Source organism: Saccharothrix luteola (assembly GCF_020859565.1).
Taxonomy (GTDB): Bacteria; Actinomycetota; Actinomycetes; order Mycobacteriales; family Pseudonocardiaceae; genus Actinosynnema; species Actinosynnema luteola.
This window is the reverse complement of sequence record NZ_JAJHUO010000018.1, coordinates 114100-169580: the sequence shown is the minus strand read 5'-3', so window position 1 is coordinate 169580 and position 55481 is coordinate 114100. Positions and strand designations below refer to the sequence as shown.

Below are 55481 nucleotides of genomic sequence, written 5' to 3'. Positions count from 1 at the left end.
ACTGCCTGCCGCGGGTGCGCCGCTACGGCGTCTCGGTGCTGCTGGCCGACGAGGAGCTCCAGCTGAGCACGGACGTCGCCGGCCGCAACGAGACCGTGCCGGTCGAGGACACCGCGACCACCCGTTGGGTGAACGAACTCGTGTACGAGCAGGTGCTGGCGACCGCGTCCTGACCTACGGTCGGACCATGCGAGTAGTGATCGCGGGCGGACACGGCAAGATCGCGTTGCGGGTGGAGCGGCTGCTGGCCGCGAGGGGTGACAGCGCCACCGCGCTGGTGCGCAACCCGGACCACCACGCGGACGTGCTGGACGCGGGCGGCGTCCCCGTCCACTGCGACCTGGAGGCGACCGACGTCGCTTCGGTCGCGGAACTGTTGACCGGCGCCGGCGCGGCCCTCTTCGCCGCGGGCGCCGGACCGGGCAGCGGGGTGGCGCGCAAGGACACGGTGGACCGCGCCGCGGCGGTGCTGTTCGCGGAGGCGGCGGAACAGGCGGGCGTGCGCCGGTTCATCCAGATCAGCGCCACGGGCATCGGCCGCACCACCGGTGACGAGGTGTTCGACGCCTACCTGGCGGCAAAGGCCGCCGCCGAGGACGACCTGCGCGAACGGGACCTGGACTGGACGATCCTGCGGCCGGGCCGGCTGACCGACGACGAGCCGACCGGCCGCGTGGAACTCGCCGAAGAACCGCTACGGGGTTCCGTACCGCGAGCCGACGTGGCAGCAGTCGTCGTCGCCCTCCTGGACCGCCCCGGCACCGTCCGCCGCACCTACGAACTGATCTCCGGCGACACCCCCATCGCCAACGCCTTCTAGTCCCACCACACCTTCCCGTCCACTGGCACCGCCCTTCCTCCCAGGGAAGGGCTTCGGTGGGATGACACGAAACCCGGACCGACAACGGACCCGGCACAGAACCACCCAGCGGACGTCATCCTGCTGATCTGTCCGTCCGGCGAGGACTCTTTCAATCCCCCAGCACCCGATCGAGGTAGGCGTTGGTGAACTTCCCCCCGGGATCGACCTCACCACGAACCCGGCGGAAGTCGTCGAAGCGCGGGTACCGCCCACGCAAGGCCCCAGCCGAGAGCCCGTGCATCTTGCCCCAGTGCGGACGCCCGCCCACCGCACCCGCGATCCGCTCGAACGCGTCGAAGTACCGCCGGTACGGCATCCCGAGGTACTGGTGCACCGCGATGTAAGCCGTGTCACGTCCGTGCGCCGTCGACAGCCAGATGTCGTCACCCTGCGCCACCCGCACCTCGACCGGCACGATCACGCCGTGCTCGAGCCCACCCACCGCCGCCCGCAGCTCCCGCAGCACGTCGTGCAGGGCCGCCCGCGGCACCGCGTACTCGGTCTCCACGAACCGCACCCGCCGGGGCGTGACGAAAACGCGGTGTGAGACGTCCCGGTAGTCGCGCTCCGACAGCAGCGACCCGCACACCCGGTTGAGCGTCCTGGTGGTCGACGGCACGGCCTTCGCCAGCTTGCAGACCAGCCCGAACGCGCCGTTCTCCATCACCTCGTACTCGTAGAACCGGCGCAGCGCCGACAGCGGCGCGGCGGGCTCGTCGACCCGGTTGTTCCGCTTCACGATCACCCGGTCGGAGTGCGGGAACCAGTGGAACTCCACGTGGTCCTCGACCGCGGTCAGGTCGTCGAACTCCTCCAGCACCGCGTCCAACCGCCCGGGGAACTCGCGGGCGTGCAGCACGAACGACGGCACGCACCGCAGCGTGACCGTGCTGATCACGCCCAGCGCGCCGAGCCCGATCCTGGCCGCCTGGAACAGCTCGGGCCGCTCGTCGGCCGAGCACCGCACCAGCGACCCGTCGGCGAGCACGAGCTCCAGCGCCACGACCTGCGTCGCCAGGCCGCCGAGCTTCGCCCCCGTGCCGTGCGTGCCGGTCGAGATCGCACCCGCGACGGTCTGCGCGTCGATGTCCCCGAGGTTCGCCATGGCCAGCCCGAGCACGTCCAGCAGCGCGTTGAGCTGGTGCAACGTCGTCCCCGACCGGACCGTCACCAGGGTTCCCGACACGTCGACGATCCCGGTCCACGCGTCGAGGTCGATCGCCACACCGGGTGCGACCGCGATGCCGGTGAACGAGTGCCCGCTACCGCGCGGGCGGACACTGGACGCGCCCACCACGACCGAAGCGAGCTCGTCGACGCTCGCCGGGTGCTCCACCCGGTGCGGGTTCGCGGACGCCGTGCGCGACCAGTTCGTCCACGGGGTCGCCATGCCCACCTCCGGATGTGACGCGTTGCACGAACCGTAGGTGAAAGCTATTCACCTTTCAAGTACGGTGAGGCCCATGCAGCACCGCACGCGCCTGGACGCCGCGACGGAGGAGCACGACCCCCCGCTCGCGATCGTCGACCTGGACGCCTTCGACAGCAACGCGGCCGACCTCGTGCGCCGCGCGGGCGGGCGGCCGATCCGGGTGGCGAGCAAGTCCGTCCGGGTCCGCGCGCTGCTGGAACGGGTGCTCGCCCGGCCCGGTTTCGCGGGCGTCATGTGCTACTCGCTGGCCGAGGCGCTGTGGCTGTCCTCCGTCGACCTCTCCGAAGACCTCCTGGTCGCCTACCCGACCGTCGACCAGGCCGCGCTGACCGAACTCGCCAAGGACGACAAGGCGCGGGCGAGGATCACGATCGTGGTCGACTCGACCGCGCACCTCGACCTGGTCCACGCCGTGCTCGGCGCCGACCACCCGGAGATCCGGGTGTGCCTGGAGCTGGACGTGTCCTGGCGGCCGGTGCCCGGGCTGCACATCGGCCCACGCCGGTCACCCGTGCACACGGCACGTGAAGCGCGCGCCCTGGCCGAGGCGATCGTGCGCCGGCCGGGGTTCCGGCTGGTCGGCGTGATGGGCTACGAGGGGCAGATCGCGGGCCTGGGCGACCAGCCGCCGGGCAAGCCGGTGCGCGGCGCGGTCCTGCGCTGGATGCAACGGCACTCGGCCGCCGAGCTGGTCGAACGCCGCACCGTCGCGATCGCCGCCGTGCGCCAGGTCGCCGACCTGGAGTTCGTCAACGGCGGCGGCACCGGCAGCCTGGAGATCACCGCCGCCGACCCGTCGGTCACCGAGCTCGCCGCCGGATCCGGGCTCATCGGCCCGACCCTGTTCGACGGCTACCGCGGCTTCCAGCCCAAGCCCGCCGTGCTGTTCGCCCTGCCTGTCGTGCGCAGACCGAAGCGGCACGTGGCCACGCTGTTCTCCGGCGGCTACATCGCCTCCGGCACCGCGACCCCCGACCGCCAGCCCACCCCGTACCTGCCGGTCGGGCTGAAGCTGCTGCCGCTGGAGGGCGCCGGCGAGGTGCAGACCCCGGTGGTGGGCCGGGCGGCCGACTCGCTGCGCCTCGGCGACCGCGTGTGGCTGCGGCACGCCAAGGCGGGCGAGCTGGCCGAGCGGTTCACCCACTACCACGTCGTCCGCGGCGGCGCGGTGGAGCGGACCGTGCCCACCTACCGGGGCGAGGGGCACTCGTTCGGCTGAACGAATCGGAGCCGACCGACGAATCCGGCCGACCGACCAATCCGACCGACGGATCCGGCCGACCCAGACCCCGACCTGGTCCGAAAGCCTCGACCTAGTCCGGAAGCCGTGTCGACAGATACCCGCGGACCAACGCCTTGGCCTCCTCCAGGATCCGCTGGTCACCGGCCGGATCGCGGCGGAACGCCAGGTTCAGCACACCGTCCGCCGCCTCGACCGCGATCGAGATCGGCAGCTGCAGCTCGGTGAGCGGGATGTCGAACTTCGCCGAGATCATCTCCGCGATGCGGTCGGAGATGACCGTGTTGTTGTCGCGCCGGTCGTCGAGCAGCCGCATGTCGACGACGTCGCCGAAGTGCAGCTTCGAGAACGCGGGCACCTCGCGGTGCATCGAGACGTACACGTCGAAGATCGAGTCGACGGCGTCCCACCAGTGGTCGAGGGTCGTCGAGGTGAACCGGCCGTCCACCGTCTGGATGAACTTCTCCAGGTTGCGCAGGGTCAGCGCCTGCACGACGGCCCGTTTGTCGGGGAAGAACTGGTAGAGCGAGCCGACCGCGACACCCGCGCGCTCGGCGATCAATGTCGTGGTGACTCCGTCGTAGCCGACCTCCTCGATGAGCTGTGCGCAGGCCTCGAGCATCCGCTCGACGCGCTTGGCGCTGCGCTGCTGCACCGGCTGACGGCGCAGCGGGGTCGTACTGGTCACGGCGACTCCTGCTGAATGGGTGGCGGGACTCCATAGTGCCCGGTAATGGACCTTTCCACTTCACTTCACGGCGCAACACGCCTACGATCCGAATCACTTTCATGTTTCGGGAGGCTTGCGTGACCCTGTCCGACGACTTCCTGTGGGGCGTGTCGACCTCCGCGTTCCAGATCGAAGGCTCGTTCACCGCCGCCGGCAGGCGACCGTCCGTGTGGGACGCGTTCCCGGCGTTCGAGGGCCACGACGCGTCCGTGGCGTGCGACCACTACCGCCGCTACCGCGAGGACGTCGGCCTGATGCGGTCCCTCGGCGTCGGCGCCTACCGGTTCTCCGTGTCGTGGCCGCGGGTGCTCGCGGGCGACCTGGTGTTCTACGACCGGCTGGTGGACGAGCTGCTGGAGTCCGGCATCGCGCCCGTCGTCACGCTGTACCACTGGGACACGCCGCTGGCCGTCGAGGAGGAGGGCGGCTGGCTCTCCCGCGACACCGCGCACCGGTTCGCCGAGTACGCCGAGCGGGTCGCCGCACGCCTGGCCGACCGGGTCGCGATGTGGATCCCGATCAACGAGCCCGCGATGGTCACGCTGCTCGGGTATGCCACCGGGCAGCACGCGCCGGGCAAGGCGCTGCTCTTCGACGCCCTGCCGACCGCCCACCACCTCAACCTCGCGCACGGGCTCGCCGTGCAGGCCCTGCGTTCCGCCGGAGCGCGCGCCGTCGGCACGGCCAACAACCACACGCCCGCCTGGCCCGCCACCCCGGCCGACGGCCCCGCCGCCGAGGCCTACTCCGATCTGCACAACTGGCTCTACGCCGACGCGCAGCTGGCCGGCCGCTACCCGGACTCGCTGGCCGACCGCTTGCCGATCGTGGACGGCGACCTGGCGATCACCTCCGCGCCGCTCGACTTCTACGGCGTCAACTACTACAACCCGACCCGGCTGCGGCTGCCATCCGAGGGCAACCCGCTGCCGTTCGAGCTGGTGGACGTCGACGAGTACCCGAAGACCGGGTTCGGCTGGCCGGTCGTCCCGTCCGGGCTGTCCGAGATGATCTCCCTGTTGCGAGATCGATTTGTCGACTTGCCGCCCGTCTACGTGACGGAGAGCGGGTGCAGCTACCCGGACTCGCTCCACGACGCCGAGCGGATCGCGTACCTGGACGCGCACATCGAAGAAGCCCTGAAGGCGGACGTGCGCGGGTACTTCGTGTGGTCCCTGATGGACAACTTCGAGTGGGACTCGGGGTACTCGCAGCGGTTCGGCCTCGTCCAGGTCGACTGCGAAACGCAGCAACGCACCCCGCGTGCCTCGTACGAGTGGTACCGCGATCGGATCAGGCGGTGACGGCGGAGGCGTTGGCGGAACCGGCCGTCCCCGTCCGCCGGTCGTGGATGACGTGGCTGTTCCTCGCCAACCTCGGCCTCTGGCTGGCCATCTACGCGCCCATCCAGGTGTTGCTGCCGCAGCAGGCCGAACTGCTCGACTCCACCGCCAAGGAAGCGGTGTTCGGCCTGGTCACGGGCGTGGGCGCGCTCGTGGCGCTGATCGCGAACCCGCTGATCGGGCTGTCGTCGGACCGCACCACGTCCCGGTTCGGCCGGCGGCACCCGTGGACGCTCGCGGGCGCGCTCGTCGGCGCCGTCGGCCTGGTCGTGCTGTCGTCCGCGTCATCCGTCGGTGTGATGGTGATCGGGTGGTGCCTGGTGCAGGCCGGGCTGAACGGGATGCTCGCCAGCCTCACCTCCGCCGTGCCCGACCGGGTGCCCGTGCGGCAGCGGGCCAAGGTGGGCGGGCTCGTCGGCGTCTCCCAGATGCTCGGCACGGTGCTCGGCGCGGTCGTGGTGACGGTGCTGGTCAGCGGCCTGGCGAACGGGTACCTGGCGTGCGCGGCGCTGGTCGTGGCCGGTGCGCTGGCGTTCGTGCTGATCACCCCGGACGTCCGCCTGCCGCCCGCCGCCCGCCCGGCGCTGCGGTGGCGCGAGCTGTGGGTGTCGCCGAGGCGGCACCCGGACTTCGCCTGGGCGTGGTGCGCGCACTTCATGATCAACCTGGGCAACGCGTTCGGCACGCTCTACCTGCTGTACTTCCTCGGCGACGTGGTCCGGCACCCGGAACCCGAGAACGGCCTGCTGGTGCTGATGCTGCTCTACGGCGTGGCGCTGGCGATCGGCGCGTTCGCCGTCGGCACCCACTCCGACCGCGCCGGCCGCCGCAAGCCGTACGTGCTCCTGGCGGCCGGCGTGATGGCCGTCGCCGCGTTGCTGCTGGTCGCGTGGCCGACGTGGCCGGCCGCGCTGATCGCCGCACCGCTGCTCGGGCTCGGCTTCGGCGCGTACTGGGCGGTGGCGCTGGCCCTGCTGACGCAGGTGCTGCCCGCCGCGTCGGACCGGGCCAAGGACCTCGGCGTGCTCAACATCGCCAACTCACTGCCCCAGGTGATCGCGCCGCTGCTGACGACGTTCGTGCTGGCGTCGCTCGGCGGGTACCGGGGGTTGTTCGCCGTGTCGGCGGTCGCCACGCTGTGCGCGGCGGCGCTCGTGACCAGGGTTCGTTCAGTGGCTTAGGGGGAGTTCGGTGCGGTTGGCGGGTAAGGCGGTCGTGGTGACCGGTGCGTCGCAGGGCATCGGCGCGGCGACAGCCCGGACGCTCGCGGGGCGCGGTTCGGTTGTCGTGCTCGTGGCACGCAGCGGTGAAGCGCTCGACGAGCAGGTCGAACGGATCACGGCGACCGGTGGGCGTGCGCTCGCCGTGTCGGCGGACCTCGCGGACGTCGACGGGATCCGCACGCTCGCCGAACGGGTGATGGCGGAGGTCGGCGTGCCGGACGTGCTGGTCAACAACGCGGGCGTCGGCCGCTGGCTGTTCCTCGACGAGACGCCGACCCCCGAGCTGGCCGGGATGATCGCCCTGCCGTTCACCGCCGCGCTGCACCTGACCAGGGAGTTCCTGCCCGGGATGCGGGCGCGCGGCTCGGGGCGGGTGGTCAACGTCAACTCGCCGGTGTCCCGCCTGCCGATCCCCGGCGCCACCGGGTACGCGGCGGCCCGCTACGCGTTGCGCGGGATGACGGCGGCGCTGCGGATGGACCTGCGCGGCACCGGGGTCGGGGTGAGCGAGGTCGTGCCGGGCAAGGTGAGCAGCAGGTACTTCGTCAACAACCCCGGCGCCGAGGAGCGGATCCCGCGGCTGGCCAGGCTGATCCCGACCGTCACGCCGGAGGTGGTCGCGGCGCGGATCGCCGACGTGGTGGAGCGGGAGCGTGACGAGGCGGTGTTCCCGTGGCAGCTCAAGGCGTTCGACGTGGCGGGCCGGCTGTTCCCGGGGGTGACCGGGTACCTGACCTGGCTGACCGGCACCCACCGCTGACCTCGTGAAACGGTCCCGATGTCCGCGCGGGAGGGGCGGACATCGGGACCGGGTTGGTGCCCGCGGACCAGTGCCGGTCGGGGAGGGAAGGTGTGCACGACACCGGCCCGCGGATGACTGTGTAGTTGTGTGGAGCTGTAGCTGGCCGGCGGTCCGTTCGTCGCGGTCGGGGGTTCGCACGTCCCGGACCGCCGGCCAGTAGGCGGGTGCTCGACCTGGTCGCGTCGGGGGAACGACAGGTCGGGGCCGCCCGTTAGTGGGCTCGGGCCACCATTCCCCGGCGCGAACGCGTGACAGGAGGCGTCACCGGCGCCGATCGGAGGTGCCGAGCCGGGCGCGGGGCCAAACCGCCCGCGACCAGGTGTTCGTACGCGGCGCGCCACACCGAGCAGGGGCTCTTCTGCTGCCGCCACCGTCCGGAGCACTCGGGGCAGTTGCCCTTCTCGTCCGGTTCGTGCGCGGCGAGCAGGGCCCGCCACCCCTCGGTCAGCCGAGGGAGCTCGGAACGTGCCACCGACAGGAGGGACGGGGCGTCGGCCTCGTTGGCCAGCTCTGTGAGCAGGTCCAACCGCTCCCACACCGCGTTGCGAAGAACTTGTCCGAGGATCTCGTCCACCGAAACGTCACCGTCACCTTTCCGCCTGCTCGGCGGCCTCACGTAGCGCGGCCCTGAGTTGTACGAGTTGGTCGGCCGAGAGGACCGCCGTCTCGCCGGGAGGACCGACCAGGACCACGCGGCCCCGGTCGACCATCACGGTGAGGCAGCGCTCCCGGTCGACCACGTCGCTGCAGCGAATCCGCCACCAGCGACGGTGCCCGGTCGTGCCGCGCCATCCGGAGCCGAGGTCGGTCGACTCCTGGACGGACAGGGATGAGGGAGAGGCGTCGGTCGTGGCCACGGCAGGCGCCGCCGACCCACCAGGGGTGGTCACCGCCCGCTCGATCAGGTCCACGACCATGTTCCTCTCCGTGCTCACTCGCTTACCGGAACCTAGATTGCGATGATTCAACCCGGATCGGGACGTCATAGCGCTGGCCGGTGGCCGTTCCACGGTAAGCGGTCAGCGGAGTTCGGCAGGGCCGATCAGCCTCGCCGATCGGTACTTCTCGCAGTCGGGGGAGTGCCCCTACTCTGCCGTTGACGCCCAAAGGACTGTGAGGGGGCGCAATTGAACACCATCGGTTCGCCAAGCTCTCCTGTTACCCCAGACGTGTGGGACCAGCAGGAGATGCGTGACGCCCTGGCCAGACGAGAGATCAGCGCGGTCTACCGCCTGCTCCGACGGCACGGTGTCTCGCAGCGCCAGATCGCGGCGCTGACGGGCCAGTCGCAGTCCGAAGTCTCGGAGATCCTCAAGGGACGCCAGGTCATGGCCTACGACGTCCTCGCGCGGATCGCCGCGGGCTTGGGCGTACCCAGGGGGTACATGGGCCTCGCTTACGACGAGGCCACGGCAGTGAGGGTGGCCGCAACCGCGGAGTCACCCCATTCTGAGGAGGACGAGTCGGTGAAGCGAAGGAAGTTCCTCGCGCACGCCGCCGCCATCACCGTCGGCGCGGCCGTGTTCGGTACGGACTCCGGGTCTTGGGCTTCATCGCCCGCGCAGACTCCGGCCCCTGGCCGCATCGGCATGACCGACGTCCGACAGGTCGAAGCGGCCACCAGGGCGTTGCGCACGCTCGACTACCAGTACGGCGGCGGCTCGTGCCGCGACGCGGTGGTCGCCCAGCTCTCGTGGGGCCAGCAGATGCTCGGCGCGAACGCGACCGACCTGGTCAAGGAACGCCTGTACGTCGCGCTCGCCGACCTGCACAACCTGGCCGGGTGGACCTCGTTCGACACCGGCCTGTACGACTCGGCCCGCAACCACTTCGGCCAGGCGCTCGGCCTGGCGAAGCAGGGGCGCAAGGAAGAGCTCGTGGCCAACATCCTGTACCGGATGGGCCGCGTCTACCTGCACCAGAACGCGCCGGACGACGCGTTGAAGGTGTTCCAGCTCGGCCAGCTGGCCGCGCTGGACTCCGGCTCGGAGCTCGCCGTCGGCATCCTGTGCGCCAACGAGGCGTGGGCCTACGCGAAGATGGGCTCCGACGACCAGGCGCTGAAGCTGCTCGGCCGGGCGCGCGACGAGTTCGCCCGCGCCAACATCGGCGAGGCGCCCGCGTGGGCGAAGTTCTTCGACGCCAACGACCTGTCCGCGATGATCGGCACCGTGCACACGGAGCTGGCGCAGACCGTGGACGCGAAGTACACGCGCACCGCGGTGCCCGCGTTGACCAAGGCCATCGGCGGCTACGGCGAGGACATGACCCGCAGCCGGTCGTTCAACCTCACCTCCCTGTCGATCAACCACCTGCTCGACGGCGACATCGACCACGGCGCGCGGCTCGGCCGGCAGGCGATCGAGTTGTCCGAGGGCCTGAAGTCGGTCCGCACGAAGGACCGGATGAAGCCGCTGCAGCACGAAGCCGAGAAGCGCCGGAACAACCCCGACGCCCGCGAGCTGGCCGAACGCCTTGCCAAGTTCACCGGCAACGACAGCGCGGCCTGAGCTGCGGGGGGCCGGCGCCCTGGACGGCAGGTTCACCTCCGCCGCGCTGACCGCCGTGCTGAGGCGGCTGTGCGCCGAACTGGGGTTCGCGCACCGCGGCGCGCGGCTGGTGAAGTTCACCAGCAACGCCGTGTTCGACCTGCCCGCCGACCGGGTGGTGGTGCGGATCGTCGGGTCGACGACGCTGCGCCACCGGGCGGTCAAGGTGGTCGAGGTCGCGCGGTGGCTCGCCTCGCACGACGTGCCCGCCGTGCGGCTGGTCGAGGGCGTGCCGCAGCCGTTGGCGGTCGGCGATCACCTGGCCACCGTGTGGCACACGGTGCCGTCCGGCGGCAGGCCCGTCGACGGCCGTGACCTGGGCCGGGTGCTGCGCCAGGTGCACGCGCTGCCCGCGCCGGGGTTCGACCTGCCGCGCTGGGCGCCGCTGGACGACGTGCGCCGGCGCATCGCGGACGCCGAGGAGCTGTCCGCGCCGGACCGCCGGTTCCTGGAGGACCGGTGCGCCGAGGCCGACGACCGCCTGGCCGAGCTGCGGACCGTGCTGCCGCAGGGCGTCCTGCACGGCGACGCGCACCTGGGCAACCTGATCCCCAGCCCCGACGGCCCGGTGATCTGTGATTTCGACTCCACCAGCGTCGGGCCGCGCGAGTGGGACCTGAGCACCCTGCCGGTCGGCGTCGCCCGCTTCGGCCACCCAGCGCGGTGGTACCGGCAGCTGGCCGACGAGTACGGCTTCGACGTCACCCGGTGGCCCGGGTTCCCAGTGTTGCGCGAGGTCAGGGAGCTGAAGCTGACCACGAGCGTGCTGCCGATCATGCGCAGCCACCCCGGCGTGCGCGAGGAGCTGCACAGCCGGCTCAAAGCCTTGCGCGCCGGCGACACCACGACCCCGTGGACCCCCTACCGCTGAACCGGGGGTCGTGGGGGAACGAACCGGTAACGCTCGGCGCGCGTTTCACGACTGAGGCAGCGAAGGATGGCGTGACGGGGTCGGCGAGGTGTGCGAGTGGTCGGGAATCTGCCGGTGTTGCGGCGAAGGCGAGCCCTGCGGGCCGCCCGCATGTTGGACGAGGTCGTGGACACGCAGTTGCCGTTCCTGGCGGCATTCGACGAGCAGCGGCGGCGCCGTTCGGCGACCTACCTGGCCGAACTGGTGAAGCTCGCGCGGGACTACCGGTACTTCGCCAACGGCTGGATCGACGCCAAGGAACTCGAACGGCGTGGTCAGGACGCGATGGCGGCGCTGACCCGGCTCCGCGAGGAGACTTCCGCCCGACCGGTCACCGACTAGGGCGTTCGGCGCAGCTCGTCGCACCGAACGGACCACTCGCCGACGGCTACCCGCGCCAGGCGCCACCCTCCCACGCTCCCACCACGTAGTCGTGGAAGCTCTTGGGCCCACGTCCGGCGACCCGGGCGACGGTGTCGGTCGGCTCGCCGTCGGACAGCGCGTCCCACGCCCGGATCTGCTCCTCGGCCAGGTCGGCGGGCACGACGGCCCGGTAGTCGTCGGGCGCGCCGCGGAATTCGACCTGCCGGCCGGTGACCCGGGCGAGCACGTCGAGCGCCTGCGGGAACGACAACGCCTCGGGCCCGGTGACCTCGTAGACCTCGCCCTCGTGCCCGTCCTCGGTCAGCGCGGCGACCGCCACCGCGGCGATGTCGCCCGCGTCCACGAACGCCTGCCGCTTCCCGCCGAGGGGGAGCACCAGCTCGCCCGCGAGCACCGAGGGCCGGAAGAACCCCTCGTCGAAGTTCTGGTCGAACCAGTCCGGCCGCAGCACGGTCCACCCGACGCCGGACTCGCGCACCAGCCGTTCGGCGGCGAGCAGCCGTTCGTCCCGCATCTCCACCACGCCGCGGGTGGACAGCAGCACGAACCGCCGCACGCCCCGCGCCACGGCCTCGTCCACGAACGCGGGCTCGACGGGCAGCTCGTGCGGCGCCATCAGGTAGACCCGCTCGACGCCGTCCAGCGCGCCCGCCCACGTGCCGGGGTCGGACCAGTCGAAGCGCACCTCGCCCCGGCGTGACGCCCGGCGCACGGCGTGGCCCGCTCCGGAGAGCCGCTCGGCCACCCGCCTGCCCGTCGAGCCGGTGGCACCCAGTACCAGGATCGGTCGATCAGCCATGGATGGACCCAATCACAGGGGTCCGACATCCTCACGCCGGCGACGGGCGACGGCCAGGTCAGGCGACCGGCGCGCGGGACAGCACGACCGCCAGGCCGAACGCGACGCCCATGACGGCCAGCTCCACCGCGGCCCAGCCGACGATCGCCGTCGTCTTGTGCTGCGCGATGTGCGGCAGGAACCGCCACCGGATGTTCGCGCCGAGCACGGCCAGCACCGCGGCGCACACGACCTTGCCGACCAGGACCAGGCCGTAGGACGTGGTGAAGAGCGAGCCCGGCAGCCCGACGACCGGGTTCAGCGCCAGCTCCAGCAAGCCGTTGAACAACCCCGTCACCGACACCAGGACCAACGCGATCGTGGCCAGCTTCGAGAACTTCGGCAGCGCCTCGGCCAGCAGCCCCCGCCGGTGCGCGACCAGCGCGACCAGCGCCGCCAGGCCGCCGGTCCACGCCGCCGCGCCGAGCACGTGCAGCTCCATCGAGATCATGGAGTAGTCGTGGTACTTCCAGTTCGACGCGTGGCCGGTCACCGGCAGCGGCAGCAGGCCGAACATGGCGATCAGGATGCGCAGCTCCGCCGGCACCGACTCGCCCCGGCGCACGGCCATGACGCCGATCCACAGGTACACCAGCGCGCACACCGCGCTGAACAGCAGTCCCTGCCCGGCGCCGACGCGCTGCACGTAGTCCACGACCATCGGCATGGTCAGCTCCGCGTCCGGGCGCGTCTCGTACGCCCGGATCACGATCGACACCAGCGCGGTGAACGCCCACACCGCCGCCGCGACCACGGCGGCGGGCCGGGCGATCCGCATCACCGGCTCGGTGAGGGCGGGCCTGCTGAACCCGAGCAGCTTCGGCAGCAGCGAGAGGCCGACGACGATCGTCGCGGCCAGGTCGAGCAGCGTTCGCACCAACGGGTGGCCGAACCGGACCACCACCCCCGGTTCGGCCACGCCCACCGCTTCCGGTGTGGTGGACAGGCCGAAGCCCAGGAACACGCCGACGGCACCGCCTGCCAGCAGGCCGCCGACGACCCAGTACCTGTTCGCGGTGGTGGTGGTCCGGTTCGCGGTCATCGCCCGGTGCTCTCCTTGGCGCTGTCCGCGCCGCCGCGCAGCGCGAGGAACGCGCCACCGGCCAGCAGCACGGCCGCGCCGGCGATCCACACCCAGATGGGCACGCCGCCCGACCCAGACGACGGTGAAGCCGGGTCCTGGGCGGCCGACGAGGAGGGGGGCGCGGGCGTGCCGCTGCCCTCCTTCGTCAGGGTGAACTTGAGCGAACCCGTCACCGGGTGCCCGTCCGCGGAGAGGATCCGGTAGCCGACGGTGTACTCGGCGGCCGGGCCCAGCGGGCGGACCGGGAAGACGACGCTGTTGTTCTTGACCGTCGGCTCGCCGTCCGCTTCCCAGCGCGTGCCCTCGGGCCCGGTGACGGTGATCGTGTTGAACTTCTCCCCGGCCTGCACGGCCTGGTCGAAGGTCAGCGTGATCGCCGCCGGCCCGGCCTCCAACCGCGACCCGTCCTTGGGGTCGCTGCTGACCAGCACGTTGTGCGCGAACGCGGGCGCGGCGGTGCCGAGCACGACCGCACCCGCGACGAGGCCGGTCAGCAGCAGCGAGACGACGCGCCTCATGCCGTCGGCTTGCCCGCGCGGCGGGACCGCAGCACGGCTCCCGCACCCAGCCCGAGCCCCAGCGCGCCGACCGCCAGGCCGGCGCCGCCGAGCCAGCGGGCCGTGTCGTCGGTCGTGCCGGCCGCCGCCGCGTCGTGCCCGTCGTCCGCGACCGCCGTCGCGGTGGCCGTCCCGTGCGCGTCGCCGCCGGACTTGGCGACGAGCTTCAGCACCGGCGCGGGGCGTTCCGGCTCGTCGGCGCCCTCGGCGGGCGGCGGCGCGTTCCAGTCGACGACCTCGCCGCTGTCGTAGGTCTGCTTGGTGGGCAGCAGCAGCTGCTCGGTGTTGTCCGGCAGCGGCCCGATGGACAGGTCGAACTCGTTGAACTGGCCTGGCTCGATGCGGTTGCCCGGGTCCGCGGTCCACGTGACCGTGCGCACGGCCTCGGTGACCTCGCGGCCGTGGCTCTTGACCGGCGTGGCCAGCTTCTCCTTGACCGCCTCGACCTTCCAGCCGGGCGTCGGCTTGGTGCTGACGGAGGCCAGCGGGTACTCGGCGGGCAGGGTCAGCTCCAGCTTGACCGTGCCCGAGTCGGGGCGTTCGTTGGGCACGCGCAGCGTGACCTTGGTGTACCCGCCCTGCACGGCGTCCTTCGGCGTGGACGCGGTGACGTGGGCTGAGGCCAGGCCCGCGGTGGTCAGCGCGAGGATCGCGGCGGCACCGAGCACGGCGCCGCCCTTGGCGAGCGTGCGCGCGCCAAATCGCTTTGTCGACATGAAGTTGTGGCTCCTGAGACCTGAGGTGTGCTTCTGGGGGACCCGGGTGATCAGGAACCGGGAGGGCCGCGGCGGCCGTGCACCCGCCGCAGCACCACGTCGACCAGCACGTTCGCCGTCGACGAGGGGGTGGCCGACCACAGCGCGCCGGCCGGTGCGACCGGCGCGTGCGGCGGCGGCAGCAGCCGGGTCACCACGTCGACCAGCGTCTGGAGCACGGCGTCGGCGCGGGCCAGCAGCAGGCCGGTGAGCAGGGCGGCGAGGACGTGCGCGGCGGTCATGGCGGTCGGGCTGAACCCGAGGCCGGGGCCGTCGGCGGCGTGGTGGCCGAGGGTGAGCAGCGCGTGCTGCCCGAGTTGCGCGACACCCAGCGCGGCGAGGATCGTCCACGGTCGGCGTCCGCGTTCGGCGAGCGCCGTGCCCGCGAAGGCGACGAGCAGCGTCAGCGGCAGCGCGGGCGCGAACTCGGTGACCGAGCCGCCCGCCGCGCCGTGCGCGGTGACGCTGAGCGCGGCGGAGGTGGCGGCCAGCAGGACGGCCCGCGCGAGGCGGGTCGGTGCGGGCCGGCTGGTCATACCCCAGAGAGTAGGAGGTCGCGGCGCCCCGGCGTCAGCCCCCACGGGTCGGCGTGGGTTTGCACTACTCCGTTCGGGGGTAGTGGTTACCCGTGACGACCGAGAGCAAACCTGTCAAAGAGCCGCTGCCCGGTGATCCGAAGGTGGATCGACCAGGGCGGACGGACCGCGTGGTGTTCGGTGTCGCCGCAGTTGTCACCCTCGGGTTCGTCGCGTGGGGCATCCTCGGCACGGCATCGTTGGCCACGGCGTCGGGAACGGCCCTGAACTGGGTCATCGGCAACCTGGGCTGGGCGTTCGTGCTCAGCGCGTCGGGCTTCGTGCTGTTCGCCCTGTGGCTCGCGGTGAGCCGCTACGGCCGCATCCCGCTCGGCCGCGACGACGAGCCCCCGGAGTTCCGCACGATCTCGTGGGTCGCGATGATGTTCAGCGCGGGCATGGGCATCGGGCTGATGTTCTACGGCGTGAACGAGCCGCTGTCGCACTTCGTGAAGCCGCCGCCCGGCACCGTCGAGGGCGCCTCCGACCAGGCGTTGCAGACCGCGATGGCCACCACGCTGTTCCACTGGACGCTGCACCCGTGGGCGATCTACGCCGTCGTCGGCCTGGCCATCGCCTACGGCAGCTTCCGCCGCGGTCGCAGCCAGCTGATCAGCGCGGCGTTCGCCCCGCTGCTGGGCAGGCGGCGCGCCGAGGGGCCCGCCGGTCGCGCGATCGACGTGCTGGCGATCTTCGCCACCCTCTTCGGCTCGGCCACCTCGCTCGGCCTCGGCGCGCTCCAGATCGGCAGCGGGTTGCAGGTCGCGGGCTGGCTCGGCGAGGTCGGCAACGGCATCGTGGTCGGCGTCATCGCCGTGCTGACCATGGCGTTCGTCGCGTCGGCCGTGTCCGGCGTGGCCAAGGGCATCCAGTGGCTGTCGAACATCAACATGGTGCTGGCCGTGGTGCTGGCCGCGTTCGTGTTCGTGGTCGGGCCGACGGTGTTCGTGCTGAACCTCGTGCCCACCGCGATCGGCGACTACTTCCGCGACCTGGCCGACATGGCGGGCCGCACCGCCGCGTCCGGCGGCGACGCCACCGAGACGTGGCTGTCCGGCTGGACGATCTTCTACTGGGCGTGGTGGATCTCGTGGACGCCGTTCGTCGGCATGTTCATCGCCCGCATCAGCCGCGGTCGCACGATCCGGCAGTTCGTGGCCGGCGTGATCGGCGTGCCCAGCCTGGTGAGCCTGGGGTGGTTCTGCGTGTTCGGCGGCACGGCGATCTTCGTGCAGCGGTCCGGCACGGACCTCGCGGGCACGGCCTCCCCGGAGGGCCAGCTGTTCGGGCTGCTCGACCAGTTCCCGCTGGCCTCCGTCGCCGGGGTGGTGGTGATGCTGCTGGTGGCGATCTTCTTCGTGTCCGGCGCGGACGCCGCGTCCGTGGTGATGGGCACGCTGTCGCAGCGCGGCTCGATCCGGCCGTCGAAGCCCGTGGTGGTGTTCTGGGGCGTGCTCACCGGTCTGGTCGCGGCGGTGATGCTCCTGATCGGCGGGACGAGCGCGCTGACCGGCCTGCAGAACCTCACGATCATCGCCGCGCTGCCGTTCATGGTCGTCATGGTGGGACTGTGCGCGTCGCTGGCCCGTGACCTGCGCAGCGACCCGCTGATCCGGCGCGAGGAACGGGTCGCCGAGGTGATGGAGGAGGTCACCGCGCACTTCGACCCGGCAGACCCCGACCCGGAGGAGACCGCCTACCGGACCGTGGAGGAACTCACACGCCGAGGCGTTTGAGCAGGTCGGCTTCCATCGCGTCGAGGTCGACCGAGACCGCGCGGTGCGCCGCCCTGCGCCGCGGGGGGGGGGGCCCCGCGGGGCCCCCCCCCCCCCCCCCCCCCCGCGCCCCGCCGCTCAGCGGTGCGGGCATCCGCTCGGACGCCCGCACCGCGGCCAGCAGCTGCGCCAGGCGCTTCTCGGTGTCCTGGACGTAGGTCGGTTCGGTGTCGCGGAGCTGGGCCAGCGCGTCGGCGAACCCGGCGATCCGGGCGTGCAGGCGCGCGCCCTTGCCCGAGTACCTGGTCAGCTGGTCGACCGGCACGCCGAGCCGTCCGGCCCGGTAGTGGTCGTAGCGGTCGCTCAGCAGCGCCGCGGCGCGGGCCGCGACCGGCGCCATCACCGGGATCAACGTCGGCGCCAGCACCTTGGCCACGCCGACGAGGTTCTTCACCCGGCCCGGGGTGAACCCCTTGCCCTTCTCGCGCGCCATGGCCGCACCTCCTGTGCCTGACCCTAGAGCCGTTCCGGCAAAAGATCGACTCGACTCCGCGAGGTTGCCGGTACAACAGCGCACCCGGCGTCATACGCTGCACCGGTGACTTCCCAGGTGCAGCTCGACGCCGGCGTGGTCACTCGTTGCCGGCGGCGGGTGCACCTCGAACACGATCCGACCATGCGTGACGTGCCCAAACTGCCGCCGGACCCGACCGGGCAGCAGCGCAAGGCCGACGCGAACGACCACCGGCGCGCGGTCGCGACCGCGCTGGGCCGGGTCGTCGGGTCCGACCTGATGGAAATTCCGCAGGACGTGCCGTCGGCCGACCGCGAGCGCGTCACCGCCGCCGCGATGCAGGCCGGTGTGCCGTACATCTGGGGCGCGGCGCTGCCCCGCGACCCGCTGGGCGGTCGGCGCGGCGGCATCGACCTGCTGGTCAAGGAGACGACCGGGTACGTGCCGGTGCTCGTGGTCCGCCACAAGGTCAGCGACCCGGGTCAGGGCGCGCGCACGTCACCCCTGTCGCACCCGCTGCCGGGCGGCGCGCGGGTCGACCCGCTGCGCAAGGTCCGGCCCCAGCCGCGCGACCAGCTCCGGCTGGCGCACGCGCAGCGGCAGCTCCAGGCGTCCGGCTTCGCCGCGCGGGGCCGGGCGACCGGCGGCGTGATCGGCATGGACGCCGACGTCGTCGTGTGGCACGACCTGGAAGCGCCGACGTGGCCCGGCGGCAAGAACGCCCTCGCCGAGTACGACACCCGGTTCGCCGACCGGCTGGCCGTGGCGTCCGCCGCCGCCACCGGCGCCGACCCGCAGGCCCGCCCGACCCGGATCGTGGAGTGCCGCAGCTGCCCGTGGTGGCCGGTGTGCGAGACCGACCTGAAGACCGCGCGCGACGTCAGCCTCGTGGTGCGCGGCGAGGACGCCGTGGCGCTGCGCAAGGTCGGCGTCCACACGGTCGACGAGCTGGCCGCGCTCGACCCGGACGAGCAGGTCGTCCCCCTGGTCGGGATGCTGTACTCGGACGCGGTGATCCTCGCCCGCGCCTGGCTGCGCGACCTCACCGTGGTGCGCCGCGTGTCCCGGATGGAGGTGCCGCGCGCCGACGTCGAGGTCGACGTGGACATGGAGAGCTTCGGCGACCTCGGCGCGTACATGTGGGGCTGCTGGCTGTCCGGGCAGGACGTCGGCGAGGAGCACGGCTACCGCGCGTTCGCCACCTGGGACCCGCTGCCGTGCGCGGACGAGGCCCGGTCGTTCGCCGAGTTCTGGGGCTGGTTGACGGGCGTGCGGCTGCGCGCCCGCGCACGTGGCCTGTCGTTCAAGGCCTACTGCTACAACGAGCTCGCGGAGAACCGCTGGCTGCTCGGGTCGGCCGAGCGGTTCAAGGGGCAGCCCGGCATCCCCACCGTGGCGCAGGTGCGGGAGTTCATCACGTCCGACTCGTGGGTCGACCTGTTCGGCATCGTGCAGGACCAGTTCCTGTGCGCGCACGGCAAGGGCCTGAAGACCATCGCGCCGGTCGCCGGCTTCCGCTGGCGCGACCCGGAGGCGGGCGGCGAGAACTCGATGCGCTGGTACCGCGACGCCGTCGGCATGGACGGCCGGCCGCCGGACCCCGCCCAGCGCCGCCGGCTGCTGGAGTACAACGAGGACGACGTCCGCGCCACCCACACCCTGAGGCTGTGGATGACGTCGGACGCCATGGACGACCTGCCGTTCGCGGGCGATCTCTGACTGTGTTGGATCGCGCCGCCTCCGGCGTCGCCCTACCGGACCACCACGCGAGGTCGCGTCGATCGTTCGTGACTCATTTCCCGGCGATCACGCTTTTCGATCGTCGGGAAATCAGGCGCGAGCGGCCGACTTCCGGGCGACCGAGCCGCCGTCTGCGGAGCAGCGGCCATGTCACCGCGGTGCCATCCGCAGTGCGCCGTCCATGCGGATGACCTCGCCGTTCAGGTAGTCGTGCTCGACGATCGACACGGCCAGCTGCGCGTACTCCTCCGGCAGCGCCAGCCGCTTCGGGAACGGCACGCCCGCCGCCAGGCCCGCCCGGAACTCGTCCGACACGGTCGCCAGCATCGGCGTGTCCACGATGCCCGGCGCGATCGTCATCACCCGCACGCCCACCGACGACAGGTCGCGCGCGGCGGGCAGCGTCATCCCGACCACGGCGGCCTTCGACGCCGCGTACGCCACCTGCCCGATCTGCCCGTCGAACGCCGCGATCGACGCCGTGTTGATCACCACGCCCCGCTGGCCGTGCTCCAGCGGCTCGGTCTTGCCCATCGCCGCCGCCGCCAGCCGCAGCACGTTGAACGTGCCGACCAGGTTGACGTCGATGACCTTCCGGTACAGGTCGAGCGGGTGGGGGCCGGACTTGCCGACCGTCCGCGTCGACGGGCCGATGCCCGCGCAGTTCACCACGACCCGCAGCGGCGAGCCGGAGCCGGCGGCCGTGTCGACGGCGGCCTGGACGTCCTCCTCCGAGGTCACGTCCGCCGCCAGGTAGGTGACGCCCTCGACGTCAGGGGCGCCGTCGGTAGAGAGGTCCAGCGCGAACACCGCCGCACCACGTGCCGCCAACGCCCGTGCGGTCGCGAGGCCAAGCCCGGACGCGCCGCCGGTGACGATCGCCGCGGTACCCGAGATCTCCATACATCCTCCTGTTTTCCGGACCAGGAGGTTAACGGTCGTTCAGCCCCCGGCGCTCGGAGAAGTGGAGCAATGCGACCAACGGCACGGCCGCCAGCACCGCCAACCCCACGAAGAGCAGGGAGAAGAGGACGAGTTCCATACCTACGACCTTGCCTTCGGCCAGGCGAAACCGCGTCCGCCGCGAGAGTGTTTCTCGGTACGCCTGGGGGATTACCCACCGTTCGGATCCTTCATGCGAAAGTGATCTTGCCGACGTCGAACGGGCGTTCGACAGTTGCCTCACGACCGGGATCCGGTCGAGGAGGTGTCCGGCGATGCGCCTGATCCAGGCCTGTCGGTTCGCCCTGCAACCCACTCGGTCTGGTCGACGGTGACCGGCGGCATGTGCGGCTACCTCGCATCGGTGTGGTGCGCACGCACGAGTCGACCCGGGAACCGGCCCGGCGGGTCGAGGCCGGCACCGCTCGTATCCGCTCAGCCACGGTCACCCGTCAGGGTGAGCGCTGGTTCTGCTCGTTCTCCGTCGAGGTCGACCGCGCGGACCCGGGGCGGGCCCGATCGTCTTCAGCGGTCGGTGTCGATCTCGGTGTCACCTCGCTCGCGGTGTTGTCGACCGGTGAGGTCATCGCCAATCCGAAGTACCTCGAGGCGGCTCGACGACAGCTGCGCAGCGCCACGCGGGCAACGGGTATCGCCACGGGAAGGTCCGCGTTCACACGGCGTGGATCAACGCCGACGCCGTGAGGCGTCGGCTGTCTGAGAGGAGCGCAGCGACTGCTGCGCATGCTTCAGACAACGGACTACCCAGCTCACTCTCCGCATACGCCTGGTGTTTGACCCACGGTCAACTTCGGGTGCCACCGTCATACCCATGTTCGTCCGGCGGATCGCGGTCGTGGGAACGGGTTACGTGGGCCTGACGACGGGGGCGTGCCTCGCCTCCCTCGGGCATCGGGTCGTGTGCGCCGACGTGGACGCGCTCAAGGTGGCGCGGCTGCGCGCCGGGCAGGTCGACATCCTCGAACCGGACCTCGCCGACCTGGTCGCGGCGGGCCAGTCGGCCGGACGGCTCGCGTTCGTGGAGGGCGCGCGGCACGCCGTCGGTGACGCCGAGGTGGTGTTCCTGTGCCTGCCGACGCCCATGGGCGCGGGCGGCGCGGCCGACCTCGGCGCGGTCGAGGCGGTGGCCCGGGAGATCCGCGACGTCCTGCCGTACGGCGCGGTCGTGGTGTGCAAGTCCACCGTTCCGGTCGGCACGTCGACCAGGGTCGCGGCCCTGCTCGGGCGGGAGGACGTCGCCGTCGTCTCCAACCCGGAGTTCCTGCGCGAGGGCAGTGCCGTGCGCGACTTCCTGCACCCCGACCGGATCGTGGTCGGCTCGGACTCGCCGCAGGCCGCCGAACGCGTCGGCGCGCTGTTCACCAGGCTCGGCGCGCCCACCGTGCTCATGGACGCGGCCAGCGCCGAGATGGTCAAGTACGCGGCCAACTGCTTCCTGGCGATGAAGCTGTCCTACGTCAACGCGGTCGCCGAGCTGTGCGAGCTCGTCGGCGCGGACGTCACCTCCGTCACCGAGGGCATGGGCTACGACAAGCGCATCGGCCAGTCGTTCCTCAAGCCGGGCCCCGGCTGGGGCGGCTCGTGCCTGCCCAAGGACACGCACGCCATGGTGCGCATCGCCGATGCCGTCGGCGTCGACTTCTCGCTGGTCCAGGCCACCATCGAGACGAACGCGCGGCAGCAGCGGCGGGTGGTGGAGAAGCTGCGCGGCGCCATCGGGCCGCTGGCCGGCGCGCGCATCGGCGTGCTGGGGCTGGCGTTCAAGGCGGGCACCAACGACCTGCGCGACTCGCCCGCGCTGGCGGTGGCCGAGCTGCTCGCGTTCGAGGGCGCGGAGCTGGTCGCGCACGACCCGGAGATCAGCCGGCCCTTGGTGGGGATGACCGTGGTCGACTCGCCGTACGCGGCGGTGCGCGACGCCGACGCGGTCGTGCTGCTGACCGAGTGGCCGGAGTTCCGCGCGCTGGACTGGGCGCTGGTGGCGTCGGTGATGTCCGGTTCGACCGTGCTCGACACGCGCAACCACCTCGACCCTGATGCGTTGGCGCGGGCGGGGCTCGTGCTGCACGGGCTGGGGCGTGAGCTGCGGGTGCCCGACCAGGCGATGTGAGCGTGGTTCGGGTTCAGCTGATCTTCAGGACACGGTCTCGTTAGCAGGGGTAACAAAATGCGGTGAGCCGACGTAGGTTGTCGAAATGTTCACCACGCGTCCTGAACTCGTCGGCACGCACGGAATGGTCGCGTCCACGCACTGGCTCGCCTCCGGCGCGGGCATGGCCGTCCTGGAGGACGGCGGCAACGCCTTCGACGCGGCCGTCGCGGTCGGCTTCGTGCTGCAAGTGGTGGAACCGCACCTCAACGGTCCCGGCGGCGAGGTGCCCGTGGTGTTCGCCGCCGCCGGCGAGACCTCGCCGCGCGTGCTGTGCGGCCAGGGCGTGGCGCCGGCCGGTGCGACGATCCCGCACTACGCGGGCCTGGGCCTGGACCTCGTGCCGGGCAGCGGGCTGCTCGCGGCCACCGTGCCGGGCGCGTGGGACGGCTGGCTGACGCTGCTGCGCGACTACGGGACCAAGTCGCTGCGCGACGTGCTGGGGTACGCGATCGGGTACGCGCGGGACGGGTTCCCGCTGCTGGAACGGGCGGCGTCCACCATCTCGACGGTCTCCGACCTGTTCCGGGACCACTGGACGTCGTCGGCGGCGCTGTGGCTGCCCGGCGGCAAGCCGCCGCAGGCCGGCGCGCGGTTCCGCAACACCAAGCTCGCGGACACGTGGGAGTGGCTGCTGGCCGCCGCCGAGGCCGCCGGGTCGGACCGGGAGGCACAGCTCGAGGCGGCGCGGCGGGCGTGGTCGCAGGGGTTCGTGGCCGCGCAGGTGGACGAGTTCTTCCGCATCGCGCACCGCGACGACTCGGGCGCCGACCACGCCGGCGTGCTGACCGGCGAGGACATGGCGTCGTGGGAGGCGTCGTACGAGGACCCCGTGTCGGTGGACTTCGGCTCGTGGAGCGTGGTGAAGCCGGGGGCGTGGACCCAGGGGCCCGTGCTGTTGCAGCAGTTGCTGCTGCTGGAGGGCTTCGCGGACCGGTTGTCCTATGTGGACGGCGTGCCGTCGGCGGAGACCGTGCACCTGGCGGTGGAGTGCGCGAAGCTGGCGTTCGCCGATCGCGAGGCCTGGTACGGGGACAGCGGCGACGTGCCGCTGGACGTCCTGCTGTCGAGGGAGTACGCGCACCAGCGCCGGCAGCTCGTCGCCGATCACGCGTCACTCGACCTGCGACCCGGTTCCCCTGGTCGGCTCGAGGCACGTCTTCCCGGGCACGTTGCGCGTGGCCCGCGCGTCGTGACCGGACCGGACGGCGGCGGCGCGATCGGCGAACCCACGGTGTCGAGCGTGGGCACGGTCAAGGGCGACACGGTCCACGTGGACGTGGTCGACCGCTGGGGGAACATCGTGTCGGCCACCCCGTCCGGCGGGTGGTTGCAGTCCTCGCCGACCATCCCGTCGCTCGGGTTCTGCCTCGGCACCCGGGCGCAGATGTTCTGGCTGGACGAGGGCCTGCCGAACTCCCTGGCGCCCGGCAAGCGCCCGCGGATCACCCTCTCCCCGAGCCTGGCCCTGCGCGACGGCCTGCCCGCGATGGCCTTCGGCACCCCCGGCGGCGACCAGCAGGACCAGTGGCAGCTGGGGTTCTGGCTCGCGCACACTGCGGGCGGGATGAACCTCCAGGAGGCCATCGACTCGCCGATGTGGCACACCAACGCGTTCCCGAGCTCGTTCTACCCGCGGTCGTGGACGCCCGGCGAGGTCGTGGTCGAGTCGCGGATCGGCGAGGGCGCGATGTCGGAGCTGCGCGAACGCGGTCACGCGGTGCTCGACGCCGGCCCGTGGACGCTGGGCCGGATGTCGGCCGTGGCCCGGGATTCGCGCGACGGCCTGCTGCGTGCGGCTGCCAACCCGCGCGGCGCGCAGGGCTACGCCGTCGGCCGCTGAACGGCGGCTCGGTGTTCGGGTGGTTGGAACGGCCCCGGCCCGAGGGGGAGGGGGCCGGGACCGCTCCGGCTCGAGGTGGGCGTCGGCGTGCCCGGGTGGCGCGTCAGCGGCCGAGGCTGAGCCTCAGGTCGAGCGGCCCGCCGGCGCCGTTGCCCAGGAGCAGGGGACCGGTGACGATCGGGCCGGCCGGGTTCGAGAGGTCGACCCGGATCGCGTCGCCGACGTTCGCGATCTCGCCCAGTTCGGCGTCGACGTCGGGCCGCGTCTCCGCACCGAGGTCGTGCTCGGCGTGCGCGGTGCCGCCCAGGCCGAGCATGACGGCCGTGCTGCCGAGGGTGACCGCGGCCCCGGCGATGGTCTTCCTGAGGTTCATGGGCGGGAAAGTGTCGCAACCCGGGTGTCCGGTTCAAGCCCGCTAACTCCGGCGGGTGGATTACTTCACCCGGTCCAGCGGAGTCCGGCCCACCGCAACAACGGGAACAACTCCAACTGCGTGGAGGTCTCGCCGGCGGGCGTCGCGGCGCGGGTGCGGGACTCGAAGAACCCGGCCGGGCCGACCGTGACGTTGCCCGACTGGCAGGGTTTCCTGGAGGCGGTCGAGTGCGGGAAGTTCACGGCCTGATCGACCGCCATGGTGATGTAGAACAGTTTGTTCTACAGTGTGGGCATGAGCGAGCCGTCGACCATTGGCGTCCGTGAGTTGAACCAACGCACCAGCGCCGTCCTCAAGCGCGTCCAAGGCGGTGAGCGGATTACGGTCACCGAGCACGGCAAGCCGGTCGCGTACCTCGTCCCCGTTCAACCGGGCACCGACCTGCTCGACAGCCTGGTCGCCGCCGGTCAGGCCACCGCACCGACCCGCACCGGCCCGGTTGTCATGCCACCTGATTGGGGAGACGCTGGGGTGGACGTTGCAGCCGAGCTCGTCGCCGCCCGCGATGAGGAGCGCTGGTGATCTACCTCGACTCGTCCGCGCTGGTCAAGCTGGTGCGCCGAGAAGCGGGCACAGCCGAGCTCTTCGACTGGCTCAACGTGGACGACCGGGTCGGTGTCCGGCGTGTCTCCTCGGCGTTGGCCGAGGTCGAGTTGTCCCGGGCCTTGCGACGTTCCTCACCCCAAGCGTTGGTCCACGTGCCCATCGTGTTGTCCGATCTGTACCTGATGGACATCACGCGCGTGGTGCGTCAGACCGCAGCGTCCTATGACGATCCGCTGCTGCGTTCGCTGGACGCGATCCACCTCGCCACCGCCCAAGTGTTGGCCGGCGGACTCGACGCGTTCGTCACCTACGACAAGCGGCTGCTCGAAGCCGCCGCCGGGATGGGTCTGCCTGTGGCGGCACCGGGCTCCTTCGACGGCTGATGTACGACCGCTGACGTACGGGTATGAGCCGCCTGTGACACGACGCTGACCTCCGCCTTCCTCCCGTACCGTCATCGGCATGGCGTGGCTGGCGTGGGTCTGGTTCGCGGCGACGTTCGCGCCGCTCATCTGGCGCAAGCGCTTCCCCGTCGCCGTCATCGCGGTCACCGGGGTGTCGACCTGGCTGTACTACGTCACCGGCCACTGGGGTCCGCTGATCGCCGCACCCGCCATCGCCGTGCTCTCCCTGCGCCGCACCCGCGTCCTCGAACAGCGGAGCCGCCAGGTGGAAGAAGAACGGTTGCGCATCGCGCGCGAGGTGCACGACGTCGTCGCGCACAGCCTCGCCATGATCAACGTGCAGGCCGGGGTCGCCGCGCACGTCGCCGACCGCCGCCCCGAAGAGGCGGTCAAGGCGCTCAAGGCGATCAAGGAGGCCAGCGGTCACGCGTTGGACGACCTGCGCGCCACCCTCGGCGTGCTGCGGACCGGTGAGGGCACGACGCCGGCGCCCAGCCTCGACCGGCTCGACGAGCTGGTCCGGCCGGTGCCGGTGGCGAAGGTCGTCGGCACGCCGGGGACGTTGCCCGCACCCGTCGACGCCGCCGCGTACCGGGTCGTGCAGGAGGCGCTGACCAACGCGATGCGGTACGCGCCGGACGCGTCCGAGATCGTCATCTCGTTCGAGCACACCGAGGACGCCCTGGTCCTCACCGTCACCGACGACGGCGCGACCCGGGGCGAGCAGGCGCCGCAGGGCGCGGGCACCGGCATCCGCGGCATGCGGGAACGGGTCGAAGCGCTCGGCGGCACGTTGGACGCGGGACCCTCGGCCGAGGGCTTCACCGTCAAGGCGGTCCTACCGTGGGAGGTTCGTGGTGATCAGGGTGGTGCTGGCCGACGACCAGGCGTTGGTGCGCGCGGGTTTCCGCCTGCTGCTCGACACCGAGGACGGGTTCGAGGTCGTCGGCGAGGCCGGTGACGGCGCGGAGGCGGTCCGGCGGGCGCACGAGCACCGGCCGGACGTCGTGGTGATGGACATCCGGATGCCCGGCACCGACGGCCTGGCCGCCACGCGGCAGATCTGCGCCGAGCTGCCGGACGTGAAGGTGCTCGTGCTGACGACCTTCAACGTGGACGAGTACGTGTTCGAGGCGTTGCGGAGCGGCGCGTCGGGCTTCCTGCTCAAGGACACCGACCCGGTCGAGCTGCTGCACGCCCTCACCGTGGTCGCGGAGGGTGAGGCGCTCCTCTCACCGAGTGTCACCCGGAAGTTGATTGAGGAGTTCGCGAACCGGCCCGAGCACCGCCGTCCGGACCCGAAGGCGCTGCACGTGCTGACCGCTCGGGAGCGGGAGATCCTCGCGCTCGTCGCCGCCGGGATGTCGAACGAGGAGATCGCCGAACACCTCGTGATCAGTCCGGCGACGTCGCGCACGCACGTGAGCCGGGTGATGACCAAACTGGGCGCGCGGGACCGCGCACAACTTGTCGTGCTCGCCTACGAATCAGGTTTGGTGTCACCGCGCCGAGGGTGAATATTCATTGTTGGGAACGCGCGGGGTGCACATAGACCACCCCCGAAACTTCTGCGTAAAACGCTAAAAAATCACGGACAGTGACCGAAACGCCGATACCCGCCGCATTGTGTGTGCGGCGGGTGACGTTAACGGAAGATGTCTAGGCGATAGCGCCGGGCGGCAGGTTGAGCTTGAACGGCAGCGTGGTCACGACCGCGAGGTCGGACGCCGTCTTGTTCATCAGCGTCGGCGCGTTGCGCGAGCCGGGCTCGGGCAGGTCGAGCAGCCGGTCGACGGCCTCCACCAGCGGTCCCTCGTAAATCCAGACGGCCTGGGCGGCGCGCTGGCTGTCCCGGACGGCCGGGAGCCTGCCCGCGCGGGCCTCGGTCTCCGACCAGAACAGGATCGAGTCGATGAACCCTCTGCGCTGCTTGAACGCCATGATGCGGTCGAGCTGTCCGTCCTCGTCCCGGAGGTGGAGGAACTGGAACCCGCTTTCGCGCAGCTCGATGACCTTACTCAGTGCGAGATCCATGACGCACCTACCTCTGTTCTGAGGTCCCCTAGCAGGCACAGGTCGTACGACCCGAAATGATCGTACGGCAAGTGGACAAGCCGCCATAGGGACTAGGCCGGCGGGGCGGTCTCAATACGGGTTCGCCCACCTTCGGATTTCGATACGGATCGCAGGACCCGAACGGTTCGCACTAAAAACGCCAGCGCCCCAGAGGTGACCAGGATCACAGTGGGCCACATACGATCCTCCGCCGAGTGAGGTGTCCTGTCACCCGAAGAGACGTCTGCCATGGGCGCGGGGTTGCACGAGCAACAGTTCTTGAATCCCCTCCTTGAGGTGAACCACGAACAGGTGATCTGCCCGCCGGCTACGCTGTCCGGCGTGAGCACCGACCCGCCCAAGAGCCTCCCGGCGGTGCCGGAGTCGTTGCTCCCCCGCGAGCACGCCCTCTACCGGCCTCGGCACAGCAGTCGCCAGCGCACCGCGCTCACCCTCGCGATCCTCTTCTTCTGCGCGCCCGCCCTGCTGCTGGTCGTCGGCGTGCGGCCGGCGGAGTTCGAGAACCGCAAGCTCGCCGAGTTCCCGTCGATCACCGACGGCTGGGGCTTCTTCACCGGGCTCAACGCGTGGGCGAGCGACCACGTGCCGCTGCGCGACAAGGCCGTGGCCGCCGCGAACGGCATCAGCCGCGGCCTCTTCGGCGAGGCGCCGGACCTCGACCGGCGGCAGGACGTCGTCGGCCCGGTGCCGACACCGCCGAAGGACCCGTCCGCGGACCGGCCCGACCCGACGGCGTTCGTCGACGTGATCGAGGGCAAGGACGACTGGCTGTTCCTCGGCGCGGACGTCGAGGGCGCGTGCGACCCGGTGATGCCGGTCGCCGAGGTGCACGCCCGGCTGTCGCGCCTGCGTGCCGCGGTCGAAGCGTCGGGGCGCAGGTTCCTGCTGGTCGTCGCGCCGAACAAGAGCACGATGGTGCCCGGGTTCCTGCCGTCGAAGTTCTACGGCAAGGACTGCTTCAACAAGGCGCGCGACGAGTTCTGGCAGGGGATCGGCAAGACGGGGGCGCTCGACCTGCGGTCGCGGATCGAGCAGACCGCCGAGCTGACCAAGCGCCTGCCCTACCCGAAGTACGACAGCCACTGGACCCACGAGGGCAGCCTCGTGATGGCCCGCGTCATCACCGACACCGTCAAGCCGGGCACGTCCAAGGACTGGAAGGTCGAGCCGACGAAGGTGGTCGACCGCGAGGGCGACCTCGCGCCGCTGCTGGGCCGGACCTCGACCGACCCGGTCCAGTCCTACGACCTCGCGCCCGACGGCCGCACGGTGCGCAACCACGAGATCCCGCTCGACCCCAAGCCGCAGCGGTTCACGCAGGCGCCGTCGAAGGGCGTGGCGACGGCCAAGGTGGGGCTGCTCGGCGACTCGTTCGCCTACTACGCGGCGCAGTACCTGGTGGCCTGCTTCACCGACTTGACGATGGTGCACGTCGAACGCCTCACCCACAACGCGCGCGAGGTCGCCCGCGCCCTCGCGGAGACCGACGTCGTGGTGCTGGAAGCCGCCGAGCGGCTCCTCGTCAGCGGGCTGGACCCGGTGCTCGAACCGCAGGCCATCGACATCATCGCCGAGGAGCTGGCCAAGAACCCCCGTTAGCGGTGGTGGCCGTTCTCCTTGGCGTGGTTGGCGAGCAGGGACGCCACCGTCACCGACGGGCTGCTGTCCTCGCGCAGCCGACGGCGCCGGGGCGCTTCGTCGGTTTCGGGGTCCTCGGCCGGCCAGACCGCTGCGGGCAGGTACTGGGTGGCGTCCTCGACCGGCGGGGGCGCGGGCACCGGACGCGGGGCGGGTGGGCGCGGCGGGGGTGGTGCGGGTGTGCGCTGGGCCGGCGTGCCGCGCGGGGGTGTGCCGTTGACCGGTGAGCCGTTGACCGGTGAGCCGTTGACCGGAACACCGCGGGGCGGCGTGCCGTTGACGGGCGTCCCCCGGGGTGGGGTGCCCGGAGCCGGTGCGCCGTTGGGGGCGGCGGTTCGCGGTGGCGTGCCGTTGACGGGCGTGGCGCGCGGCGGCGTGCCGTTGACCGGTGCGCCGTTGAGGGGAGTGCCGCGTGGTGGCGTGCCGGGGACCGGTGCGCCGTTGACGGGCATACCGCGTGGTGGCGTGCGCGGAGGTGGGGTGCGCTGGAGCGGTGTGCGCTGGGGTGGTGGCGTGCGCAGGCGGATCGGCCGGATCACCACCGTCGGGTCTTCCCGCACGGGCTCGGGTTCGTCCGGCTCCTCGGACTCCTCCGGCCACTCGGCGTCCTCGGCGTCGTCGAACTCGTCCTCGAACTCGTCCTCGAACTCGTCGTCCTCGAGTTCCGCCGCCTCCGACTCCACCTCCGGCTCGGGCTCCGGCTTGGGCGCGGGTTTGCGGGACAGCTTCCGGGCCAGCGCGTGGCTCGGCTTCTCCACGAACCGGTAGCTCACCTCGACCACGCCGAACGTCAGCGCCACCGCGAGCGGGATCGCCAGCCACAGCGGCACGGCCGGCCGCATCAGGTCCAGCGACACGAACGCCACGAGACCGTGCAGCAGGTAGATCGAGTAGCTGCGCTCCGAGAGCGCGATCCAGATCCTGCGCTCCTTGAGCCGCGACTCCGCGAAGTACCCGACCATGAAGAACAGCAGCGCGAACGCGAGCGCGAGGTTGTAGGAGGTGTCGAGCCGGCCGAGCTTCAGGTGCTCGGCGAGCACGTACAGCGACCACGCGATGCCGACGTACACCCCGCCCAGCCACAGCGGCACGCGCTTGCTCGTGGTCGCCCAGATGATCTGGCCGATGATCGGGATGGGCAGGTACGACACGTTCACCGCGAACAGCGCCCACGACGCGCCGAACTCGCGGGCGCTCATCATCACCACGAACACGAACGTCAGCTGCGCGCCGATGGCGAGCCACGTCCAGCGCCGCATCACCGGCAGCAGCAGCACCAGCAGGATGTAGAAGACGACCTCGACGACCAGCGTCCACGCGACGCCGACCATCACCACCTGCGGCACGATCAGGTAGTTGATCACCAGCGAGTTGGTGATGATCGTCCACCAGGTGATCACCGGCTCTTTCGCGCCGATCAGCGTCTGCGCGCCGAGCAGGATCACCGCGGCGGTCAGCAGCACCACGAACGTCATCGGGATGTAGACGCGGACCAACCGGTTGAGGCCGAACCGCCGCTGCCCCTGGCGCAACGCGATCGGCGTCACCACGAATCCGCTGACCAGGAAGAAGAACGGCACCGCGATCTGGCCGATGCCCTGCAACCCCATGTGCATCGGGTCGCTGGTGAGCGCGTCGATGAAGTCGACGCCCGGCGTCGGCCCGACCTCGCGCTTGGCGACCCACTGCTCGGCGACGTGGCTGTAGAAGACGAGCAGCGCGGCCAGCCCGCGTCCGATGTCGATGAACGCGATGCGAACCTTCGGCGGTGCCGTCTGACCGTCCAGGGGTCCGCCCCTTCCCCGTCGCCGCCGCCTCCCCGCCGTCCAGCATGGTAACGGAAGGCTCTCGATCAGACGGCGGATCGTGACTATCCCGAGCGGCCGGTAACGCTGCCCCGCCGTTCCCAACGGCGGACCGCCCGGTCGGCGGGCATCTCGACCCATCGGTGAAGCGCTTCGGCCGCCAACGCGGTCGTCGCCAGGCCGAGCACCGCGACCAGCGTCGGGTCGAGGTGGGGCATCAGGGCGTCGTACAAGGGGTACATCGCGCTGAGGTGGATCAGGTAGATCGCGTACGTCCGCTTGGACCAACCGCGGATGAACGGCGACCGGCTCACCGGACCGCTCGCGGCCACCAGCAGCACGGTCAGCAGCACGGCGAACAGCAGCGTGCGCGGCACCGAGCCGCCCTGGTCGGTGTGGCCGCCGACCTTGTCCACCCAGACGAACAGGGTGAAGTGCACCGCGCCGATGGCGGTGCCCGCGACCGGGTGCACCTTGCCGGAGTGCACCAGCGAGATCAGCTGCCCCAGCACCAGCACCGGCAGGTACGCGGCGAACTGGCCGATCCCGTGGCCGACCATGGTCGGGAAGTGATCGGTGATCAGCAGCGTGGTGAAGCACAGCGGCGCGGCGGCCAGCGGCGGGATCCAGGCGCGCTTGCGCAGCACGGGGATGGTCAGCGCCACGTAGCAGTAGAAGACGACCTGCACCTGGAGCGTCCACGTCACCGCGACCAGCGCCACCTGGGGCGTCTGGAAGAAGTTGACCAGGAACAGGCCGCTGAGCAGGTCGCCGACGTCCAGGTTCGACTCGCGGGCCGACGACACCCGCCGGCCGAGGTTGATCAGGACCCACACGATGAGCGTGACGACCCAGAGCAGCGGGATGAGCCGCACGACGCGGCGGCGCAGGAACTGCAACGGTCGCTCGCGGTTCGCCACGTGCGTCACCACCACGCCGCTGACGACGAGGAACAGCGCGACGCCGAGGAACGACAGGCGCGGGTTGAGGTGCAGCGTCTCGACGACGCCGCGCTCGACCGCCGCCGCCAGCCAGAACTCGCGGTCGTTCAACGTGAACCAGGCGATCAGGTGCGTGAGCACGACCGCGCAGGACGCGACGACCCGCAGCAGGTCGAGGCCGTGCAGGTACCCGGCGCTCTTGGGGATGACCTCGGTCCGTTCCAGCGTGCCCGCCGTCATGCCACCTTCTCCGAACCCCGGTGCAACGCCTCCGCGGCCCCTCCCGCGCACACCGTGCCGAGCAGCAGCGCGAGCAGCAGCGGAACGCCGTTCGCCAGCACGCCGGTCACCGCGTAGCCGACGACCGGGACGGACGCGTACAGCGGCACGGCCCGGCTGCTCAGCCAGCGCACCGGCCGCGTCGACGCCAACGCCGCGCCGCGCGGCAGCGCGATCAGGAACAGCAGCAGCGCCAGCACGCCGCCCAACGGGTGCCAGTACCCGGCCAGGTCCGGCGCCATCCCGTCGGCCAGCACCAGCACCACCACGGCGAGCAGGCCGAGCCCGACGCCGCGCGCCGCGGTCAGCCGTCCCGCGCGCACCTGCCACGCCACCTGGCCGAGCGCGGTCAACGGCAGGAGCGCGCCGACCAGGCCGAGCAGGCGCAGCACGTCCGGACCCCCGGCGCCGGCGGCCCAGCCGCCTGCCATCACCAGCACGCAGGTGATCTCCAACTGCACCAGCACCGCGAGCCACGGCGCGCCGCGCTCCACCGGCCGGAGCGCGAGCACGAGCAGCCCCGCCAACGCCGCCGCCGCGACCGGTGTCGTCACCGCGGCGTCGGTCAACGGCTCGGCGCCGACCAGCGACAGCAGCGCGCCCACCAGCACCGCGCACACCACCGCGGGCACGACCCGGCGCAGCAGCCGGACCGCCACCGACCACCGGTCGACGCCCGCCACCGCGTACCCGGCCGCCAGGAGGAGCAGGGCGACGCCGAGGAAGCCGAAGTCCTCGCCGATCCCGGTCGGCTGGTTGACCCAGCTTCGGATCACCACGACCAGCTCGGAGTCGTGGCCGTGCCGGTTGGGCCACAGGCCGAACAGGTGGCTGTAGGCGATCAGGCACACGGCGGTCGCGGTCACCACGCGCACACCGGGCAGGGTCGTGCCGCCGGTCTCGACGGGCGTCAGGGTCTCAGCCATCGGCGGGCAGCACCTGCAACTGCATGGCCAGCAAGCGCCCGAACTCGGAGGTGAGGTCGAACGACCTGGCGTTCAACTCGACCCGCACCAGCAGGTCCCGGTGCACGTAGTAGCCGCGCGCGGTCGGTCGCGGCGCGGGCTGGACGTCGAGGTCCCGGATCACCCGCGTCACCCTGGTGACGCCGTGCTCGGGCGGTACCCGCTCCAGGCCGAACTCCAGCTGCAGCTCGTCCAGCCGGTCGGCGGCCCGCAGCGCGGCGTCCCGGTCGGCCATCCGGATCACGGCGACGAGCACCCGGCCCTCGGGCCGCTTCGACGACACGGTCATCCGCGCCGCGCCCGCGCCCTCCTCCTCGTAGACCGCGACCTCGGCCGGGTTGAGGAACTCGAGCCTGAGCATGTCCGGGAACGCGCGCACGTAGTCGTAGGACTCGGTGCCCGAGTCGAAGTCCGCCAGCGCCAGCGGATCGGCGGCCAGCCGGCCCGCTTCGCCGGTCGGCGGCACGTTGCGCGCGCTGGCCGGCAGCGGCTGCCCGCCCCACAGGCCCCACGCGCCGAAGGCGACGGCCGCGAGCAGGCCGACCACCGACAACGCGCCGAGCGTGGACGTGCGCGTCCGAACCTCACCCACTCGGCACTACCTCCACACTCGGAACCCGGCCCCCTTACCGGAACCGGGCCCGAGTGTCGCAGGTCGAGCACCGCGAATCACAGCGAATGCTGTGGTCAGAGTGGCCGAAGCCACAGCGTGAGGAAGCCGGTGTCGGCCGCGTCCGCCTGGCGCACCAGCTCTTCGTCCGCGTGCTCGGCCTCCGGGTCGGCGCCGACCGGCACGGGCGCGTAGCCCATCTTGCGGTAGCCGAGCAGCACCTGGAGCGGGTCGTCGCCGAGCTCCACGATCGCGCCAGGGCAGAACTCGCACACCACGTGCGGGCGGTCGCGTTCCAGCACGGCGGTCAGGCCGGCGAGCGCCCGGTGGTCGCGGCCCTGCAGGTCGACCTTCACCAGCGTGACGCGGCGGTCGGCCACCTCGGGCCTGCCGTCGAGCCGGATCGCGGGGACCACCACGCCGCCCGCGCCCTCGTCGGACAGCTCGTGCGCCCGGTGGTCGCCGCTGTTGTCGTCCTCGGCCTGCACGAGGCGGATGCTGCCGTCCTCGTCCCACGCCGCGACCGGCAGCACGTCGACGGTCTTCGCGCCCTCCGCGCCCAGGTTGGCCACGACGTTGCGGCGCAGGTACTCGGCGTTGACCGGGTTGGCCTCCACCGCGACGACCGACGCGACGCCCTTGGCCCGCCGGAGCAGGCGCAGCGTGTGGTAGCCGACGTGCGCGCCGATGTCGAGGAACGTGCCGTCGCCGACGAGCCCGGCCATCAGGTCGGCCTCCTCGACCTCCCACGACCGGTGGTAGGCGAGCCACGGCAGCACGACGTTGTCCACGGGCAGCAGCAACGCGCCCGCGTCGCACACCACGACTTCCGCGTCCGCGGGCACCGGCGCGTGCCGCAGCCGTGCCGTGTCCTGCACCGCGGACAGCGCCCTGGCCAGTTCGGTGATCCGCTGCTCGTCGCCGTCGAGCCGCTGGTCGCGCTCGGCGAACCGGTCGAACGTCGTGCGCTCGTCGTCCGCCAGCCGCGACCACACCCGTTCCAGGGTGCTGTCGAGCTGCTGCTCCAGGTTGGTCAGGTTCGCCGCGTTGTCCTCGACGGCGGAGCGGACCTCGTCCTGCACGCTCGCGAGCCGGTTCTTGAGGCCCTCGTTCGCCCAGCGCGTGGACTCGACGTTCGACTCGACCGCCTCCAGCCGCGCGACCACGCTGTTCAGCGTGTCCTCGACGCCGCCGACGAGCGTGCCCATAACCTTGCGCTGGTGCACGTCGTAGTGGTCGATGGCACGCAGCACGGCCTTGCGCAGCGCGGGCGCCAGCGGCGTGCGCGACGCCGTGCCGACCTCGGCCCGCCACAGCAGCGCCTGCTTGGACTCGCGCAACGGCCGCAGCAGGTCCGCGCCCGGCAGCTCGGCCCGGTAACCCGCGCCGCCGCTGCCCTGCCAGCTCTCGTGCGCCGCGCGCAGCTGCTCGGCCATCCACGAAGCCGCCCGCTTCACCGAACGGGTGCGCAGGATGTGCTCCCGGGCCGCCCGACCGCGGCGGGCGGCCTCGGCCGGGTCGTCCGCGACCTCGCGCATGGCGCGGGCGGCGGCGTCCAGGTCGGGCTCGGCCCACACGGCGCTCGCCGGGTACGGGTGGTGGCCCGGACCCACCGGCACCAGCTTGTGCGGCACCGGCCAGCCGGTCTTGGCGTCCAGGAACTCCGTGGTGCTGGAGTAGTCGGTGGAGATCACCGGCATGGCCCGCGCCATCGCCTCGGCCACGGTGAGGCCGAAGCCCTCGCTGCGGTGCAAGGAGACGTAGGCGCTGCTCGACGCGTACAGGTCGTCGAGCTCCTGCACGGACAGGTAGCGCTCGACCAGCTCGATGCGCGGGTCGTCCATCACCTTCACCCGCAGCCGCTCGGCGGTGTGCGGGTTCTTGTCGCCGTTGATCGCCTTGAGCACCAGGCGCACGTCGTCGCGGCCCTCGAAGGCCCGCTGGAACGCCTCGACCAGGCCCCACGGGTTCTTGCGCTGGCCGATGCTGAAGAAGTCGAACGCGAACAGGAACTGCACCGGGTCACCGGGACGGCGTTGCGGCCGGGACACCGGACCGGGGTCGCGCACCGGCACCGGGATCGCCTTCACCGGCACCGACGTGTGCTTGGCGATGGCGTCGCGGCAGAACTCGCTGACCGTCCACACCTCGTCGACCAGGTCGAACGCGTGGTGCATCTCGCCGGGGAACTCCTCGAGCTCCCACGCCCACAGGCCGATCCGGTACCGGTGGTGGCCGACGTGCGGCTGGTGGTCGAGCACCGCGCGGGTCTGGTCGGCGTTCACGCACAGCAGGCTGATCGGGAACCGCGGCTGCCCGACCGTGCCCGGCTCGGCCAGGCCCGTGCGGTTGGACACCAACCGGTCCTCGACCACGGAGACGACCGGTACCCCGGACTCGCGGATCGCGTCGTGCACCAGCCGTGCCATCTCGCCGACGCCGAGCTCGGCGGTCAGGTAGCCGACCACGTTGACGCCGAAGTCGTCCGAGGGCTCGGACGGCTCGACCGGCTCGGCGGGCAGCGCCCACGCCGGCAGCGACGCCTCGACCACGCCGGAGCTCGCGCACCAGGAGCGGAACGGCGCGGCGTCACGGCTGTGCGGCAGGGGGAACGCGGTCTTCAGGTCGGGGCGGGAGTCCCACACCGCTTGCACGAGGCGGCTCAGCGCGGTGCCGACGGGCGCGTCGTCCGGCGGACCGGCGAGCCACTCGCGCAGCGCCCGACCGCCGTCGGCGTCGAACGCGTGCGGCGGGACGACCGTCGGCCGGGTGCCGACCGGGCCGAGGGTGTCCCCGCGCTCGGCCTTCACCCACGCGTCCCGGTACAGGGTGCGCATGGCCGGGCTGATCTTGGTGCCGTCGGCCATCTTCGCGAAGCCGTACGGGATCGACTCCAGCGTCTCGGCGTAGCCGTTGCCCTGCAAGGACGCGCGGTAGGCGTCGCACAGCTCGCGGACGGTGGGGTGCTCGGACAGCACCACGCGCGGCCGGGTCGGCGTGTGGTGCGACAGCAGCCACGGCTTCTCCGGCCGGTACCCGCTGTAGTGGAAGAACCGCAGCCGGTGGCCGCCCGCGGTCAGCACGCCGTCCGCGTCGCGCTCGACCGGGCGCTCGTGGATGTTCCAGTAGGCGACGTTGAAGCCGGGGTCGCGCAGCACAGTGTTGTCGAACAGCGCGGGCACCTGGTCCACCCACCGCTGGTCGGTGAACAGCTGCTTCTCCGGCGCCACGATCGCGTCGTGGCGCAGGCGCTCGGCCCAGAAGTCCAGGAACGGCTCGGAACCGGGACCGGTGGCCACGAAGCCGAGGTTGAAGATCCCCGCGCCCATGATCGCGGCTTCGCTCGGGTCCTTGCCGTCGCGCGGCAGCGGGTTGAGGAAGTGCGGCGTGAGCACGATGCCGTGCGCGAGCGCCAGCTCCTCCAGCTCCGGCATCGGCGCGAAGACCTGGATGTCCGGGTCGAGGTAGATCACCACGTCGGCCTGCGACCGCAGCTCGCGCAGCAGGTAGGGCTTCACCGCCGTGGCCATCTCGGTGATGTTGTAGGCGGTGGCCATGCGCAGGTAGTCGTCCGCGTCGATGCCGGTGGCCTCGGGGCCGACCGTGCGCAGCCTGCCCTGCCGCTCGCCCGAGCCGCGCGGCGCGTCGATCACCGCGATCACGAACTCGTGGTCCGGGTGGTGCTCCAGGTAGGACGCGGCGAGGACGCGCGCGGCGGGCAGGTAGTTGCGGGCGACGACGGTGCACGCGGTCACGGCGCCGCCGTCGTGGCGCGGGTCAGCCATCGGCGGGGAGCACCTCGAGCTGGGCTTCCAGGGCGTCGTCGAAGTGCTTGCGCGCGACGGCGAGCGTGGGCGAGACGACGTCGACCCGGACGATCAGGTCCTTGCTGCTGTAGTGGGCGCGGACGCGGGCGTTCTGCCCGTCCTTCGCGTCGACCTGGCACACCATCGCGCCGGCGGGGCCGTCCGTGATCTGCGTCATACCGTTGTTGATCTGGGTGTTGTTCAGCTCGAGGGCGGCGGCCGCGGCGGCCGTGGCGTCGGTGCCCTGCACGATCAGCACGATGCCCTGGGAGCCGTCGTCCAGTTTGAACTGGGACAACTTGGTCTTGGTGGCGCCCGCGGTCGTGTAGAGCGCGGCCTCCGTGTCCAGCAGGTACTTGAGCTGCGGGACGCCGGAGAAGTCGGTCACCGCCTTGTTCGTGCTGACCTTGCCGGGGACCTTGCCGACCGGCAGCGGGTCCGGCGGTGGCGGCGGCGTGGTGGTCGTGGTCGCGCTGGCCCCGGTGGTGTTGCCACCGGCCGTCGGCGACGACTCGCCGCGGCCCCAGATCCAGTAGGCGCCGAACGCGATGCCCGCGAGCAGCACGATGGCCAGCACGATGCCGATGACCTTGCCCTTGCCGCCGCCGCCGGTGTCGTCGAAGACCTCGGGGCCCTGCGCGATCCAGCTCGGGTTGGCGTCGCCCACCGGGCTGTAGCTGTCGCCACCCCACGGCGGCGTGCTCGACGGCGGGCCGGACTGCCAGCCACCCTGCTGCTGCTGTTGTTGCTGCTGCGGGGGCATCTGCTGCTGCGGCGCGATCGGCGTCACGTACTGGGTGCGGTCGGCGTCGGCCGGCCGCTGGCTCACCACCTGCGTCCGGTCCGGGTTGGCCTGCGGGACCGCTCCGGGCGTGACGATCTGGGTGGCGTCGGGGTTCTGGTTCGGCTGCGACGGCGGCACCGCGTCCCACCGCACGGGCGGCGCGAACGGGCCGCTGTTGGGCGGTGCGGCCGGGCCGCCACCCGAGGCGGCGGCGAGGAGTTCATCCCGGCGTCGGCGGTAGTCGTCGGCGCTGATCCGACCCTCCGCCAATGTGCGGTCCAGCTCTGCCAGGTCCTCTTGCCAGGACATTCCGCTCCTCCAGGGGTTGCCGCGCGAGCGCCATTGTTGCTTATGCGTCCGTGGCCGGTGCGGGCATCCGGCACTTGTGATGCGGTCGTTGCCGGCCGTTGGTTCCTCCGGTCGCGACCAGGCCCCCGAACAGCACGTCGATCGGGGTGCGGCCCGCGTCGGGTGTGACGAAAGCCGCCTGATCGGACCGGTGGACCCGGCACGGGCGCCCCGCGGGCGTGAGGCGGATCTCGTCGCGGACGGGGCACTGCCCGGCGTCGGTTCCGATCGGGCGCATTCGTCCTGGTCAGCCCGTTGACCCGGGTGCTTTGATCGGTGGACCGCCGTCACGTTGATCCGAGCGGAAGGACCGTCAATGCGCTTGACCGCGATAGTGCTCGCCCTGCTCGCGGCACTGGTCGTCCCGAGCCAGGCGAATGCCGCCAGCCCGATCGGCATGACCAGCGGTTTCTACGTCGACCCCAACTCGAACCCCGCGGTGTGGGTGCGCAACAACCCCAACGACGGCCGCACGTCGGCCATCAGGTCGAACCTCTCCACCAAGCCGATGGCGCGGTGGTTCGGCAGCTGGAGCGGCGACATCCGCACGGCCGTCGGGAACTACGTGGCCGCCGCCGACGCGGCCGACAAGCTGCCGGTCCTCGTCGCCTACAACATCCCGGGCCGGGACGCGTGCGGCGGCCACTCCGGCGGCGGTGCGGGGTCGCCAGAGGCCTACCGGACGTGGATCTCGAACTTCGCCGGTGCCATCGGCGCGCGGCCCGCCGTCGTGGTGATCGAGCCGGACTCGCTGGCCGACTTCAACTGCATGACGCCCGACCGCGTCACCACGCGCAACGCGATGATCCGCTACGCCACCGAGCAGTTCCGCGACCGGGCGCCCAACACGTGGGCCTACCTGGACGCGGGCAACGCCCGCTGGGTGCCCGCGAACACCATGGCGGGCCGGCTGGACGCGGCGGGCGTGCGCAACGTCCGCGGGTTCTCGATCAACGTCTCCAACTACTACCCGACCGCCGAGTCGGTGTCCTACGGCAACTCCGTGAACGGCTCCCTGCCCGGCTACACCAAGGCGTTCGTCGTCGACACCAGCCGCAACGGCAACGGGTCCAACGGCGAGTGGTGCAACCCCGGCCAACGCAAGCTCGGCGTGACCGCACAGACCGGCGGCGGCGCCGAGATGCTGCTGTGGGTGAAGGTCCCCGGCGACTCCGACGGCAACTGCGGCACCGCGCCGAACACGCCCGCGGGCACGTTCGACCCGGAGATCGCCTACCGGCTGGTGTTCGGCTACTGACCGAACCGGGGCGGGTGCCCCGTGGCACCCGCCCCGGCCAGGGCAAATGCGGCGCTCGGCCGATCCGCGCCTTCTGGTCGAGCCTGTCGCCATCACTTCGTGTAGTGGTAGCGACAGATGGCGATCCTGATTTCGTCGCCCTCGACCTTGTACACCAGACGGTGCTCATCGGTGATCCGACGCGACCAGTACCCCTGGAAACCGTGCTTCAACGGCTCGGGCTTCCCGATGCCCTCGTTGCCGTTGCACACGATGTCTTTGATCAGCTCGTTGATGCGCCTGAGGACCTTGCGGTCCTCCGACTGCCACCAGAGGTAGTCGTCCCACGCCTGTTCGGCCCAGACGAGCTTCATTCGGCGAGTTCGCGCGGCGTTCCGCCGCCGGATTCCAACTGCTCGATGGCGTTGAGCAGCCGCCGGGCGTTCTCCGGACTGCGCAGCAGGTAGGCGGCTTCCTTGAGCGACTGGTAGTCGTCAAGTGACACGATCACCACCGGTTCGTGCCCTGCCCTGGTGATGACGACCTCTTCGCGATCGTTGATCACCGAGTCGAGAGTCTCCGCGTACTTCGCGCGGGACTCCGAGTAGGTCATCGTCTTCATCTAGCCTCCTTGCTTGTACAAGATACTGTACATGTCTTGGTGGGCAAGCGTCCACTGTCGGACGGGCTTCTGCACCCGCCCCGGCCAGGGCAAATGCGGTGGACCGGGCACTTACGATGTGGGAGCGCTCCCCCACACGGCGCGGTGTGGGTGCCTCGTGACCCCCCCGTTCGCAGGAGCCCTCGCACCATGCCCCACGGTCCGCTCGACCACCGCTACCGCGGCGAGCACCCCGTCCGCACCCTCCTCTACCTCTTCCGCGAAGACCGCGCGAAGCTCGGCCTCGGCGCCGGCGCGTTCTTCGTCAAGCACAGCCCCACCTGGCTCACCCCGGTCATCACCGCCCACGTCATCGACGTCGTCGTGGAGCGCAAGCCGATCACCGGCATCTGGCTCGGCGCGGGGTTGCTGCTGGTCACGCTGGTGCTGAACTACCCGTTCGCCATCCTCTACACGCGCTGGTGGTACGGCAGCGCGCGCCGGATGGGCATGCGGATGCGGTCGGCGCTGAGCAGGCGCATGCAGCAGCTGTCCATCGGCTACCACGCGCGGGTCAGCGCGGGCGTGCTGCAGACCAAGGTCATCCGGGACGTCGAGAGCATCGAGACGTCCACCCAGCAGGCCGGCGACCAGGGCCTGTCGGCGCTGGCGACGTTGAGCGGCGCGCTGGTCGTGATCGGGCTGAACGCGCCCGCGTTCCTGCCGGTGTTCCTGGTCGTCGTGCCCGCGGCGGCGGTGCTGGTGATGTGGCTGCGCGGCCGGCTGCGCGCGTACAACGAGTCGTTCCGGCAGGAGGTCGAGCAGCTGTCGTCCCGGGTCGGCGAGATGACCACGCTCATCCCGATCACCCGCGCGCACGGCCTGGAGAGCACCGCCCTCGACCGCATGGACGGCACGCTGCGCCAGGTCTTCGCCGCCGGCATGAAGCTGGACGGCCTCAACGTCCGCTTCGGCGCGCTGGCCTGGATCCTGCTCAACGCCCTCGGCGTCGGCTGCCTCGCCGGCTCCGCCCTGGCCGCCTACCACGGCTGGCTGTCCGTCACGCCCGGCGACGTGGTCATGCTCAGCGCCTACTTCGCCTCGCTGACCGGCGCGGTCACCACGTTGATGAGCCTGACGCCGCTGATCAGCAAGGGGTTGGAGTCGGTCCGCTCGCTCGGCGAGGTGCTGGAAGCGCCGGACCTGGAGCACAACGCGGGCAAGGCGCAGGTCGACGTCGTGCGCGGCGGCGTGCGGTTCGAGCAGGTCGGGTTCGCCTACCCGGAGTCCGCGCGGAACTCGGTGGTCGACTTCAGCCTCGACGTGCGGCCGGGGGAGACGATCGCGCTGGTCGGCGCGTCCGGCGCGGGCAAGTCGACGGCGTTGAACCTGGTCATCGGGTTCCTGCGGCCGACCGAGGGCCGCATCCTGCTCGACGGTGTCGACATGGAGACGTTGGACCTGCGCAGCTACCGGCGGTTCGTGTCGGTGGTGCCGCAGGAGTCGATCCTGTTCGAGGGCACGATCCGGGACAACGTCACCTACGGCCTGGACGACGTGCCCGAGGACGTGGTGCGGCAGGCGTTGGCCGACGCCAACGCGCTGGAGTTCATCGACCGGCTGCCGACCGGGCTGGACACCGTGGTCGGCGAGCGCGGCGCGCGGCTGTCCGGCGGGCAGAAGCAGCGGCTGGCGATCGCGCGGGCGCTGATCCGCGACCCGCGCGTGCTGGTGCTGGACGAGGCGACTTCCGCGCTGGACAACAAGTCCGAGGCGTTGGTGCAGCAGGCGCTGGCCCGCCTGGTGCACGGCCGCACGGTGTTCGTGGTGGCGCACCGGCTCTCCACGATCCGCAACGCCGACCGCATCGTCGTGATGGACGACGGTCGGATCGCGGAGATCGGCTCGCACGACGAACTGCTCCGGTCCGGCGGCCTTTACGCGCGGGCGCAGAGCGCGTAGCCGGGGACCGCACGGGCTCCGGCGAGGAGAAGGGGGCGGTTCCCGGCCTGCGGGGCCGCCCTCAGTTCTTCTTGGTGAGCAGGGTCGGGCCGACGATGCGGCGCGCGATCCGGCGCAACCGGCTGCGCGGGGTGGCCGGCGGCGTCGGCTTGGTGGCGGCGGCGGTGGGCGCCGGCGCTGCGGCAGGCTCGGCGACGGGCGCGGGTGCGGTTGCGAACGCCCCGGCTGCGGGCTGGTCGGCGGCAGGCGCGGTCGCGGGGGGCGCGGGTGCGAACACCGCGGCTTGGTCGGCGGCAGGCGCGGTCGCGGGGGGCGCGGGTGCGAACACCGCGGCTTGGTCGGCGGCAGGCGCGGTCGCGGGGGGCGCGGGTGCGAACACCGCGGCTTGGTCGGCGGCGGGCGGGGCCGCGGCGGGCTCGAAGAGCGACGGGCCGGCGGGTGCGGGCTGGGCGGACGCGGCGGTCGCCGGGGAAGCGGGCCGGCCCTGAGGTGCGACGGGCGCTCCGCCGGCCTGGCCGTCGAGCCTGCCCTTGAGCGCGTCGACGAGACTGCCGTTGCTGTGGCCGTTGCCGTTGCCGTTGCCGTTGGTGTGGCCATTGGGCGGGCCGGTCACCGGCTCGAACTTCGTGGTCGCCGCCCCGACGGGCGTCAGGTTGGTCGCGGTCATCGGCTCCGTGGTGGGCCAAGCGGGTTCCCGCATGGCGACGACGGGCTGCACGCGGACCGTGGGCGTGTCGTTGGTTCGCTGGGGCTGGGTGGGCACCTGGCTGGACGTCACGCCTCGATCTTGCCAAAACACGTTCGGTGATCCAGTGCCGGGCGATCAGCAGAAGATGAGCCCGCACTGCCTGCGGGTCGTCGTCGTGGTCGTCGTGGTGGTGGGCCGCCGCGTCGTGGTGGTGGTCGTCGTGGTCGGTCGCGCGGTGGTGGTGGTCGTCGTCACGTCCGACGTGGTGGTGGCGGTGGTGCCCGTCGTCGTGGTGGTCGTGGCCGACGACGTGGACGTGGCGCTGGTCGGGCCGGACGAACCGGTGCTCGACGACGTCGTGCCGGTCGCGGTGACCGTGCGGTCCGGCTGCTCGCTGCGCTTGACGACCACGATCTCCCCGCCGCCACCGGTCGGCTCCAGGCCCCGCGGCGACTTGGCCATGCTCCCCTGCGCGGCCAGCAAGGCGGCGACCGCCGCACCGATCAAGGCGCCGAACGCGAGCCGACCGGGTCCACCCAACGCCGTGAGCATCCCCAACGACTACCGGCCTCACTCATTCGGGTCAAATCCTCACGGACAACTGGTACCGGCCTGACACTTCGGGTATCGGACCGGTACCAGAGCTCATCCGCGAACCCGGGTCACGCCTGGAGGTTGGCCGTCAGCGTGATCTCCGTGCCGGCCAGCGCCTTGCTGACCGGGCAGTTCTCCTTGGCCCCCTCGGCCGCCGCCGCGAAGCCCTCGGCGTCCAGCCCCGGCACGACCGCGGTGACGGTCAGGTGGATGCCGGTGATGCCGGTGCCGGGCTGGAACGTCACCTCCGCGGAGGTGTCGACCTGCTGCGGCGGGGTCCCCGCCTGCGCGAGCGCGTGCGACAGCGCCATCGAGTAGCACGACGAGTGGGCCGCGGCGATCAGCTCCTCGGGGCTGGTCCTGCCGTTCGCCGCCTCGGCCCTGGAGGGCCAGCTGACGTCGAACACGCCGACGCCGGACGACTCGAGGGCGACCCTGCCCTTGCCCTCCAGCAGGTTGCCTTCCCAGTTCGTGGTCGCCTTGCGGGTGGTGGCCATGTGCGCAACTCCGTCTTCGACGAGGAAACTTCCGCCGCCAAACCTAATGGTGGTCGCCGGAGCCCGCCGCGACAGCAGGGGGTCCAGGGGTCTCCCCTGGCGGGGTCCGGGGCTTGGCCCCCGGTGTGATGGCGAACGAAAACGGCGAGTGCTCTGCATGAGCACTCGCCGTGATTCGAGAGCGGATGACGAGACTCGAACTCGCGACCCTCACCTTGGCAAGGTGATGCGCTACCAACTGCGCTACATCCGCCTGTTGGTGACCACTATAGACCACGTTCGAAGTGGGTTTCGACAGGGGGTCCCGATTGCGCCAGCAGCTGGTCGACCTCGGTCAACCGCTCCTTCGGCCAGCGCCACTCCCACAGGGGTCTGACCCGGTCGACGACCTCGGCGGGCAGCCACGGCGCCACCTCGTCGCGCAGCTCCCACTCGTCGAACACGTGCTCGTAGAAGCTGACCACGGACGCGTCGGACAGGAACCGCTCGGGCTGGCGGAAGCACCAGTGCGCGAAGCCGTACACCCGGCCGAGCACCTCGCGGTCGCCGTCGCGGTGCGCCTCCAGCGCGAGTTGCCACAACTCGGACAGGAACACGTGACAGGACCAGGACTCGCGCTCGACAACGGCGCTCAGCTCGGGGAGGAGGGCGGAAGCCCTTGTGCGCCAATCGACCACGCGGCAGGAGACTACTCGTCACCGGGCGGTCCGCAGCGCGATCGGCCACCAGCCGACGCCCACCCGTGACCGCGCCGTCACCGACCGCGAGCACCCTTGATCGGGTGCGCAGGTGCTCTGACTAGGCCGAACGGTCGACGTCGTCCGTCGGGTGTTCGGTATCGGCTCGCTATCACTTCGGCCCGGAACCAGCCGACTGTGGCATCTTGGCCACTGGACCACAGGCGGGGCGGGAGGTGCCGGGGCGGGATGGCCGGAGATGCCGATTTCGACCGGGAACTGCTCGCCAGGGTCAGGGCGGGGGACGACGGCGCGTTCGGCGAGTTGTTCACCCGTCACGCCGACGCCGTTCGTCGGTTCGCCCTCCGGCACGTGCGTGAACACGCCGAGGCCGACGACCTGACCGCCGAGGCGTTCTTCCGCGTGCTCCAGGCGATCCGCCGGGGCAACGGGCCCACCGAGCACGTCCGCACCTACCTGCTGACCGTCGCGCGCAGGGTGGCGTGGGAGTGGAGCGGGCGGCGGCGGGACGTGCCGGTGGAGGACGAGGAGCTGAACCTCCGGGTCGAGCCGTTCCCGGACGTCACCGCGAACCGGCCGGAGCACGCGCTGATCTCCCGCGCGTTCACCAGCCTGCCCGAGCGGTGGCGCACGGTGCTGTGGCAGGTCGAGGTGGAGGGCGAGCGGCCGGCCGCGGTCGCGCCGCACTTCGGCCTGAGCCCGAACGCGATGGCGGCGCTGGCCCGCCGCGCCCGCGAGGGGCTGCGGGCGGCGTACCTCCAAGCGCACCTCGCCGAGGACACCGGGCCGCGCGCGTGCAGCTCCGTGGTCGCGAAGCTGGGCGCCTACACGGCGGGCGGCGCGCAGGGCACCGAGCACCGGCGCATCCGCAAGCACCTGCGGACCTGCTCCTCCTGCAACGCGCTGCACGCCGAGCTGGTCGAGGTGTGCTCGACGTTGCGGGCGCACGCGGCGAGCATCGCCGTGCCGGTGGCCGCGACCGCGCTGCTGGCGCCCGCGGCGCTCGGCTCGGTGGCGCTCGGCCCGTCGGTGCTGGCTCCGGCGGTGGTGGGCAAGGCGGTCTGGCTCAGCGGGCGGGTGAAGCTGGCGTTGGCGGCCACCGCCTCGGCCGCCGCGGTCGGCCTGTTCGGGGTGGTGGCCGGGCCGTTCACCGGCGCGCCCGGCCCGGCGCTGGTCCAGTCCGGCCCGGACGGCGCGCCCGGCGAGAACGTGCTGGCCCTGTGCTCGACCGAGGCGACCCCGACCGCGACCGGCACGGCGACCAGCGCGACGTCGCCGACGCCTGCCGACGCGCGGCAGGTCGCGCACACCCGGGCGGAGCAGGCGGGCCGCCCGACGCCGACGACGTCCACCTCCGTCCCGCCGCGGGTGGTGCCGACCACCTCGACCGCGCCGGCCGAACCACGCGACCTGGACCCGACCACCACGTCGACGCCGGTCACCACGACCGACTCGCGCACGGTCCTGCTGGACACGACCACCGCGACGACGACCACCACCACCGAACCGGACAGGTCGGCCGGCACGCCGACGTCCGCGGTCACGCCGACGACCGTGACGCTGCACCCGACGACGAGCGCCCTCGACCCCGCGTGACCGCCGGGTTTCACCCACGAGGTGCAAGACTTTGCCGGTAGCGTGGAGAACGCTGAGTGATCGCTCGACGTCTTGAGGAGACGGTGATGACGCGGCTGGTGCGCGGAGCTGACGGCCGGATGTGGACGGTGCGCAGCCAGATCGAGTGGCGCAACCCGTCGACGGACGAGGACTTCGAGCACGACGTGAGCGGCGGTCACGGGCCCGGCGTGCTGATGCTGGCGATCGTCATCGGCATGGCCGTGGTGCTGGTCGCGTGGACGCCGGCGGAGGTCGTCGTGCCCGCGTGGCTGCTCGTGGCGCTGGTCCTGGTGTTCCTGTTCTTCCCGGTGCGCTGGGCGGTGCGGCGGCCGTGGCTCGTGGCGGCGGAGTCGAAGAAGACCGAGGAGCTGCCGCCGGAGCGGTGGGTCGGCTCGGTGCGCGGCTTCCTGACCGTGCGCAACGAGGTCGCCAACGTGGCCCGCAAGATCGAGATGTACTCACTGCCCGACCTGGACGGCCCGCTGCAACCGGTCGACTGACGGCCGTTCGCGGGTGACACTGTCCGGGTGCCGGAACTGCCCGAGGTCGAGGCGCTCGCCCACCACCTGCGCGAGCACGCCGTTGGACGGCGCGTGCACCGGGTGGACGTCGCGTCGTTGCAGGTGTTGAAGACGTTCACGCCGCCGTGGACCGAGCTCCAGGGGCGCGAGGTGACCGGCGCGGGCCGGTTCGGCAAGCACCTCGACCTGGACTGCGACGGACTGCACCTGGTGGTGCACCTGGCGCGGGCCGGGTGGCTGCGCTGGTCGGAGCACCTGTCGGCGGCCCCGCCCAAGCCGGGCCGCGGCCCGCTGGCGCTGCGCGTGCACCTGGGCCCGCCGGGCGAGGGGCCCGGGTTCGACCTGACCGAGGCGGGCACCAAGAAGGGCCTGGCGGCGTGGGTGGTGAACGACCCGGCGGACGTGCCGGGCGTCGCGCGGCTCGGTCCGGACGCGCTGTCGCTCACGCGCACCCAGCTCGAAGACCTGTTCGCCGGCCGCACGGAACGGCTGAAGACCGCGTTGACCGACCAGACGCTGATGGCCGGTGTCGGCAACGCCTACTCCGACGAGATCATGCACACCGCCCGGCTGTCGCCGTACGCGACGGCGGGGAAGCTGCCGGCGGAGGCGTTGGACCGGCTGCACGAGGCGTTGATCGGCGTGCTGAACGACGCCGTGGCCCGGTCGGTCGGCCAGTCGGCCGCGACACTGAAGGGTGAGAAGCGGTCCGGCTTGCGGGTGCACGCGCGGACTGGTCTGCCGTGCCCGGTGTGCGGTGACACCGTGCGCGAGGTCTCGTTCGCGGACAAGGCTTTCCAGTACTGCCCGACGTGCCAGACGGGCGGCAAGCCGCTCGCCGACCGGCGGATGTCACGGCTGCTCAAGTAGGTCACTCGGACGAGTGGCTTGGCCCGTTCGTCGGCTGAGCCGCGTCGACCGGGGAACTCCTCCGGGGTCCGACCGACCCAACTTGGAGGAAGTCATGAACCAGCGCATCGCCGCCGCGCTGATCGGCGCCACGATGGGACTGGCCACGTTCGCCGGCTCGACCATCGCCGTCTCGGCCGCCGCGCCGGAGGCCGAGGATCCGCCCCGGTTGCAGCAGGACCAGGTGTCCGAGGTGATCTGCCGCGTGCTGGAGGAGCTCGACCTGCTCGACGACCCGGCGCTGGCGGACCTGGTGGAGAAGCTGGAGTGCAAGAAGTCGGAAGAGCCGAGCGAGTCGAAGCCGTCCGAGCCGGGCGAGTCGGAACCGTCCGACCGGGGCGAGAGCGGTCGGCGCTGACGCGGGGTGAGCGCCGAGGCGGGGTGCGCGGCCCGAGTGATCGGGTCGCACCCACGCTCCGTGATCGTGACAGGTCTTGATCACCCGATCGGGTAGGCACTCTGCCACGGTTGCCCGCAATTCATCGGATGTGCGCGTCTCGCACCGCCCATCCCCTTGCCTATACCGCCCCCACGGCACAGCATGGACGCCGTGCGGGACCTCCTCACCGAGCGCGCTGTGCTCGGACTCATCGCGACCCTGGCCGTTCTGGGCCTCTTCGTGATGCTGTGCCGCGCCCGCCGCGTGAGCACGTCGGTCGAGGACGCCGTGATGGACATGCTGCACCGCATGTCGAAGGCGTCGGCCGACCTGCGCGAGGGCTTGACCGAGGACGCGGCGAACAAGGCGACGCCGCACCTGCGGGAGATGCTGCGGTGCGTCGCGGTCGGCATCACCGACCACGAGGGCACGCTGCTGTCGTGGGACGGCGGCGCCAACGACCACTACGAGTTCCTCCGCGCCTACATCGAGCGCGCCATCGGCGAGGGCCACAAGGAGCACGTCGAGCACCGCAAGCTGGAGTGCGAGCTGCCCGGCCCGTGCTCGCTGCACAGCGCCGTGATCGTGCCGCTGGTGGTGGAGGGCGACGTCGCCGGCACGTTGATCGTGGTCAGCGGCGTGGCGAACAAGCGGCAGATCCGGATGGCGGAGGAGACCGCGCGGTTCGTCTCCACGCAGCTGGAGCTGGAGGTGCTGCAGAAGTCGCGGCAGGCGTTGGCGCAGGCCGAGGTCAGGGCGCTGCGGGCGCAGATCTCGCCGCACTTCGTCTACAACGCGCTGAACACGATCTCGTCGCTGATCCGCACCGACCCGGGGCACGCGCGGGAGCTGCTGCAGGAGTTCGCCGAGTTCACCCGCTACTCGTTCCGCACCGACGGCTTCTTCACCACGCTGGCCGACGAGCTGACCAACATCCACCGCTACCTGACCATCGAGCAGGCGCGGTACGGGTCGCGGCTGAACGTCCGGCTCAAGATCGCGCCCGAGGTGCTCCAGGTCGTGCTGCCGTTCCTGGTGCTGCAACCGCTGGTGGAGAACGCCGTGCGGCACGGCCTGGCGAAGAAGCCCGGCGGCGGCGAGCTGACGATCATCGCCGAGGACAACGGCGCGGAGGCGTTGATCTCGGTCGAGGACGACGGCGTCGGCATGGACCCGGACCGCCTCTTCGACGACCTCAAGGACGCGCACCAGACCGGCGCGCACGTCGGCCTCGGCAACATCAACCACCGGATGCGGGCGGTGTTCGGCGACGACTACGCGCTGGTCGTGGAGACCGCGCCGGAAGCCGGCATGAAGATCATCCTGAAGATCCCGAAGTACCGGCCGGGCGTGCAGACGAACCTGCCACTGGTGCCGCCGCGGCTGGAGGACACCACCGAGCAGCCCGTCGTGCGCGCCTGATCAGCTCACGCGGCGGCGACGGCGAGGACGGTCACCATCATGACCGCGCAGACGCTCCACGTGATCCACATCCAGTAGACGTGCATGGCGGTGGGACCGTCCGCATTCTTGCGGCCCCGGTCGTCCCACCACTCGACGTAGCGTTCGAGCCACCGGAACGGGTTGAACGTCACCGGTCGATGTTAGCCGTGTCACGCGACCTCGGTTCACACGTAAGGTCGGAGCCATGAGCGTGACGGACAAGATCGCGGCCCGGCTGCCGAAGATCGTGAGCGAGCGGACCGAGCGCGGCCCCGTGGTGGCCGCCGTCCGACTGCACGGGGTCATCACCCCGACGCCGACGCCGATGGCCCGCAACACCATCAGCATGCAGACCGTGGAGAGCGCGCTGACCCGCGCGTTCGAGCACGACCGGCTGGTCGCGGTCGCCCTGCTGATCAACTCGCCCGGTGGCGCGCCGACGCAGTCCGCGCTGGTCGCCGAGCGCGTGCGCGAGCTGGCCGCCAAGAAGAAGGTGCCCGTCCTGGCGTTCTGCGAGGACCTGGCGGCCTCCGGCGGCTACTGGCTGGCCTGCGCGGGCGACGAGATCTACGCGCACGGCACGTCCCTGGTCGGCTCGATCGGCGTGGTCAGCGCGGGCTTCGGCCTCAACGGCCTGATCGAGCGCTACGGCGTCGAGCGGCGCGTGCACACCGCGGGCGAGGCCAAGGTGCGCCTGGACCCGTTCAGCCCGGAGAAGCCCGAGGACGTCGAGTGGCTCAAGGGCTTGCAGGCGCAGCTGCACGAGCAGTTCGCGGACTGGGTCAAGCAGCGCCGCGGCGCCAAGCTCAAGGCGACCGACGACGAGCTGTTCAACGGCGAGGTGTGGACCGGCGCGAAGGCGGTCGAGCTCGGCCTGGTCGACGGCCTCGGCACGCTGCGCGGCGTCGTGGCCAAGCGCTACCCGGACGCCGAGATCGCGATCGCCGAGCCGCGCCGACCCCTTCTCGCCCGGCTCGGACTCGCCGGTGCGACCACACGATCGGGCGACTTCCTGGTGGAGGGGTTGGCGGCGCTGGAAGAGCGGGCGCGCTGGTCGCGATTCGGCTTGTGAGGTCACGGCCCCGCGGCCGTCCGGCAACCGGCGTAGACAGCGACCCCACCGGGTCGGCAAGATGCGCGGCACAGTGAGTACCCCAGTGAACAATCGCGCGGACAGCACCGGCCTCCTCGTTCTGGCGGTGGACGACGAGGCACCCGGTCTGAGCGAGATCAAGTACCTGCTCGAAAGCAGCCCGCACATCCGACGCGTGCTCACGGCCTTCGACGCGGCCGAGGCACTGCGCATCCTCCGGGGTGACTACGACGTCGAGGTGATGGACCGCACCAGGGCAGGGCTACCGCCGGTCGACGCCGTGTTCGCCGACATCAACATGCCCGGGCTGAGCGGCACGGACCTCGCGCGCGTGCTCGGCGCGTTCCGGCAGCCACCGGCGTTGGTGTTCGTGACGGGCGTCGAGCACTCGGAGGCCGTGGTGGCCTTCGAGGTGGGCGCGCTGGACTTCGTGACCAAGCCGATCAACTCCGACCGGATCAACAAGGCGATCTCGCGGGTCGTCGACCGGGTCGCCGCGACACCGGCGATCACGCCGGAGCCCGCCGCGGCGGAACCGCAGGACGACGAGGTGATCCCGGTCGAGCTGGGTGGCACCATCAAGCTCGTGCCACGGGCCACCGTCCGCTACGTCGAGGCGCAGGGCGACTACGCGCGCCTGCACACCAACGACGGCGCGAGCCACCTCGTGCGCATCCCGTTGGCGCAGCTCGAAGAGCGCTGGGAGAACGCCGGGTTCGTCCGGATCCACCGGTCCTTCCTGGTGGCGCTGCCGCTGGTGACCGAGCTGCGGATGACGTCGAACGGGTACGCGGTGGTGATCGGCTCGGGCGAGGGCGCGAAGGAGCTGCCGGTCAGCAGGCGGCACACCCGCGAGTTGAAGGAGAGGATCGTGCGTCCCCCCAAGAGCAGTTGGGGATGACCAAGCACTCCGGCCCCCCCGGGCAACCGGACCAGCCGCAGCCGGCCGAGCGCGACGCCTGGCTGTCGGTCTCCGCGCGCAAGAACCGCAGGCGGCGCGTGGTGCTGGCGGATCCGCGCGGGCGCGGCCGGGTGCTGCGCACGATCATCGAGCTGGAGGAGCAGACCAGCGTCGGGGAGAAGCTGATCCGCGACCTGATCCGCACCCAGCTGCGCACGGGCCTGGCGCTCGGCGGCGGCACGTTGCTGCTGCTCGCGCTGCTGCCGCTGGTGTTCTACCTGCTGCCGTGGCTCGGGGAGGTGGAGCTCGTCGGCGTGCGGCTGCCGTGGCTGATGCTGGGGCTCGCGCCGTTCCCGCTCTGCTACGGCGTCGGCTACGCGTACCGAAGACTCGCCGAGCGGCACGAGCACGACTTCGTGAGTTCGGTGGACCGGTGATCGGCAACCCGTGGAGCCTCGTGCTCGTCGGCGTGATGGCGTTGCTGACGTTCTCGTTGGGCTACGTGGGTTCCCGCCGGGCGAACACGACACCGGACTTCCTGGTGGCCCGCCGCGCGATCCCGGCCACCCGCAACGCCGCCGCGATCTCCGGCGAGTACCTGTCCGCGGCGTCGTTCCTGGGCGTGGCGGGGCTGGTGCTCAAGGACGGCATCGACGCCCTGTGGTACCCGATCGGCTTCACCGCGGGGTACCTGGCGATGATGCTGTTCGTGGCGGCGCCGCTGCGGCGGTCGGGCGCGTACACGCTGCCGGACTTCGCCGAGGCGCGGCTCGGGCCGTCGAACCTGCGGAAGGTCTGCACGTTCTTCGTGATCTGCATCGGCGTGCTGTACCTGGTGCCGCAGCTGCAGTCCGCCGGGTTGACGTTGAACACGATCACCGGCCTGCCCGCGTGGCTCGGCGGCGCGGCCGTGACCGTGATCGTGGTGGTGAACGTCCTCGGCGGCGGGATGCGCGCGATCACGCTGGTGCAGGCGTTCCAGTACTGGGGCAAGCTGTTCGCGATCGCCGCGCCGACGTTCGTGCTGTTCGCGTTGTTCCTGACAGGTCCGGGCAACGGCGCGCAGCCGGTGGACGCCGCGGGCGTGCTGCGGTTCCCCGAGGACGTCGAGGTGACCACGGTCGACCCGGTGCGGGTGCGCGTCGACGTGGCGATGGAGCTGTCCGCGACCGGCCGGGTGAACGGCTCGCCCGCGGACGGCCCGGTGTACTGGACGCCCGGCCTGCACGAGGTGGGCGCGGAGACGAAGCTGCGGTTCGCCGCGGGCTCGCCGGTGCCGGTGGTCGAGGGTTCGCCGACGTCGAACCACGACTGGCTGCGGCCCCAGACGGAGGGCCTGTCGGGGCTGTTCGAGACGTACTCGCTGATCCTCGCGACGTTCCTGGGCACGATGGGGCTGCCGCACGTGCTGGTGCGGTTCTACACGAACCCGGACGGGCGGGCGGCGCGGCGCACGGCGTTGCACGTGCTGTACCTGCTGGGCCTGTTCTACCTCTTCCCGACCGTGCTGGGCGTGATCTCGCGCCAGTACCTGCCGCAGCTGCTGGTCACGGGGAAGACGGACGCGGCGGTGCTGCTGCTGCCGGACACGATGCAGCCGAACGTGCTGGGCCAGGTGCTCGGCGCGATCGTGGCGGCGGGCGCGTTCGCGGCGTTCCTGTCCACGTCGTCGGGGCTGCTCGTGTCGGTGGCCGGGGTGGTGTCGACGGACATCCTGCCGGGCAAGGTGCGCGACTTCCGGTGGGCGACGGTGCTGACCGGCGCGGTGGCGATCGGGTTGGCGCTGCTGCTGCCCCGCTCGGACGCGTCGCTGACGGTGGCGATGTCGTTCGCGTTGGCGGCGTCGACGTTCTGCCCGTTGTTGTTGTTGGGCATCTGGTGGCGCGGGCTGACCTGGGTCGGCGCGATGGCCGGTCTGCTGGTCGGCGGCGGGCTGGTGATCGGCGCGCAGGTGGCGACGGTGGTCAGCTCGTACACCGGGGGGTGGGCGCCGTCGGTGTTCTCGCAGCCGGCGCTGGTGACCGTGCCGGTGGCGTTCCTGACCATGGTGATGATCAGCAGGCTGACCGCGCGCCGCAAGCCCGACGACGTGAACCAGATCCTGCTGCGGTTCCACGCGCCGGATCCGCTGGGGTTCATGCGCGACCGCGAGTCGCAGTTCGGCACGGGCGAGGAGAAGGCGCGTGCGGCGGACGGCGAACCCGGTGCCGGCGGACCGTCGCGGTCCTGAACCGGTGTGAAACGGCTCACAGTGACGTTTGAGCGCCCGCCTGTCGGTTAGGCCTTCGGGCAGGCCTGCCGCCGGTCGCCGCCCGCGATGACCTGCGGCGTCCCGGGTCGGCCCGGAGGTCTGTCGCTGAGAGTGGAGATAGGTCTCAATCGGGTGAAGATAAAGACACCGATCCGGCTATCGGTGACTTCGATCACCCGAGTGGCAGTTCGTCTCAGAGTTACTACCGCTCATCGCATCACTCGACTGTTGAGCGCAAGGTCACACAAAAGGTCTTTCAGGCGTGAGCCAGGTCTCCCTACGGTGCACGGCGTATCAGGAACGCACCAGGAGGACTTACGTGCCGTTCACACCGTCGTCAAGTACGCGAGGAGGGGACCGTGAGCACCTCTGAGCAGCACACCCCCGACGCCCAGGACAACCACAACTGGGTGGATGTGCAGAACAGCCCCGACTTCCGCGAGTTGCGCCGGCGGCTGCGCAGTTTCGTCTTCCCCATGGCCGGTCTCTTCCTGGCCTGGTACCTGCTGTACGTCCTGCTCGCCGACTACGCCCACGGGTTCATGTCGACGAAGGTCATCGGCAACATCAACGTCGGCCTGATCCTCGGGCTGCTGCAGTTCGTGTCGACCTTCGTCATCACGACGCTGTACGTGCGGCACGCGAACAAGAACCTCGACCCCATGGCGGAGAAGCTCCGCAACGAGCTCGAAGGGGGTCAAGCGTGAACGGCAACGCCCTGCTCAACATCGGCATCTTCGGCATCTTCGTCGCGGCAACCCTGGTCGTCGTCATCCGGGCCAGCCGCAACAGCAAGACCGCCGCCGACTACCTCGCCGCGGGCCGTGCCTTCACCGGGCCCCAGAACGGCATCGCGATCGCCGGCGACTACCTGTCCGCCGCCTCGTTCCTCGGCATCGCGGGCGCCATCGCGGTCAACGGCTACGACGGCTTCCTGTACTCCATCGGCTTCCTGGTGGCGTGGCTCATCGCGTTGCTGCTGGTCGCGGAGCTGCTGCGGAACACGGGCAAGTACACGATGGGCGACGTGCTGGCGTTCCGGATGCGGCAGCGCCCGGTCCGCGCGGCGGCGGCCACCTCGACGATGGCCGTGTCGTTCTTCTACCTGCTGGCCCAGATGGCGGGTGCCGGCGGTCTCGTCGCGCTCCTGCTCGGCATCACCGGCAAGGGCGGCCAGGCCGTCGTCATCGCCGTGGTCGGCGCGCTGATGATCGCCTACGTGCTCATCGGCGGCATGAAGGGCACCA

59 protein-coding genes and 1 tRNA gene (2 of these 60 only partly in view) are annotated in these 55481 nt (G+C 71.5%); 33 read left to right on the top strand and 27 right to left on the bottom strand.

The window, feature by feature from the left end:
- Together LNK82_RS25205 and LNK82_RS25200 are read left to right on the top strand one after the other, a co-directional pair.
- Positions 1-173 carry the end of a hypothetical protein gene (locus LNK82_RS25205; protein ID WP_230569466.1) on the top strand. It extends 445 nt beyond the left edge of the window, so 173 of the gene's 618 nt are visible here — the last part of the coding sequence; the start codon falls outside the window, past its left edge; its stop codon occupies positions 171-173.
- 14 nt (positions 174-187) lie between these two features.
- A complete protein-coding gene (locus tag LNK82_RS25200; protein WP_230569465.1) occupies positions 188-820 on the top strand; it encodes an SDR family oxidoreductase in 633 nt (210 codons plus the stop codon).
- A 151-nt stretch (positions 821-971) separates the two neighbouring features.
- Here the strand turns inward: LNK82_RS25200 and LNK82_RS25195 are convergent, their stop codons facing one another.
- Entirely contained in the window at positions 972-2252 is a 1281-nt protein-coding gene (locus LNK82_RS25195; protein ID WP_230569464.1) for a D-arabinono-1,4-lactone oxidase, read from the bottom strand.
- Between the two features lie 73 nt (positions 2253-2325).
- Between LNK82_RS25195 and LNK82_RS25190 the strand changes: the two genes are divergently transcribed.
- Positions 2326-3513: an amino acid deaminase/aldolase gene (locus LNK82_RS25190; RefSeq protein ID WP_230569463.1), complete on the top strand. Its 1188-nt coding sequence runs from the start codon at positions 2326-2328 to the stop codon at positions 3511-3513.
- A 94-nt stretch (positions 3514-3607) separates the two neighbouring features.
- On the opposite strand, the gene LNK82_RS25185 is transcribed toward LNK82_RS25190, so the two are convergent.
- Positions 3608-4222 (bottom strand): TetR/AcrR family transcriptional regulator, encoded by a 615-nt coding sequence (locus LNK82_RS25185; protein ID WP_230569462.1) that lies wholly within the window; start codon positions 4220-4222, stop codon positions 3608-3610.
- 101 nt (positions 4223-4323) lie between these two features.
- On the opposite strand from LNK82_RS25185, the gene LNK82_RS25180 reads away from it, so the two are divergent.
- Genes LNK82_RS25180 through LNK82_RS25170 form a run of 3 tightly spaced genes read left to right on the top strand, consistent with a single transcriptional unit; the run spans position 4324 to position 7590 of the window.
- A complete protein-coding gene (locus LNK82_RS25180) occupies positions 4324-5568 on the top strand; it encodes a glycoside hydrolase family 1 protein (protein WP_372470631.1) in 1245 nt (414 codons plus the stop codon).
- Between the two features lie 47 nt (positions 5569-5615).
- Complete coding sequence (locus tag LNK82_RS25175) at positions 5616-6788, top strand: MFS transporter (protein ID WP_230569522.1); 1173 nt, start codon at positions 5616-5618, stop codon at positions 6786-6788.
- Between the two features lie 10 nt (positions 6789-6798).
- Positions 6799-7590, top strand: coding sequence for an SDR family NAD(P)-dependent oxidoreductase (locus tag LNK82_RS25170; protein WP_230569460.1), 792 nt, complete (start codon positions 6799-6801; stop codon positions 7588-7590).
- 253 nt (positions 7591-7843) lie between these two features.
- Here the strand turns inward: LNK82_RS25170 and LNK82_RS25165 are convergent, their stop codons facing one another.
- Together LNK82_RS25165 and LNK82_RS25160 are read right to left on the bottom strand one after the other, a co-directional pair.
- Entirely contained in the window at positions 7844-8206 is a 363-nt protein-coding gene (locus LNK82_RS25165; protein WP_230569459.1) for a hypothetical protein, read from the bottom strand.
- A 13-nt stretch (positions 8207-8219) separates the two neighbouring features.
- Positions 8220-8567, bottom strand: coding sequence for a hypothetical protein (locus tag LNK82_RS25160; protein WP_230569458.1), 348 nt, complete (start codon positions 8565-8567; stop codon positions 8220-8222).
- A gap of 252 nt (positions 8568-8819) precedes the next feature.
- Here LNK82_RS25160 and LNK82_RS25155 point away from each other — a divergent pair, with 252 nt between their 5' ends.
- The 3 genes from LNK82_RS25155 to LNK82_RS25145 all read left to right on the top strand — a co-directional run bounded on the left by LNK82_RS25155 (position 8820) and on the right by LNK82_RS25145 (position 11433).
- Complete coding sequence (locus LNK82_RS25155; protein ID WP_230569521.1) at positions 8820-10142, top strand: helix-turn-helix domain-containing protein; 1323 nt, start codon at positions 8820-8822, stop codon at positions 10140-10142.
- Positions 10143-10161: 19 nt separating this feature from the next.
- Complete coding sequence (locus LNK82_RS25150; protein ID WP_268997031.1) at positions 10162-11052, top strand: phosphotransferase family protein; 891 nt, start codon at positions 10162-10164, stop codon at positions 11050-11052.
- Positions 11053-11148: 96 nt separating this feature from the next.
- Positions 11149-11433 carry a hypothetical protein gene (locus LNK82_RS25145; protein ID WP_230569456.1) on the top strand — a complete coding sequence of 95 codons (285 nt, stop codon included), beginning with the start codon at positions 11149-11151 and terminating at the stop codon, positions 11431-11433.
- A gap of 46 nt (positions 11434-11479) precedes the next feature.
- On the opposite strand, the gene LNK82_RS25140 is transcribed toward LNK82_RS25145, so the two are convergent.
- Genes LNK82_RS25140 through LNK82_RS25120 form a run of 5 tightly spaced genes read right to left on the bottom strand, consistent with a single transcriptional unit; the run spans position 11480 to position 15245 of the window.
- On the bottom strand, positions 11480-12274 hold the full coding sequence (locus tag LNK82_RS25140; RefSeq protein WP_230569455.1) for an NAD(P)H-binding protein: 795 nt from the start codon (positions 12272-12274) through the stop codon (positions 11480-11482).
- Between the two features lie 58 nt (positions 12275-12332).
- Complete coding sequence (locus LNK82_RS25135) at positions 12333-13355, bottom strand: CopD family protein (RefSeq protein WP_230569454.1); 1023 nt, start codon at positions 13353-13355, stop codon at positions 12333-12335.
- Positions 13352-13915 (bottom strand): copper resistance CopC family protein, encoded by a 564-nt coding sequence (locus LNK82_RS25130; RefSeq protein WP_230569453.1) that lies wholly within the window; start codon positions 13913-13915, stop codon positions 13352-13354. Before LNK82_RS25130 ends, LNK82_RS25135 begins: the two co-directional genes overlap by 4 nt.
- Positions 13912-14670: a YcnI family copper-binding membrane protein gene (locus LNK82_RS25125; RefSeq protein ID WP_230569452.1), complete on the bottom strand. Its 759-nt coding sequence runs from the start codon at positions 14668-14670 to the stop codon at positions 13912-13914. Before LNK82_RS25125 ends, LNK82_RS25130 begins: the two co-directional genes overlap by 4 nt.
- Positions 14671-14720: 50 nt before the next feature.
- A complete protein-coding gene (locus tag LNK82_RS25120) occupies positions 14721-15245 on the bottom strand; it encodes a hypothetical protein (protein WP_230569451.1) in 525 nt (174 codons plus the stop codon).
- 125 nt (positions 15246-15370) lie between these two features.
- Between LNK82_RS25120 and LNK82_RS25115 the strand changes: the two genes are divergently transcribed.
- A complete protein-coding gene (locus LNK82_RS25115; protein WP_268997029.1) occupies positions 15371-17020 on the top strand; it encodes a BCCT family transporter in 1650 nt (549 codons plus the stop codon).
- On the opposite strand, the gene LNK82_RS25110 is transcribed toward LNK82_RS25115, so the two are convergent.
- Complete coding sequence (locus tag LNK82_RS25110) at positions 17001-17492, bottom strand: DUF6474 family protein (RefSeq protein WP_230569449.1); 492 nt, start codon at positions 17490-17492, stop codon at positions 17001-17003. The two genes, LNK82_RS25115 and LNK82_RS25110, sit on opposite strands and share 20 nt — an antisense overlap.
- Before the next feature lie 105 nt (positions 17493-17597).
- Here LNK82_RS25110 and LNK82_RS25105 point away from each other — a divergent pair, with 105 nt between their 5' ends.
- Entirely contained in the window at positions 17598-19232 is a 1635-nt protein-coding gene (locus LNK82_RS25105; RefSeq protein WP_230569448.1) for a TM0106 family RecB-like putative nuclease, read from the top strand.
- Positions 19233-19403: 171 nt separating this feature from the next.
- Here the strand turns inward: LNK82_RS25105 and LNK82_RS25100 are convergent, their stop codons facing one another.
- Positions 19404-20156: an SDR family NAD(P)-dependent oxidoreductase gene (locus LNK82_RS25100; RefSeq protein ID WP_230569447.1), complete on the bottom strand. Its 753-nt coding sequence runs from the start codon at positions 20154-20156 to the stop codon at positions 19404-19406.
- Between the two features lie 408 nt (positions 20157-20564).
- Here LNK82_RS25100 and LNK82_RS25095 point away from each other — a divergent pair, with 408 nt between their 5' ends.
- The 3 genes from LNK82_RS25095 to LNK82_RS25085 all read left to right on the top strand — a co-directional run bounded on the left by LNK82_RS25095 (position 20565) and on the right by LNK82_RS25085 (position 24208).
- Positions 20565-20900 carry a transposase gene (locus LNK82_RS25095; RefSeq protein WP_230569446.1) on the top strand — a complete coding sequence of 112 codons (336 nt, stop codon included), beginning with the start codon at positions 20565-20567 and terminating at the stop codon, positions 20898-20900.
- Positions 20901-21027: 127 nt separating this feature from the next.
- On the top strand, positions 21028-22326 hold the full coding sequence (locus tag LNK82_RS25090) for a UDP-glucose dehydrogenase family protein (RefSeq protein WP_230569445.1): 1299 nt from the start codon (positions 21028-21030) through the stop codon (positions 22324-22326).
- An 85-nt stretch (positions 22327-22411) separates the two neighbouring features.
- Positions 22412-24208, top strand: coding sequence for a gamma-glutamyltransferase family protein (locus tag LNK82_RS25085; protein ID WP_230569444.1), 1797 nt, complete (start codon positions 22412-22414; stop codon positions 24206-24208).
- 103 nt (positions 24209-24311) lie between these two features.
- Here LNK82_RS25085 and LNK82_RS25080 read toward each other — a convergent pair whose 3' ends face one another.
- A complete protein-coding gene (locus LNK82_RS25080) occupies positions 24312-24581 on the bottom strand; it encodes a hypothetical protein (protein WP_230569443.1) in 270 nt (89 codons plus the stop codon).
- On the opposite strand from LNK82_RS25080, the gene LNK82_RS47870 reads away from it, so the two are divergent.
- The 5 genes from LNK82_RS47870 to LNK82_RS25055 all read left to right on the top strand — a co-directional run bounded on the left by LNK82_RS47870 (position 24489) and on the right by LNK82_RS25055 (position 27108).
- A complete protein-coding gene (locus LNK82_RS47870) occupies positions 24489-24830 on the top strand; it encodes a DUF397 domain-containing protein (RefSeq protein ID WP_308257264.1) in 342 nt (113 codons plus the stop codon). The two genes, LNK82_RS25080 and LNK82_RS47870, sit on opposite strands and share 93 nt — an antisense overlap.
- 45 nt (positions 24831-24875) lie before the next feature.
- Entirely contained in the window at positions 24876-25163 is a 288-nt protein-coding gene (locus LNK82_RS25070) for a type II toxin-antitoxin system Phd/YefM family antitoxin (protein WP_230569442.1), read from the top strand.
- The gene (locus LNK82_RS25065) at positions 25160-25570 is read left to right on the top strand and encodes a type II toxin-antitoxin system VapC family toxin (RefSeq protein ID WP_230569441.1); all 411 of its coding nucleotides are present in this window, start codon (positions 25160-25162) and stop codon (positions 25568-25570) included. Before LNK82_RS25070 ends, LNK82_RS25065 begins: the two co-directional genes overlap by 4 nt.
- Before the next feature lie 79 nt (positions 25571-25649).
- On the top strand, positions 25650-26552 hold the full coding sequence (locus LNK82_RS25060) for a sensor histidine kinase (protein ID WP_230569440.1): 903 nt from the start codon (positions 25650-25652) through the stop codon (positions 26550-26552).
- Complete coding sequence (locus LNK82_RS25055) at positions 26449-27108, top strand: response regulator transcription factor (protein ID WP_230569519.1); 660 nt, start codon at positions 26449-26451, stop codon at positions 27106-27108. The genes LNK82_RS25060 and LNK82_RS25055 overlap by 104 nt, the downstream gene beginning before the upstream one ends.
- A gap of 142 nt (positions 27109-27250) precedes the next feature.
- Here the strand turns inward: LNK82_RS25055 and LNK82_RS25050 are convergent, their stop codons facing one another.
- A complete protein-coding gene (locus LNK82_RS25050; protein ID WP_230569439.1) occupies positions 27251-27625 on the bottom strand; it encodes a hypothetical protein in 375 nt (124 codons plus the stop codon).
- 363 nt (positions 27626-27988) lie between these two features.
- Here LNK82_RS25050 and LNK82_RS25045 point away from each other — a divergent pair, with 363 nt between their 5' ends.
- Positions 27989-29266 (top strand): alginate O-acetyltransferase AlgX-related protein, encoded by a 1278-nt coding sequence (locus LNK82_RS25045; RefSeq protein WP_230569438.1) that lies wholly within the window; start codon positions 27989-27991, stop codon positions 29264-29266.
- Here LNK82_RS25045 and LNK82_RS25040 read toward each other — a convergent pair.
- The 6 genes from LNK82_RS25040 to LNK82_RS25015 form a co-directional block, all read right to left on the bottom strand.
- On the bottom strand, positions 29263-31251 hold the full coding sequence (locus LNK82_RS25040; RefSeq protein WP_230569437.1) for an acyltransferase family protein: 1989 nt from the start codon (positions 31249-31251) through the stop codon (positions 29263-29265). The two genes, LNK82_RS25045 and LNK82_RS25040, sit on opposite strands and share 4 nt — an antisense overlap.
- Positions 31176-32291, bottom strand: coding sequence for an acyltransferase family protein (locus LNK82_RS25035; protein WP_230569436.1), 1116 nt, complete (start codon positions 32289-32291; stop codon positions 31176-31178). The genes LNK82_RS25040 and LNK82_RS25035 overlap by 76 nt, the downstream gene beginning before the upstream one ends.
- Positions 32288-33256: a hypothetical protein gene (locus tag LNK82_RS25030; RefSeq protein WP_230569435.1), complete on the bottom strand. Its 969-nt coding sequence runs from the start codon at positions 33254-33256 to the stop codon at positions 32288-32290. Before LNK82_RS25030 ends, LNK82_RS25035 begins: the two co-directional genes overlap by 4 nt.
- Positions 33249-33887 carry a hypothetical protein gene (locus tag LNK82_RS25025; RefSeq protein WP_230569434.1) on the bottom strand — a complete coding sequence of 213 codons (639 nt, stop codon included), beginning with the start codon at positions 33885-33887 and terminating at the stop codon, positions 33249-33251. Before LNK82_RS25025 ends, LNK82_RS25030 begins: the two co-directional genes overlap by 8 nt.
- A 95-nt stretch (positions 33888-33982) precedes the next feature.
- Entirely contained in the window at positions 33983-37690 is a 3708-nt protein-coding gene (locus tag LNK82_RS25020; RefSeq protein ID WP_230569433.1) for an FkbM family methyltransferase, read from the bottom strand.
- Positions 37683-38804, bottom strand: coding sequence for a hypothetical protein (locus LNK82_RS25015; protein WP_230569432.1), 1122 nt, complete (start codon positions 38802-38804; stop codon positions 37683-37685). The genes LNK82_RS25020 and LNK82_RS25015 overlap by 8 nt, the downstream gene beginning before the upstream one ends.
- A gap of 355 nt (positions 38805-39159) precedes the next feature.
- Here LNK82_RS25015 and LNK82_RS25010 point away from each other — a divergent pair, with 355 nt between their 5' ends.
- Positions 39160-40101 carry a glycoside hydrolase family 6 protein gene (locus LNK82_RS25010; protein ID WP_230569431.1) on the top strand — a complete coding sequence of 314 codons (942 nt, stop codon included), beginning with the start codon at positions 39160-39162 and terminating at the stop codon, positions 40099-40101.
- 92 nt (positions 40102-40193) lie between these two features.
- Here LNK82_RS25010 and LNK82_RS25005 read toward each other — a convergent pair whose 3' ends face one another.
- Positions 40194-40454 (bottom strand): Txe/YoeB family addiction module toxin, encoded by a 261-nt coding sequence (locus LNK82_RS25005; protein ID WP_230569430.1) that lies wholly within the window; start codon positions 40452-40454, stop codon positions 40194-40196.
- On the bottom strand, positions 40451-40702 hold the full coding sequence (locus tag LNK82_RS25000) for a type II toxin-antitoxin system Phd/YefM family antitoxin (protein WP_053714615.1): 252 nt from the start codon (positions 40700-40702) through the stop codon (positions 40451-40453). Before LNK82_RS25000 ends, LNK82_RS25005 begins: the two co-directional genes overlap by 4 nt.
- 189 nt (positions 40703-40891) lie before the next feature.
- On the opposite strand from LNK82_RS25000, the gene LNK82_RS24995 reads away from it, so the two are divergent.
- Positions 40892-42643: an ABC transporter ATP-binding protein gene (locus tag LNK82_RS24995; protein WP_230569429.1), complete on the top strand. Its 1752-nt coding sequence runs from the start codon at positions 40892-40894 to the stop codon at positions 42641-42643.
- Between the two features lie 61 nt (positions 42644-42704).
- Here LNK82_RS24995 and LNK82_RS24990 read toward each other — a convergent pair whose 3' ends face one another.
- The 5 genes from LNK82_RS24990 to LNK82_RS24970 form a co-directional block, all read right to left on the bottom strand.
- The gene (locus LNK82_RS24990) at positions 42705-43421 is read right to left on the bottom strand and encodes a hypothetical protein (RefSeq protein WP_230569428.1); all 717 of its coding nucleotides are present in this window, start codon (positions 43419-43421) and stop codon (positions 42705-42707) included.
- A 45-nt stretch (positions 43422-43466) separates the two neighbouring features.
- Complete coding sequence (locus tag LNK82_RS24985; RefSeq protein ID WP_230569427.1) at positions 43467-43871, bottom strand: hypothetical protein; 405 nt, start codon at positions 43869-43871, stop codon at positions 43467-43469.
- A gap of 122 nt (positions 43872-43993) precedes the next feature.
- Complete coding sequence (locus LNK82_RS24980; protein WP_230569426.1) at positions 43994-44422, bottom strand: OsmC family peroxiredoxin; 429 nt, start codon at positions 44420-44422, stop codon at positions 43994-43996.
- Between the two features lie 180 nt (positions 44423-44602).
- Positions 44603-44675 (bottom strand) — tRNA-Gly (locus LNK82_RS24975).
- A gap of 13 nt (positions 44676-44688) precedes the next feature.
- A complete protein-coding gene (locus LNK82_RS24970; RefSeq protein WP_230569425.1) occupies positions 44689-45099 on the bottom strand; it encodes a DUF7674 family protein in 411 nt (136 codons plus the stop codon).
- A 249-nt stretch (positions 45100-45348) separates the two neighbouring features.
- Here LNK82_RS24970 and LNK82_RS24965 point away from each other — a divergent pair, with 249 nt between their 5' ends.
- From LNK82_RS24965 to LNK82_RS24945, 5 genes are all read left to right on the top strand, one after another.
- Positions 45349-46716 carry a sigma-70 family RNA polymerase sigma factor gene (locus LNK82_RS24965; RefSeq protein ID WP_230569424.1) on the top strand — a complete coding sequence of 456 codons (1368 nt, stop codon included), beginning with the start codon at positions 45349-45351 and terminating at the stop codon, positions 46714-46716.
- Positions 46717-46802: 86 nt separating this feature from the next.
- Positions 46803-47237, top strand: coding sequence for a DUF983 domain-containing protein (locus LNK82_RS24960; protein WP_230569423.1), 435 nt, complete (start codon positions 46803-46805; stop codon positions 47235-47237).
- A 27-nt stretch (positions 47238-47264) separates the two neighbouring features.
- Complete coding sequence (locus tag LNK82_RS24955) at positions 47265-48128, top strand: DNA-formamidopyrimidine glycosylase family protein (protein WP_230569422.1); 864 nt, start codon at positions 47265-47267, stop codon at positions 48126-48128.
- A gap of 94 nt (positions 48129-48222) precedes the next feature.
- On the top strand, positions 48223-48525 hold the full coding sequence (locus LNK82_RS24950; RefSeq protein WP_230569421.1) for a hypothetical protein: 303 nt from the start codon (positions 48223-48225) through the stop codon (positions 48523-48525).
- A gap of 183 nt (positions 48526-48708) precedes the next feature.
- Positions 48709-49968, top strand: coding sequence for a histidine kinase (locus tag LNK82_RS24945; RefSeq protein WP_230569420.1), 1260 nt, complete (start codon positions 48709-48711; stop codon positions 49966-49968).
- A 5-nt stretch (positions 49969-49973) separates the two neighbouring features.
- On the opposite strand, the gene LNK82_RS24940 is transcribed toward LNK82_RS24945, so the two are convergent.
- On the bottom strand, positions 49974-50141 hold the full coding sequence (locus tag LNK82_RS24940) for a hypothetical protein (protein WP_197289226.1): 168 nt from the start codon (positions 50139-50141) through the stop codon (positions 49974-49976).
- Between the two features lie 53 nt (positions 50142-50194).
- On the opposite strand from LNK82_RS24940, the gene LNK82_RS24935 reads away from it, so the two are divergent.
- From LNK82_RS24935 to LNK82_RS24910, 6 genes are all read left to right on the top strand, one after another.
- Positions 50195-51061 carry a S49 family peptidase gene (locus LNK82_RS24935; RefSeq protein ID WP_230569419.1) on the top strand — a complete coding sequence of 289 codons (867 nt, stop codon included), beginning with the start codon at positions 50195-50197 and terminating at the stop codon, positions 51059-51061.
- 61 nt (positions 51062-51122) lie between these two features.
- Entirely contained in the window at positions 51123-51983 is an 861-nt protein-coding gene (locus tag LNK82_RS24930; protein WP_230569418.1) for a LytR/AlgR family response regulator transcription factor, read from the top strand.
- Positions 51980-52420: a hypothetical protein gene (locus LNK82_RS24925; RefSeq protein ID WP_230569417.1), complete on the top strand. Its 441-nt coding sequence runs from the start codon at positions 51980-51982 to the stop codon at positions 52418-52420. The genes LNK82_RS24930 and LNK82_RS24925 overlap by 4 nt, the downstream gene beginning before the upstream one ends.
- A 35-nt stretch (positions 52421-52455) precedes the next feature.
- On the top strand, positions 52456-54213 hold the full coding sequence (locus LNK82_RS24920; RefSeq protein ID WP_268997024.1) for a sodium/solute symporter: 1758 nt from the start codon (positions 52456-52458) through the stop codon (positions 54211-54213).
- A gap of 380 nt (positions 54214-54593) precedes the next feature.
- Entirely contained in the window at positions 54594-54941 is a 348-nt protein-coding gene (locus LNK82_RS24915) for a DUF485 domain-containing protein (protein ID WP_230569415.1), read from the top strand.
- Positions 54938-55481, top strand: partial view of a monocarboxylic acid transporter gene (locus LNK82_RS24910; RefSeq protein WP_230569414.1) — the 5' end (the start) only. 1046 nt of this gene lie beyond the right edge of the window; the window shows 544 of its 1590 coding nt (coding positions 1-544); it begins with the start codon at positions 54938-54940; its stop codon lies beyond the right edge, outside the window. The genes LNK82_RS24915 and LNK82_RS24910 overlap by 4 nt, the downstream gene beginning before the upstream one ends.

Coding starts and splice junctions, on each gene's coding strand:
- LNK82_RS25200 (WP_230569465.1), top strand. CDS start 188: ATGCGAGTAGTGATCGCGGGCGGACACGGCAAGATCGCGTTGCGGGTG.
- LNK82_RS25195 (WP_230569464.1), bottom strand. CDS start 2,252: ATGGCGACCCCGTGGACGAACTGGTCGCGCACGGCGTCCGCGAACCCG.
- LNK82_RS25190 (WP_230569463.1), top strand. CDS start 2,326: ATGCAGCACCGCACGCGCCTGGACGCCGCGACGGAGGAGCACGACCCC.
- LNK82_RS25180 (WP_372470631.1), top strand. CDS start 4,324: ATGTTTCGGGAGGCTTGCGTGACCCTGTCCGACGACTTCCTGTGGGGC.
- LNK82_RS25175 (WP_230569522.1), top strand. CDS start 5,616: ATGACGTGGCTGTTCCTCGCCAACCTCGGCCTCTGGCTGGCCATCTAC.
- LNK82_RS25155 (WP_230569521.1), top strand. CDS start 8,820: ATGCGTGACGCCCTGGCCAGACGAGAGATCAGCGCGGTCTACCGCCTG.
- LNK82_RS25140 (WP_230569455.1), bottom strand. CDS start 12,274: ATGGCTGATCGACCGATCCTGGTACTGGGTGCCACCGGCTCGACGGGC.
- LNK82_RS25135 (WP_230569454.1), bottom strand. CDS start 13,355: ATGACCGCGAACCGGACCACCACCACCGCGAACAGGTACTGGGTCGTC.
- LNK82_RS25130 (WP_230569453.1), bottom strand. CDS start 13,915: ATGAGGCGCGTCGTCTCGCTGCTGCTGACCGGCCTCGTCGCGGGTGCG.
- LNK82_RS25125 (WP_230569452.1), bottom strand. CDS start 14,670: ATGTCGACAAAGCGATTTGGCGCGCGCACGCTCGCCAAGGGCGGCGCC.
- LNK82_RS25120 (WP_230569451.1), bottom strand. CDS start 15,245: ATGACCAGCCGGCCCGCACCGACCCGCCTCGCGCGGGCCGTCCTGCTG.
- LNK82_RS25110 (WP_230569449.1), bottom strand. CDS start 17,492: ATGGCGCGCGAGAAGGGCAAGGGGTTCACCCCGGGCCGGGTGAAGAAC.
- LNK82_RS25100 (WP_230569447.1), bottom strand. CDS start 20,156: ATGGAGATCTCGGGTACCGCGGCGATCGTCACCGGCGGCGCGTCCGGG.
- LNK82_RS25090 (WP_230569445.1), top strand. CDS start 21,028: ATGTTCGTCCGGCGGATCGCGGTCGTGGGAACGGGTTACGTGGGCCTG.
- LNK82_RS25085 (WP_230569444.1), top strand. CDS start 22,412: ATGTTCACCACGCGTCCTGAACTCGTCGGCACGCACGGAATGGTCGCG.
- LNK82_RS25080 (WP_230569443.1), bottom strand. CDS start 24,581: ATGAACCTCAGGAAGACCATCGCCGGGGCCGCGGTCACCCTCGGCAGC.
- LNK82_RS25070 (WP_230569442.1), top strand. CDS start 24,876: ATGAGCGAGCCGTCGACCATTGGCGTCCGTGAGTTGAACCAACGCACC.
- LNK82_RS25060 (WP_230569440.1), top strand. CDS start 25,650: ATGGCGTGGCTGGCGTGGGTCTGGTTCGCGGCGACGTTCGCGCCGCTC.
- LNK82_RS25050 (WP_230569439.1), bottom strand. CDS start 27,625: ATGGATCTCGCACTGAGTAAGGTCATCGAGCTGCGCGAAAGCGGGTTC.
- LNK82_RS25040 (WP_230569437.1), bottom strand. CDS start 31,251: ATGGGTCGAGATGCCCGCCGACCGGGCGGTCCGCCGTTGGGAACGGCG.
- LNK82_RS25035 (WP_230569436.1), bottom strand. CDS start 32,291: ATGACGGCGGGCACGCTGGAACGGACCGAGGTCATCCCCAAGAGCGCC.
- LNK82_RS25030 (WP_230569435.1), bottom strand. CDS start 33,256: ATGGCTGAGACCCTGACGCCCGTCGAGACCGGCGGCACGACCCTGCCC.
- LNK82_RS25020 (WP_230569433.1), bottom strand. CDS start 37,690: ATGGCTGACCCGCGCCACGACGGCGGCGCCGTGACCGCGTGCACCGTC.
- LNK82_RS25015 (WP_230569432.1), bottom strand. CDS start 38,804: ATGTCCTGGCAAGAGGACCTGGCAGAGCTGGACCGCACATTGGCGGAG.
- LNK82_RS25010 (WP_230569431.1), top strand. CDS start 39,160: ATGCGCTTGACCGCGATAGTGCTCGCCCTGCTCGCGGCACTGGTCGTC.
- LNK82_RS25005 (WP_230569430.1), bottom strand. CDS start 40,454: ATGAAGCTCGTCTGGGCCGAACAGGCGTGGGACGACTACCTCTGGTGG.
- LNK82_RS25000 (WP_053714615.1), bottom strand. CDS start 40,702: ATGAAGACGATGACCTACTCGGAGTCCCGCGCGAAGTACGCGGAGACT.
- LNK82_RS24995 (WP_230569429.1), top strand. CDS start 40,892: ATGCCCCACGGTCCGCTCGACCACCGCTACCGCGGCGAGCACCCCGTC.
- LNK82_RS24980 (WP_230569426.1), bottom strand. CDS start 44,422: ATGGCCACCACCCGCAAGGCGACCACGAACTGGGAAGGCAACCTGCTG.
- LNK82_RS24965 (WP_230569424.1), top strand. CDS start 45,349: ATGGCCGGAGATGCCGATTTCGACCGGGAACTGCTCGCCAGGGTCAGG.
- LNK82_RS24960 (WP_230569423.1), top strand. CDS start 46,803: ATGACGCGGCTGGTGCGCGGAGCTGACGGCCGGATGTGGACGGTGCGC.
- LNK82_RS24950 (WP_230569421.1), top strand. CDS start 48,223: ATGAACCAGCGCATCGCCGCCGCGCTGATCGGCGCCACGATGGGACTG.
- LNK82_RS24945 (WP_230569420.1), top strand. CDS start 48,709: ATGGACGCCGTGCGGGACCTCCTCACCGAGCGCGCTGTGCTCGGACTC.
- LNK82_RS24935 (WP_230569419.1), top strand. CDS start 50,195: ATGAGCGTGACGGACAAGATCGCGGCCCGGCTGCCGAAGATCGTGAGC.
- LNK82_RS24930 (WP_230569418.1), top strand. CDS start 51,123: ATGCGCGGCACAGTGAGTACCCCAGTGAACAATCGCGCGGACAGCACC.
- LNK82_RS24925 (WP_230569417.1), top strand. CDS start 51,980: ATGACCAAGCACTCCGGCCCCCCCGGGCAACCGGACCAGCCGCAGCCG.
- LNK82_RS24920 (WP_268997024.1), top strand. CDS start 52,456: ATGGCGTTGCTGACGTTCTCGTTGGGCTACGTGGGTTCCCGCCGGGCG.